We start from the raw sequence: 57671 nt of genomic DNA, 5'->3' as shown, positions 1-57671 counted from the left end.
AAAAATGGATATTTCCTATAAGGAAGCCAAGGTAATTGTACAATATCAAATTGGAGCATTGAAGGCGTTTTGTACATCCCATGGCATAAAGATGAATCATGTAAAACTTCATGGTGCACTTTATAATATGGCAGCAAAAGATTTGGAACTGTCTCTGTCTATTTGTAAAGGAATATATGAAATTGATCCAAATTTGATACTCCTTGCATTGAGTGGAAGCAGAATGATCGATGCAGCAAAACAAACCGGATTAAAATCAGCAAGTGAAGTATTTGCAGACAGGGCCTATAATGATGATGGAACTTTAGTTCAAAGATCCAAACCAGGAGCGGTTATTACTGATGAAGATACAGCTATTAAAAGAGTAGTTGAAATGGTAAAGGAAAATAAAGTAATGACTATAAATGGAAGATATATTTCCATAAAGGCAGATTCCATATGTGTACATGGAGATGGATCAAAGGCAATTCAGTTTGTTAAAAAGATAAATGAGACTTTTCATAAGGAAGATATAGAAATATCATCATTATAATATAGAGAGGGGTAATTTTATTTATGGACAAATATTTGAGAACCTATGCAAAAGTAGATTTAAATGCTATAGCACACAATATAGATGAGGTAAAAAAAAAGTAGACGACAGTGTAAAAATTATGGCTGTAATAAAGGCTGATGCCTATGGTCATGGAGCCAAAATAGTAGGAGATTTTCTTCAAGACAAGGTGGATTATTTTGGAGTTGCAACTATAGAAGAGGCAATAGAACTTAGAGAGTACCATATAGATTTGCCAATATTAATTTTGGGATACACTTCTCCAAAGCAATATGGAGATATTATTGAGTATGATATTACTCAAACAATATACAATTTGGAGATGGCAGAAAGTATGTACAAATGTGCAGTTGAACATAAAAAGAAAGCAAAAGTTCATGTTGCATTGGAGACAGGTATGAATAGAATTGGATTTAAGTCAAATGAAAACAGCATTTTGAATATTAAAAAAATGATGAATATGGATAATCTGATTATTGAAGGATTATTTACTCATTTTTCATGTGCAGACGAGAAAGACAAAAATTATACTAAAATGCAGATGAAAAAATATGATGAATTTTTAAAAATGCTGGAAATGGCTAAAATAGATATTCCACTTAAACATGTTTGCAATAGTGCAGGAATTATGGAATTTGACGATCATAGATTTGACATGGTAAGGAGTGGAATAATTACCTATGGATTGTATCCATCAGAAGATGTGAACAAGAATTCTATAGACCTCATACCTGCACTGGAGTGGAAATCACATATAATCAATATTTCAGAAGTTCATGAAGGTGCCGGGGTAAGCTATGGAAAAACCTATATTACAAGTAAAAATACAAAAATTGCAACTGTTTCTGTAGGTTATGCAGATGGATACATGAGAGCGCTCTCTTCAAAAGCAAAAGTACTTGTTCATGGGCAGTATGCTCCTATAATAGGAAGAATATGCATGGACCAGATGATGGTTGATATCACTCATATAAACGATGTTAAAATTGAAGATGAAGTAACTTTAATTGGTAGAGATGGAGGCAATATAATTACTGTTGAGCAACTGGCTGAAATAGCTGGAAGTTTTAATTATGAATTCGTATGCGGAATTGGAAAAAGAGTAAAGAGGATCTATGAAATAAATCAGTAGGTGATAAATATGAAGGAAAATAGATTTAATATTTTACACACAAGTGAAATTTCGGCCTTGGTTGAATTTGGAGATAAAATTGACAAGACTATAAATAAAAATATAAGAATATTCTGTACATATCTTGAGAAAAATCCCTTTTGTGGGCTTATAGAGTATGTACCGTATTTTACAAGTGTATCTATAATTTATGATCCACTGAAAATAAAAAGTAATGCGCCATTTGAATCAGTAAAATCAAAATTGGAAAATATACTAAGAGTCATTGATTTCTCCCAAAGCTATGAAGAAAATATAGTTGAGATTCCAGTCTGTTATGGTGGAGAGTTTGCTCCGGATATAGAATATGTAGCAGAAGTTAACAATCTTACTGTAGATGAAGTTATAGAAATACATTCTAAAGGAAAATATTTAGTGTATATGATTGGATTTGCACCAGGTTTTCCATATTTGGGAGGATTGTCAGAAAGGCTATATACGCCAAGAAGAAAATCTCCAAGAACGGTAATTCCAGAAGGATCTGTTGGAATTGCCGGAAAGCAGACGGGAGTTTACCCCATAGAAACCCCAGGAGGATGGCAAATAATTGGAAGAACACCTTTGAAATTATTCGATTTGAAAAGCAGTGAGAAGACTCTTTTAAAATGTGGAGATATAGCAAAATTTTATCCTGTTTCTTATGCTGAATATACCAGATTAAAGGAGAGGATATTATGAGTATAACTGTACTTACATCCGGACTTTTAACAACAATTCAAGACGAGGGACGATATGGATATCAGAAATACGGGGTTATTGTAAGTGGTGCTATGGATATGTATTCTATGAAACTTGCAAATATCGTTGTTGGAAATGATGAAAATGAAGGCATCTTTGAAATTACCTTTATGGGTCCTTCACTGAAAATAACCAGGGGAAATCTTATTTCTATAACAGGAGCAGATCTTTCACCTACAATTAATGATAAAAAAGTTTCACTTGGACGACCTATTTACTTAAATGAAGATTCCATATTGAAATTTGGAAGAGGTGTAAATGGATGCAGATGCTATTTGGCAGTAGCTGGAGGTTTTGACATTCCAAGTTTTATGGGAAGTAAAAGTACATATTTAAGAGCAAAAATAGGAGGAAAAGATGGCAGGGCTCTGAGAAAAGATGATGTAATTGAAATTGGGCACAAAGGCAATATCTCTCTAGGAATAATAGATAAACTAAAACAAATTAATCAAAATGGAAGCGTTACTTCAGCAAAATGGTATGTAAAAAATCCCATCAACATAGATGATAATATTACAAATATCAGGGTATTTGAAGATAGACAATTCAAGGATGTAAAAGAAGAAAGTCTAGATAAATTTTTTAATTCTTCTTTTAGCATAGATGTTAAATCAGATAGAATGGGATATAGGTTAAATGGCCCTAAAATCCAGTTTAAGAGAAGTATTGAAATGATATCGGGAGAAGTATCATTTGGAACTATTCAAGTTCCACCAGATGGAAATCCAATAATTCTCTTAGCTGACAGGGCAACTGCAGGAGGTTATCCTAAAATAGCTCATGTGGCTTTATGTGACATTCACAAATTAGTTCAGCTCAAACCTTCTGACAGAGTGAAATTTCAAAAAATATCACTTGAAGAAGCGGAAAGTTTGTATTTGAAAAGGCAAAAATATATAGATGAATTAAAAAGATCTATTAAATTAATAAGCATTTAATAATACTGTGGGGAGGTAGTTATATGATTAATATAGATGATTTAGACAAAATAATTGAAATTGTTGAAAAACATGATTTCTCCCATTTTGAATTTGAACAGGAAAGCAGCAGGATAGTTATAGATAGAAATGCGGATGCAAAACACATGGTGAAAATAGATGATACTGAAAAAAACATAGAGAAAGGCAATGTCCAACATATTAAATCCAATCTTGCAGGAACTTTTTATCTAAGAAAAGAAAAAGATTCTGAACCTTTTGTAAAGATTCACGATACTGTTCAAGAACATACAGTTGTTGGATTGGTTGAAGTAATGAAACTGTTCAATGAAGTAGAATCAGGTATTAGTGGAGAAATTACAGATATATTGGTAAAGGATGGGGACTTTGTAGAATACGGACAACCTTTATTTGAAGTGAAAGGAAGTGACAAGTAGGTATGTTTAAGAAGATTCTTATAGCAAATAGAGGTGAGATTGCAGTTAGAATCATACGTGCCTGTCATGAACTTGGAATTTCTGCAGTTGCAATTTACTCGGAAAGTGATAGAGATTCACTCCATGTAAAATTGGCAGATGAAACTTATTGTATAGGAAAGACTTCAGCAAAAGATACATATCTTAATATAAACAGTATAATAAATATAGCAATTCATTCAAAGTCAGATGCCATTCATCCAGGTTATGGATTCCTTTCAGAAAGTTCAACTTTTGCAAAAACATGTGAAGAATTTAATATATCATTTATAGGTCCGGATTATAGAATTATCGACAGCCTTGGAGACAAGTCCAATGCAAAAGAGACAATGAAAAATGCAAATGTACCTATAATAATGGGGACAGAAGGTGAAATAGAAAGCAAAGACAGAGCAGTAGAAATAGCAGATGAAATAGGATATCCTGTAATAGTCAAGGCATCTGCTGGTGGTGGTGGAAAAGGCATGAGAGTGGCACATAATAGGGAAGAGCTCATACATGCTATTGAAGAGTCTGAAAAGGAAGCTGAAAACTATTTTGGAAATGCAGCACTCTATCTGGAAAAATACCTTGAAAATACAAGACATGTGGAAATACAAATAATCGGAGACAATTATGGCAATATAGTATATCTTGGAGAGAGAGATTGCACAATTCAGAGGCGTCATCAAAAACTTGTAGAAGAATCACCATCACCTGCATTAAATGACAAGCTGAGAGAGGTCATGGGAAGTGCGGCAGTAAGGGCATGCAGGGCTGTAAAGTATAATAGCCTTGGTACAGTAGAGTTTCTTTTGGATGCAGACAATAAATTCTATTTTATGGAAATGAATACTAGAGTTCAAGTTGAACATGGTGTTACCGAGACAATAACGGGAATAGATTTAATAAAGGAACAAATATGTATAGCTCAAGGAAAAAATTTATCTTTTTCACAGGGCGATGTAAAGAGAAATGGATGTGCAATCGAATGTAGAATAAATGCCGAAAATCCATACAAGGATTTTATGCCATGTCCCGGAAAAATCAGTAAATATATAGCTCCTGGAGGCATTGGAATAAGAATAGACAGTTCAGCATACAGCGGATATACTATTTCTCCATTTTATGATTCAATGATATCCAAGGTTATAGCCTGGGGAAGAGATAGGAATGAAGCAATAGATAGAATGAAAAGAGCTTTAGGCGAATTTATTATAGAAGGAGTGGATACTACCATAGATTTTCATAAGAAATTAATGGAGAATAAAATATTTAGAAGTGGAAATTTCAATACAAAGTTTTTGGAGAAAAATAAAATATTGTAGTTGTAAAGTTAGTCAAAGAATTATCTCAAAATAAATTTTGAGGTAGTTCTTTTTTTGTAGGTTTAATTTATAAATTTTGTTCCTTATAAAATCCTTATAATTGTCGAGTATTATCTAATTGAGGTGATGATACTAATGGAGAATTTTATTTTAGAAACAAAAAATCTTTGTAAAACATTTAAAAATGAAAGGGCTGTACACAATATATCACTTAAAGTTAGAAGAAATTCCATATATGGACTTCTTGGACCAAATGGGGCAGGAAAGTCAACAATATTGAAAAGGAAAGTAAGGAATTTTCAAAACTTAAAGAGGGAGATATATTGGTTTGCAAATATACTGATCCTTCATGGACTCCACTATTTTCATTAGCCAAGGCAGTAGTATCAGATACTGGGGGACCATTGTCCCATAGTGCCATTGTAGCAAGAGAATACAATATTCCAGCAGTACTTGGATGTGGAAGTGCAACAAAGATATTAAAAGACGGGGATGCCATTATTGTAGATGGTGACAAGGGTATTGTACAACGGCTAAAATAAAACTGTCATTGACTATAAAAATTAACAATGCTATAATATGAATGAATATTTTATATATTCATTCATATTGCGGAGGCAACTTAATTTATGAATAAAAAAGAAAGTATATTTAATGCCGGGCGAGAATTGTTTTTATCCAAAGGATTTAAAAATACAAATGTTTCCGATATTACTAAATTAGTTGGATTGGGAGTAGGAACTTTCTATAATTATTATTCTTCAAAAGAGAAACTCTTTTTTGAAGTTTTTATTGAAGAAAGCAACAAACACAAGAAATATGTAATGGAGCACATAGATCTCAATCAAAATCCAGTTACAGCGGCAATGAATCTAATTGCAGAAAATGTTCGTGCCATGAAATCAAATCAAATACTTGCAGAATGGAATAATCATGAGCTTACAGCTGAATTGGAAAAATACTATAGTGAAGAAAACAAAAAAAATGGAGATTTCTTTTATGATTTTTATATAGGAATATTGAAAAAATGGAAACAGGAAGGTAAGATCAGATCCGATATAGATGATGATATTATAATTGAATTATTTGGAATTTTGGAATATGTAGATACTCATAAAGACAAAATTGGAATTTGTCATTTCCCGGAAGTAGCAGGATATTTGGCCGAGTTTATAATGAAGGGTCTCACAGATTGCCCGAAATAGATTTAATCTATAAAGGCAATTATTTTTTACAGTCAAATGAATGAATTAAAAATATATTCATTCATAAATTGAAAGGAAATAATATATGGAAAATTGTTTTACATTGAGGAGGTCATACAAATGAAACTATATAAATCAGATTCAAATAAAATGATTGCAGGAGTATGTGGAGGAGTGGGAGAATTTTTAGGCATTGATGCTACTATTATAAGAATAATCTGGGCATTCCTTGCATTGATATTTGGAAGTGGTATATTGTTATATATAATTTGTGCAATACTAATTCCTAAAAAACAATGATAAAATAGTACATGCTATTTGGGATTGCTGAGAATACTGTTTTCATGAATGTAGGATTTTAATCTGTCAAAGGATTCATCACTGATTACATGTTCAATACGGCAGGCATCCTCAATAGCAGTTGTGTTACTTACACCTATGGCCATTAAATATTTTGAAAGGACTTGGTGCCTTTCGTATATTTTTTCAGCAATAGACAGGCCTGATTCCGTAAGAGAAATATACCCCTTGTCATCCACTATAATATATCTATTTTTCCTTAATTTTTTCATGGCAATGCTAACACTTGGTTTTGTATAGTTCAATTCATTTGCAATGTCAATGGAGCGTACCATATTAAGTCGATTTTTCAAAATTAGAATTGTTTCAAGATAGTTTTCTGCAGATTCGTGAATTTCCATAGTGTTTACACCGTCTTTCCAATTTATTATCACTAGTATATAATAAATTTATAATAACATAAATATAATTGTTATTCAATTACAGTGAAATAAACTTAATAGTATAATCTTTAAGGCATATTTATTAAATGATATAATAAATACAAACAAGCTGTATTTTGATTAAATCATGTTGATATTGCAAATACAGGAAAGGTCAATAGATTATGAAACAGAAAGCTTGGAATTTGCCAAATACTGTGTCACATATTCTAAAACAAATAAATAAATCTCATGATATGGCAACCTTTTTACATTATGAAACAATTATTATTGGATATGTAATTTCTTTAGTTGGGTTTGCGGTTACCATTGCAAATCTAATTATATGTATTGTGATCCATAATAGTGTTAAGATTACATTTATAACTACATCAATTATGGCTGTTAGTAGTTTTATAGTGTGGTTGATATCAGCAATGGATATACCACAAAAACTTAAAAGTCATTTAATAAGTATTTTAAGTTTGATTTTATTTTATACGGTTATTTTGCCAAATCTATCAACTACAAATGGTTTTATCTGGAATATTATATTTGTAGTGATGATTTTTGCAGTACTGCGTATGGAATATAGTATTTTTATTTATATCTGTGTTTCTGCGATAGGGATAAGTCTGTATCTTTTTGCCAGCCATTACGGTATCAAAGAGTCAATCTTTTATATTTTCCAATCCATCATATTTGTATTAACATTTATTATTGGTATTGTTACACATAGATTATATAAAGATCTTGTGCTTACCAATTTTTCATATATTGAAAAATTAGAAAATTACACAAATAAAATCAAGGAAGATGAAAAAGAACTTTTTTATATTGCAAATTATGATACTTTAACTTGTCTTCCTAATCGCAAGATGTTTATGGAAATTTTGGAGGAATTGTGTAGGAAAAATCAGCCAAAATTTGCCGTTGTATTTATTGATTTGGATAATTTTAAAAAAATCAATGATACAATGGGTCATTATGTTGGAGATCTTTATCTTAAAGAGATAGGGAAACGTTTTTCAGAACTTGTAGATGATGGAGACGTGATTGGGCGCATAGGAGGGGATGAATTTGCCATGATTATAAGGCAGTACCATGATTGTGAATATTTAATAGAATATGTCAGAAAATTCAAAGAAAGCTTTCGCAAGTGCTTTAAAATTGATAAGTATACATTCAAGACAAGTGCAAGTTTTGGAATTTCTCTATATCCACAAGATGCTAAAAATGCGGTAGAAATTTTGAAGGCTGCAGATACGGCGTTATATAGAGTTAAAGAATATGGCAAAAATGATATTGTATTTTTTAATGGAAATATACATAATTAATTCATGTAATTGACTCAATATGAGTTTTAACAAAACAGAATAAATGAAGTGGATGAATAAACAAAGGCAGGATATTTCAAGTATAGATCTGGAAAAAGGCAATCGCATGGAAGATAAACTGAAAATGTTCACTTCCCATCCCATAAATGCTTTTCAATATTTATTCTGCCGTCTTCTTTAAATGCAATTCCTTCTGATTTCAAAAGACATCTTTGGATATCAGAACTTCCAAACACATAGTCGGGTGACAGCTCACCTGACTTGTTTACAACTCTGTGACATGGAATATTCATATCATCAGGAACTTTTCTAAGTGCCCATCCGACTACTCTGGCACTTCTGGGCTCACCAAGCATGGAAGCTATTTGACCATAGGTAGCTATTTTGCCTTTTGGAATTTTTGAAACTATGTTATAGACTCTCTTGAAAAAATCTTTTGACATGTGAAACACCTCACTGGATTTATTGATAATTATATATGATTTATTTGGATAAATCTAGGGCGGTTTAGTTTGGTAGATCTTATATGATGGAAGGTTTTTATTTATTAATGTAATAAAAATAAACATTTTGAGTAATTATCTCAGGTGTTTATTTATTTTTTAGTTAATAACTTTTATAAATAGGGCCATGTTTTGCACTAAAAAAAGTGTCATATTTGCACTTGTAAACGCTTTACTAAAAATTTAAAATGAATATATACTTAATAATTAAGTTATCACAACTAAGACAGACGAATTAAATATTTATGATTAGGTTATTATATTAACACAAGTGAGGTGAAAACGGTATGTTAAGTGACTTATTGAACAAGGATACCATTCAAATTTATGATGAGGCCGATATGAACTGGGAAGAGGCTATTTATAAAGCCGCTATTCCACTTTTGAAAAACAAGAGCATTCAAAACAAGTATGTGGATGCCATGATTGACTCGGTAAAGAAAAATGGACCCTATATAAATATAGGAGAGGGAATTGCAATGGCACATTCCCGTCCTGAAAATGGTGTAAACAAAATTGCAATTTCTCTTTTAAAAACAGATCCAGCTGTCAACTTAGTGAATGATGCACACAAAGTAAAATTATGGTTTGTATTATCGGCTGTAGACAACAATAGTCATTTAAAAGTAATCCAGCAGCTTGCAGAATTACTTGGGAATAAGCAAGTAATTAAAAATATGATGTCTGCAAAAAGCGTTGAAAAACTAGCAGATATTATCAAATTATATTGATTATTATAAATATTTTATAAACAACCATGACAAGGGGAAATTGAGTACCTTGTAAGATTGATATTAAAAGGAGAGATAAATTATGAAAATTATTGCAGTATGTCAAAGTGGACTTGGAAGTAGTTTCATGGTTCAGATGAATATTCAACAGGTACTTAAAGATGAAGGAGTAAATTCTGATACAATACAGCTTGAACACAGTGATGTAGGAAGTGTCACATCTGATTCAGCAGATTATTTTTTCGTTGAATCAACACTTACAGGAGCTTTAAGAGGTATTCCTGAAGATAAGCTTGTACCTTTAAAAAGCTTGATAGATAAAGAGGAAATCAAACAACACGTTAATAAAATTCTTGATAAGGAAAATATAAGCTATTCCTAAATAAAATCCTATTGAGAGGAGGGTTTAAAAATGAAATCTTTATTAAACTTATTTGTATCTATTGCAACGCAACCAGCTATTTTGGTTGCCTTGATTGCAATGATAGGCCTTATACTTCAGAAGAAGAAGACAACGGAAATCGTACAAGGTACAATTAAGACTTTTGCCGGTTTTTTAGTTTTAATTGGAGGCGCAGGTATTTTAAGTAATTCATTGGCTCCTTTTGCTACAATGTTCAAATTTGCACTTAATGTACAAGGAGTTGTTCCTAGCAATGAAGCAGTGGTTGCAATTGCTCTTGTAAAATATGGAACCACAACAGCACTTATTATGTTAATTGGAATGATTGTTAATATTATATTAGCTCGATTTACAAGATTTAAATATATTTTTCTAACTGGTCAAGCAATGTTGTATGTTTCTTGCTTAACTGCAGTTATCCTTGTAAGTGCAAATATGGGAACTGGCATTAAGACTATTTTGCTTGGAGGATTATTTGAAGGAACTCTATTGACTGTTACACCTGCATTATGTCAGCCTTTTATGCGTAAAATCACAGGTAGTGATTCTGTTGCAATGGGTCACACTGGAAATATAGGATATGCAGTTTCAGGGTTGATTGGCAAGTTTTTTGGAAACAGTAAACATAATACTGAGGATTTGAATATTCCCAAAAGTTTGAGCTTTTTAAGAGATTCTACAGTCTCAATTACGTTGCTTATGTCAGTTGTTTATATTGCACTTGCAATTATTGCTGGACCAAGTTTTGTTGAAAGTAAACTTAGTTCGGGAAACAATTTCATAGTATACGCTCTTGTTCAGGCTGGAACTTTTGCTGCCGGATTCATTGTAGTTCTTCAAGGTGTACGTATGATTTTAGGAGAAATTGTCCCTGCCTTTCAAGGTATTGCTCAAAAACTTGTTCCAGATTCAAAACCTGCATTGGATGTACCTATTATATTTCCTTATGCACCAAATGCGGTTTTAATTGGTTTCTTTGTAAGCTTTATTGTAGGAACTCTAAGTATGTTTGCAATGATTGCCATAAAAACAACTGTTATTATTCCAGGAGTGATTGGACATTTTTTCTGCGGTGCAGCAGCTAGTGTTTATGGAAATTCAACTGGAGGAAGACGTGGAGCTATATTGGGATCAGTGGTTAATGGGTTGATAATAAGCTGGCTGCCACTTTTTATACTTCCGGTTCTTGGAGGTTTAAAACTTGCAGCATCTACATTTGCAGATACAGATTATCTGATCCCAGGAATAATACTAGGAAAAGTTGGAATCTATGGACAATCAGCACTTATTTTTGCTATCATTGGATTTACAGTTATAGTTATACTCTTAAGTTTTATACTAAATTCTAGAAGCAAAAAACAGATTACAGAAGATTAGAAATTTACTTGCCTCCGCGAATTTATATGCGGAGGCTTTGATGTAGCTTGAAAAGAGGTGTATTTTATGATTCGTTTTAGTCATACAAGACATGGGGATGAACTCTTGAATTTACTTATAAGTGCTGATAGATATTTATCTCTTCAGGAATTGCAAGAACATCTTAAGTTGTCCCGCAGGAGTGTTTTCTATGTCCTTAAAAAAGTAAATGAGGAGTTTAAGAAAAAAGGTCTTGATTCTATTCAGAGAATAGGAGGTGTGGGATATTATCTGACTCCTGAAAATATTGAGTATTTAAGTAATAATAGGTATTTTTCGAATTTTTTATTAAAACCTTCATTTAGCCGGATGGAAAGAGAGCAGTTTATTATGTGGAAACTTATAAATAGTGAAAGAGTTTCACTGAGTACAATTACATCTACATCAAATATTTCTAAAAATACTGCAATAAGTGACTTAAAAAATATAGACGGGGAATTAAAAAAGTACGGGTTGAAATTAACTAAATCTAAATCAGGAAGGAAAATTGAAGGATCTGAAATAACTCAGAGAAATTGGGTATATGAACAGTTGAGCAAACATAATTCCCTTGTTTACAGTCAGCTATCAAATGATCCAAGTAAACTGTCACAGATAAATAGTTATCTTCATAATTTAGAAAAAATAACAGGTAACTATTTGACAGATGATGCACTTATGATTATAAGCACCTTTATACTATGGTATCTGAATCGTATTAAAAACAAACAAAAATTATTGAAGGATGTTTTGGAAAATGATATTGTAGAGGATAGTGCTGCATTGAAATGTACCAGGGAATTTTTATATAAAAAAGGAATTGTAAATGAAACTGAGACAAGATATTTAGTTAAAATGATAAATTCAAGCCAATTTTCTAAAATAAATCAAGCAGATATTACAATCAAAAAATTGATCCCTATTACTAGGGCAATAGTTGATAGATTCAATCATGCAGCAGGAGTTTCGATTCCAGCTGAAAATCTTGAAATTTCACTAACTACTCATTTGCTTTCAACATACAACAGGGTAAGGTATGATATTCCCTATAAGCATCCAAATTTAAAACAAATAGAAATTGAATATAATCAATTATTTAGTCTTACAAGATATTCTGTAAAATATTTTGAAAAATTTATATCTAGAGTACTAAGCGATGATGAAATAGCACTTATTGCTCTTTATTTTGGAAGTGAACTTAGAAAACTTGATGAAAAGACTTTGAAAGATGAAAAACCAGACGTAATTGTAGTATGTTCTAGTGGAATTGGTACATCAATAGCTTTAGAACAGCAGCTTAAGAGTAGATATCCTTCAATTAAGTTTTCTTCTCCTATGAGTGTTTTGAAATATGAAAGTAGCTCACTTTCAGGAGTAAAACTAGTCATAAGTACTATAGATTTGCATGAGAGAAAACAAATACCTGTAGTTCAGGTTTCAGCTATTCCAGATGTACTGGAATGGAATGCTATTACTCAGTATTTTGATAAAGCAGGACTAAATACAGGTGAGAGGCCGCAAGTTAATAGTGAAAGTCTGCTTGACATAATTAGTAATTATGCACGAATTGAAGATGTAACTGGTCTTAAAAATTCATTGGATAATTATTTCAGCAAGTTGAAAAGCGGAGAAAAGTCAATAGGAGAAAATAGTATAGGACTTAAAGATTTGATACTTGATTCACATATTACAATATGTGAGGAAAATCTTACATGGGATAAAGCTATTGAAATCACTTATAAACCTCTTTTAAGGCAAAATATCATAAAATATAGATATATTAAAGAAATCATAAATTTAACTAAAGTTCATGGACCTTATATGGTACTTGGAAAGGGAATTATGCTTGCACATGCAAAACCAGGTGATGGTGTAAATTCTATTGGAATATGTTTAATGTTATTAAAGCATGCAGTAAATATACCTGTTCTTAAAAGTAATAAAATAGTCAAAGTCAATCTTATTGTAGGACTTGCTCCAGTTGACTCTCTGAGTCATCTTACGGTGTTGTCACAATTAATGAATAAAATTCAGGACGATGAGTGGCTTGATTCTATTTATAAATGTAATGATAACAAGCAATTAAAAGATTTGATATTAAGTTAGAAAAATAAAAATGAATAGAGTCATTTTGTATTTTATTCCATAGTACACAATTAAAAATTTTCCACATAGCCTTATGAAATTTATAAATCGCAAGGCGTTTTTTATATTCTACCAACTGTTGAATTATGTATATAAATTGTATATAATTAAATAAAACAATTAAAGAGCAAAAACCATATATTTACAACAGTGTCATGTTAACCACTTTAAATACTATTTAAGGTGGTTTTTATTTTTTGCTTTTTTATCTGGGAGGAATTAAGATGAAATCCATATTACTAAAAAACACAAGTTACATATTTACTTTTAATGACAGAGATGAAATATTCAATCAATCTGACATACTGATAAGTGGTTCTAAAATTACTCATATAGGCAAGAATATTGAAACAAGCGAAGATACCGAAGTTATAGACTGTTCAGGGCTTGTAGCGCTGCCTGGATTTGTAAATACTCACCATCATTTATATCAAACTCTTTTCAGAGGCATAAGGGAAGTTCAGGAAAAACCTCTTTTCCCATGGCTTGTTGGTCTCTATGAATTTTGGAAGAATATAACGCCTGAAGCTGTTTACTATGGAGCACTAGTGGGATTCAGCGAGCTGCTTCGTACAGGATGTACTCTGACTTCTGACCATCACTATGTATTTCCAAAGGATCAACCTGAAAATTTGATTGATTATGAAATTAAGGCAGCAGAAAAAATCGGTATCAGATTTCATGCTACAAGAGGCTCCATGTCACTTGGGCGTGATCAGGGCGGACTGCCTCCAATGTCAGTTGTTGAAACAGAAGATCAGATTTTAGATGACAGTGAAAGACTTATAGACAAGTATAATGATCCAGATGATTTTTCTATGCTTAGAATTGCACTGGCACCTTGTTCGCCATTTTCTGTAACTAAAGAATTGATGCTTTCAACTAGAGATCTTGCCAGAAAAAGAGGAGTAATGATGCATACTCATCTTGCTGAAACGAAGGATGAAGAAAGATTCTGCATGGACAAATTTGGACGAAGACCCTATGAATTGATGGAGGATTTGGAATGGATTGGACCTGATGTATGGTTTGCTCATGGAATACACCTTAACGACAGGGAGATAAATTCTCTTCAAGGTTCAGGCATAGCTCACTGTCCATCTTCAAACATGAAACTAAACAGTGGGATTTGCAGAACCAGTGAAATAGTAAAAGCAGGTGGCAAGCTTAGTATAGCAGTAGATGGAAGTGCCAGCAACGATGGATCAAATATGTGGGAAGAAGTAAGACGAGCCTACCTGTTAAATCATCTCAAATATGGCTCAGAAGGTTTAAGTGCTTATGAAATTTTAAAAACTACCACACGTGGAGGAGCAGATGTACTTGGAAGACAGGACACAGGAAGACTGGATATAGGAAAAGCAGCGGATATAATTTTACTAGATCTTAATGGAATTGAATATTCAGGATGTCATGATCCACTTGTATCCATAGTTTGTCTTGGAAACTCCAGTTTGACAAAAATGACTATGGTGAACGGAAAAATTGTAGTAAAAGATGGTAAAGTTTTAACACTGGATTCCATTGAAACTGCTAAAAATGCTCATGAAATTGCATGTGATATTATTCAGAAGCATAGAAAGCAACATGACTAGAGTAGATTTCATACTCTAGTCAAATATATCTTATAAAAAATTAATTCATAACTATGCCACCATCACTGATGAAGGCCTGTCCTGTAATATAATCTGAGTTAGGTGAGGCAAGAAAAGATACTAGATCCGCTACATCTTCCGGTTTTTGAGGCCTTCCCATCAATATCTGTTTTGAATATTGAGTAAAAGCCTGTCCTTTTTCTACGCCAAGGTAAGGAGCAAGACTCTCATCAATTTCCTTCCACATATCGGTATCTACAATGCCCGGACAATAGGCATTTACAGTGATTTTTGGAGCTAGTTCAGCGGCGAGTGCCTGCGTCAAGCCTCTTACGGCAAATTTAGTGCCACTATAAGCTGCAAGATATCCAAATCCAGAATGACCTGCTATACTTGAGCAGTTTATAATCTTACCTAGAGTATCCTGTTTCTTCATCTGTTTGGCAGCTGCAATGTCTGCTAGAAATGTTCCTTTGAAATTTATAGAGAAGATTTTATCTATGTCATCTGGAGTTGTTTCGATAGCAGATTTTACAATGCATATACCTGCATTTGCTACTAGAACATCGAGTTTACCAAATTTTTTTACAGTTTCTTCAAATATGTTGTTAATGTCCTTTTCATTTGATACATCACCAGCTATGGCAATACTTGTCTGACCTATTGCTTCTATCTCTTTGGCAACTTTTTCAGCATTTTTAGGATTTCGTGCATTTACTACTACATCAAATCCATCTTTAGCCAATCTCAATGCAATTGACCTTCCTATACCGCGTCCTGAACCTGTTACAATAGCTACCTTACTCATTTTATATTCCTCCCTTGTTATATAATACTTTATTTTTATACACGCTGGGTTTACGTTTTCATTATATAATGATAAATGCGAATTGTCAAAAAAATCTAATATTTTATTATTTTATGTAAATAGGTAAATATTCTGGTATAATTTAATCAAAATAGTCATCCTTAAAGCTGAAAACGTAATTTTAAAAGGGAGGAATTTATTATGAATATTAGACCTGTAAGCAAGACTATAAGAGGAAGTGTACAGCATGATGGTGCAGGAGTAAAGCTTTTGCGTGTACTAACACTTTCTACTGTTAAAGAATTTGATCCGTTTTTAATGCTTGATATTTTCGATTCAACAGATCCTGATGACTATATCAAAGGATTTCCATGGCATCCACACAGGGGTATTGAAACTATAACATATCTTATTAATGGTAGAATTGAGCATGGAGACAGTCTTGGCAATAAAGGGACAATTGAGGATGGATGCTGTCAGTGGATGACTGCTGGAAGTGGAATAATTCATCAGGAAATGCCAAAAGCATCAAAGAGAATGTTTGGATTTCAGTTATGGCTGAATCTTCCCGCAAAAGACAAAATGTGTACACCAATGTATCATGATATAACAAGGAAAATGGTTCCTGAAGTAAAAGAGGAAGGATGTACTGTAAAAATAATAGCAGGTGGTTACAAAAATGCATCTGGAGCATTTGAGGGCGACTATGTAAAAACGAATATTCTAGATGTTGATATGGATAAAAACAGTAATTGGTCTTTTGAAATCAATGATAAATCTACCGTGTTTGTATATATTTTTGAAGGATCGGGATGTTTTGATGAAAAAAATGATAATTATATTGCTGAGAAAAATGCAGTATTGTTTAGCAGTGGAAGAGAAATTAGAGTACATTCAGGAGATAATGGAATTCGATTTATAGTGTTTACAGGCAATCCTCTTAATGAACCAGTGGCCTGGGGAGGACCAGTTGTCATGAATACCCAGGAGGAACTCAAAAATGCATTTAAAGAAATTGACAATGGAAATTTTATAAAGAGCGGTAATAAAAGTAAATATGATTTGAATTTGTAATTTAACGATTGGGTTATTTAAAATAAAGAGAAGATGATTTTTAAATTGTAAAAATCATCTTCTCTAAAATTTATAGCTCACTTTTTTTCAACTTGAATATTCCAAACCAGCAAAATAGTAATAGAAATGCAGCACAACTTATTAAAATTTGCACTATAGTAACTGATGTAAGTGCATTTTGTGGATTGATTGAATTCATAGCAAAGGAAAGTAGAGAAAATGGAAAGAATATACCATATCCTTTAGCTAGCACTAGGAGGCCCAAAATTCCTCCTGCAAAGGCAACTCCAACTGGGGCTGCAAAATTTTTAACAACAATTGAAATACAAAGTTGAAGAGCTGATATAACAATGGAAGTTATCCATCCTAGAATCAACCACAAAAATATATCATGTGGTATTCCTGTATTTATACCTATTAATTTTCCTGAAATCAAATAGAGTATACCCATAAAAACTTGAGTTATAAATGTTAGACCAGATGCTGCAGAAAGTTTACCTAGAAATATATATGAAATACTTACAGGCTGGGTCATTACTAAATTCCAATTGTGGTTTAAATGTTCTAATCTACAAATATAAGAGCAGTATACACCTATCAGGCAAGGTAGAAAAAAATATGCATAAAATAGACACAGCTGGGTCCATAAGTCATACCATTTGTCCTTGAGTATGCTTGTATTTTGAACGTAATTAAAACTTCCCATGAAAGCTGCCAATATAGGAACAATAATTACAGCTAGCCATATCATGGATCTGTTGAGCTTTTTCCACTCTGTAACAAATACTTTTATAAACATAGGATTATACCTCTTTTCTCTCAAAAATAAATTTTCCTGCTAAAAACAATATTACAGATGAAATGCATATTACAAAAAGTCCCCATAGATCCAGTGAAGTATACTCTACATTAAAGCTTTTGGTTTTCAAATCAGTAATTGGATTTAGTGTACTGAGTATACTGTAATATGACCAAAGAAAAAACCTTTGAATAACTTTTGGAAAAAACATTGCAAATAGTCCTGTAAAACTTTCTATCAATCCTGTAATCAAGGCTATCATCTGGTTTGAAACAAGAATGGAAATTCCAAGTTGAATTGTAAAAATACATAAATTTACAATCACTGTCACAATAAAAAATATTAATATATGATGTACAGGAAGTACATCCTTGAATTTCATCATAAAACTCATGAATATCATTACTACAGTCTGTGCCAGTACCATAAAAATCAAGTAAGTACTGCCGGACAGAAACTTTGCTGAATATAATTTGCCTGGAGATATAATTGTATTTATAAATTTAAATGTGCATCCTTTATGCTCCATATCCGATATTCTGGATGCTATAATGGAAATTATAATTGGCATCATAAGACAGTTGAGGAAACTCATCTGATAAAGCATATATTTCCACATTCCTTCCGATCCATGAAGCGTAGTGTAAGACATCATTGCTTTCATACCCCATAAAAATTGAACAATAATCAGAGCAAATGGCAAAGTCCATATTTTTTTATGCCTCAGCTTGAAGAATTCGAGACAGAATAAATTTTTCATAGACTCACCGACTTTCCCGTTAGTTCCAAGAATATATCTTCCAAACTTTTCTTATGTTCTTCAATTCTAACAGTTCCTATATTATTTTTTGAAAGAATATGATTGTAATGGGCAATTTCAGAATCACTTAATTTTGGCAATACAATATAATCACCACTCAGTTCACAATTCATACCAATTTTAAGTATTATTGCTCTAGCTGCGGCATTGTTCAATGTCTTCATAAGTATTTTTTCCTGGCTGTGAGAATGAAGATTTTCAAGACTATTTTGAAATACAAGCTCACCTTTCCTTATAATGCCAACATCTGTGGCCATTTGATCTATTTCACTTAAAATATGACTGGAGACTACAATTGTCATTCCATATTGTTTTGGCAGTGAACATATAAGTTCTCTCATTTCCTGAATACCTGCAGGATCAAGTCCGTTTGTAGGTTCATCAAGAATAAGAAGTTTTGGATTTCCAATAAGTGCGCAGGCAATTCCAAGCCTTTGTTTCATACCAAGAGAATACTGGGACACCTTTTTATTCTTTTGATTTTCAAGTCTAACGATATTTAAAACTTCATCTATTCTATTTGTGGAAACACCTCTCAATGTTTGGACAATTTCAAGATTTTCTTCACCAGTTAGATGACCATAATAAGAAGGCGATTCAATTAGAGATCCAACATCTTTTAATATACTGAGACGATTTTTATGATTTATTTCTTTGTTGAATACAGAAATATTTCCTGAGGTTGGGTTTACAAGTCCTAAAATCATCTTTAAAGTTGTAGACTTTCCTGCCCCATTAGGTCCTAGAAACCCATATATGGAACCTTCTTTTACAACCATGTCCAAATCTTTAACTCTCATAGTTCCTCCATATTGTTTGGAAAGACCTTTTGTTATAATAATATTTGCCATTAAAACGACTCCTCTCGTAAAGTATAAAGCAAGTATAAAATAACTACCTTACACAGAGCTGAATAAAACCTTACAACAACCTTAAACTTTTAATTTACAATTATAAATTGTTTTATTTTAAGATATAATAATTTTAGGTGATGTACATGAAAAACATTTATGATGGAAAACTCCTAATTGTAGATGATGAAGTTGAATTGTTGGACATGATAAAAGAAATACTTTTTAAAGCTGGATTTTCCAGAATCTATACTGCTTCATCCTGCAGTGATGCAGAAGAACAATTTTATAAAGTAAATCCAGATTGTATTATACTGGATGTTATGCTGCCTGATGGTGACGGATTTGGACTTTTTAAAAAGTTTAGGGAAAAATCACAGATTCCGGTTTTGTTTCTATCAGCGAGGGATGAAGATGAAAATAGACTTTTAGGTTTGGGTCTTGGTGCAGATGATTATATAACCAAGCCTTTTTTGCCGAGAGAGCTTATACTCCGATTGTCTGCAGTTTTAAGGAGGGCGTATTTTCCAATTGTTTTAAATAGCATAAAAAAACCAATATTTTATCTTGGAGAGCGTAAAATTGATTTTAATAGTATCACTGTTGCATATAACAACAAACAAGTTCCCTTGACTGCCAAGGAATATGTACTTCTTGAAAAACTTTATGAAAACAGAGGAAATATTGTAACAGGAGATAGTTTATGCAGGACAGCCTGGAATGACAGACTATATGGTTATGAAAATACATTGATGGTTCATATAAGAAGGTTAAGGGAAAAAATAGAGAAGGACCCGTCTAATCCTGTATATATAATAACTGCAAGAGGATTAGGATATAAACTTTCAAAGGAGAAATAAAATTGAAGAATGTTTTTAAAATAGTTACAAGATTTGTAATTGGAACAGTTGTAATTGCATTGATTCTTGTAATTTTCAACGCTGCATTTTTGACTGTACTTATATTTCAAACTCCCAAAAATTATAAGAGCAGAAGCAAAATTGTTACAATATCAAAGGATTTGAAATTACAAAATGGTAAATATGTATTGGGGCGTAAGGGAGAGAAGGCTATGAATTCCCAATACAAATGGGGGATGCTTCTAGATGGCAAGGGGAAAGTAATATGGAGTAAAAATATGCCTAAAGACATACCAAAACAGTATAGTATTTCGGAAGTTTCATCTTTCTCTAAATGGTATTTGAAAGACTATCCCGTTGATACATGGAATCATCCTTCAGGACTGCTTGTAATAGGAAATGAAAGAAATTCCTATTGGAAATACAGTGTGCAATTTACCAACAAATTTATTGGTGATATTCCTAAACATATGGTAGAAATTCTTATTCTAAATACAGTGTTTGCATTTTTGCTTGCAGTGTTTTTGGGAGTATTGCTGTATCGATCTTTAAGCCCTGTTGCAAAAGGTATTGAGAATATAGTTCAAAAAAAACCGATTCAACTTCCATGCTCAGGTATACTTGGAAATCTATCAAGTGCAATAAACAAGACGTCTAGAGAGATTCAATTGCAGCGTATTGCTTTAAAGAAGAGGGATGATGCACGTACAAATTGGATTGCAGGAGTATCTCATGACATTAGGACTCCTCTGTCAATGGTTATGGGCTATGCAAGTCAGATTCAGGAAAGCACTGAACTTCCAATGGAAGTTAGAGACAAAGCTGCAATTATACAGCGCCAGAGTATCAAAATAAAACAATTTGTAAGTGATTTGAACCTTGTATCAAAATTGGAGTATGATATGCAGCCTCTTAATCTTGTGAAAATTTTTCCAGGAGAGCTAATACGTGAAATAGCTGCAGATTTTCTAAATAATGGCATGGAAGATAAATATAATATAGATTTGATTATATTATCTGAATGTGGAAATCATATGATACTGGGTGATTATACTTTATTGAAACGTGCAATTTCAAATTTAATACAAAACAGTATAAATCATAACCCAAATGGATGTGATATTTTAATCAAAGTTTACATGAAAAAGCTCAGATTTATAATTGAATTGAATGATAATGGTATTGGAATTGAAAAAGAAAGGTTAAATAATTTTTATAAAGGATTTCAATATGGTAATGGACATGGAATGGGACTTTTGATTGTAAATCAGATAATAAAAGTTCATAAAGGAAATTTCAATATTACAAGTGAGCTTGAAAGAGGAGTTTCCTGTACTATAGAACTTCCCGTAATAAATAGCTGAGTTATATTAAATACTGGATGTGTATTAATAAAAATTACACATCCAGTATATTTATTAAAGCCCTAACTTTGCTATGGTATAACTTCTGACAGCTGAATTCAGCATATCCTGCCAGCATGAAAAATCACTAGCTTCTTTTACGTGTGTATCCATTTTTTCATCTGGTATGGCTTTAAAATCATCAATGGAATTTACAGTGAAGTTACCGAATTTCAGAAATTCATTAAAACTGGAAAATTTAGTATGTTTTTTCATGAAAGCAATATTAAACAGATCTTTATAATGGACAGAATTATTTTTTTCAAGTTGTGACAAATGCTTTTTAATTAGCTCCAACCCCATAATTTTAAATTCAAGTTTCACGATTTGACTCCTTTATAATATTTATATTATCTATATTATACCATTGAATAAACCTTCTTTGCCAGCTATAAATAAAAAATCAAAAAAGCACTGATATTACAGAAAAGGATAAATACAGCTATTACTATAGATTGATTTCTGGTTTTAATAATTAGTAATGTATTGTATAATTATTTATAAATAGAAAATTATACTAAGTTAAGTTATTTTCTATCATACACTACAATGGGAGATGGTTTTATGGATTTTAAACTGACAGAGACACAGAAATCGATTAAGGATACTGTTAGGAAATTTGCTGAGACTAAGATTGAGCCTATTTCTTTTCAGCTAGATGAAGAAAGTATATTTCCAGAGGATATAGTAAAGGAAATGGCACAGATGTCTATTATGGGACTTCCTTATCCATCGGAATATGGAGGAGCAGGCAAGGATGTACTAAGTTATATTATTGCAGTAGAGGAACTGTCAAGAATAGATGCTGGTGTTGGAGTTATTCTATCTGCTCATGTATCTTTGGGATCATGGCCTATTATGGCATTTGGAACAGAGGAACAGAAAAGAAAATATCTTGTTCCCCTTGCATCTGGAAAGAAAATTGGAGCATTTGGATTAACTGAAGCCAATGCTGGAAGTGATGCTGGTGAAACGGAAACTACAGCTGTCTTGAAAGGTGATCACTATATTTTAAATGGTTCTAAAGTATTTATTACAAATGCAGATTATGCTGATACTTATGTAATATTTGCAGTTACAACACCTGGCATAGGAACAAAGGGAATTAGTACTTTTATTGTAGAAAAAGGATGGGAAGGATTTACTTTCGGCACACACTACAACAAGATGGGTATTCGTTCCTCTGCCACTGCTGAACTGCTTTTTAATAATGTAAAAGTTCCAAAAGAAAACCTTTTGGGAAAAGAAGGAGAAGGATTTAAAATTGCCATGCAGACACTTGAAGGAGGACGTATTGGTATTGCTTCCCAGGCACTTGGCATAGCACAGGGTGCTTATGAAAAGGCACTGAAATATTCCAAAGAGAGAATTCAATTTGGAAAACCAATTTCAAGACAGCAGGATATAGCTTTTAAACTTGCAGAAATGGCTACTAAAATTAGAGCGGCACGATTTATGGTATATAGTGCAGCACAGATGAAAGAAGAACATGAATCCTATGGAAAGGAATCTGCTATGGCCAAGTTATATGCTTCTGATATATGTCTGGAAGTTGTAAATGATGCGGTTCAAATATTTGGTGGTTCTGGATATATTAAAGGATTCCCTGTAGAACGTATGTATCGTGACGCTAAAATTTGCACAATATATGAGGGAACAAATGAAATTCAAAAATTGGTTATTTCAAATGCAATAATCGGAAGACCAAAGAAGACTTCAAATAAAGGCACGATTATAGCATCAAATAAACCAGAATCAAAGAAACTTGCTTCGGCATCAATAACTGGAAATCGTAAAAAGATTATCATAAAGGAAGGTTCACCAGAAGAAAGGGTAGCTGCCTTTTTGAAATATCTTGAATCTGAAAACATAAAAACTGATTTCAATGAAGAAGTTTATGGAAGCATAGGCGAAGCTGATAGAGTATGCAGTATAGGAAGAGGATTGAAGTCAAAAGATGATTTGCCTATAATAGTAGATTTGGCTAAAAACATAGGAGCACAACTTGGTTGTTCAAGACCTGTTGCAGAAGAAAAACATTGGATGCCTCTTGATAGATTCGTAGGAGTATCTGGTAGAAAATTTAAAGGATTATTTTATCTTGCAATTGGAATATCCGGTCAGGTTCAACACCTTGGTGGAATTAAAAATGCTAAGATTATAGCTGCAATTAATATTGATGAAAAAGCTCCAATATTTGCACAAGCGGACTATGGTATCGTAGGCGATCTCTATGAGATTGCACCAATTTTAGCTAAGGCCTTAAAAAAATAAATTAAAAAATGTATCAAGATAATTTATTTGTCTTGATACATTTTTTGTCATTTGGGCATTATATGGATATAATATTGTTTATAGTATTTGAATATGAAAAAGATGGTGATAGATATTGAAAGTCTTAATTATGAAAATTACTTTAAGGGCATCCTGGGTACATTCATTGAAAGAAAAAAGAATGATAGTAAAAAGTATAGTTCAAAAATTAAAAAATAAGTTTAATATATCAGCAGCGGAAATAGACTGTCAGGATGTTCATCAGACAATAGTTATAGGTATTGCAGGAGTATGCGGAAGTTCAGCCCAGATAGATTCCACAGAAGAGAATATAATAAATTTTGTAGACGGAAATACCGATGCGGAGATAATTGACATACAGAGAGAAGTATTGTAAGTAAATATAAAAATTTTTGACAGGATGATATTAATTGAAAAATATATTCAAAATATGGAGAATTGCTAAACCAATAATACGATATCTTATATTATTTTATATGATGTTCAATATTTTGTCATATGCAGGTACTAGGCAAACAATTTCAATTGTTTGTGCTATATTAAATGGAATTCTTATCTTGGTTACTTTTATATATTTGACTTATATGCAGGACAGGAAAAACTATAGCAGATTTTTAATTATATCAATCCTTCTATTCATGACCATTTGGATTATCGATAGAAGTATTAATATATATTATTTTATTATATTGGATGATATATTTGATATATGTGAATTTAGGACTAGAATAAAATTTTTATTGTTTCATTTTACTGGATTTATCTTGTACGTAATAATGTACAAGCCATTGATACATAATTTAAATCATATTATGTATTATATAGTGGCGTATATTTTAACTCTTATGATATTTGTTATTATTCATAATTATAGATATGAAAGGGACAAACTTAAAGTATTGAATTCAAATCTCATAGAATATTCTTTTAAAGAGAGAGAATATGTTGTTATGGAAGAAAGAGAGAGAATATCCCAGGAATTGCATGATTCCATAGGACATAGTCTTATGGCTCTTTCAATGAACATAAGATATCTTAAAGCTCTCAAGGATAAAGAAAAAATTCAAAGTGAAATCTGTGAGATTGACAAACTTGTAAAAGAAAGTATTAAAACCTTGAGAACTACAGTATATGATTTAAAAAAACTGGATGGAGAAGTAGATATTCAAGACGAAATAGAAAAAATTGCTGAAAAGTTTAATAAACTCGACATTGTAAAAATAATTTTTAGCTGTAAAATTGATACTGGAATTTTGTCAGGCAAAGTACAGGAAGTTTTGATTACAACAGTAAAAGAAGCCATTACAAACAGTTTAAAACATGGTAGTCCATCTATAATCTATATTTCTATAGAAATTAGAGATTATAGGTTACATATGGAAATTAAAGATAATGGTGAAGGTTGTAAATTTATTAGAAGATCAAACGGACTCAATGGAATTGTAAAAAGAATACACAAAATCAATGGAGAAGTTAATTTTATAAGCATAGTTAACAGGGGATTTACAATAGAAATTTCCATACCGGAGGGATTTTCAAGTGATTAAGGTAATGATAGCTGATAATCAGGTTATTATAAGAGAAGGAATAAAAAAGATATTAAGTTTGGACAAGGATATAGAGGTTGTATGCGAAGCTTCAGACGGTTATGAAGTTATTGACCAATTATCCAATTACAATATAAATATAATTTTAATGGATGTAAGGATGCCGAAAATGGATGGAATACGTACAACCAACATTGTAAAAAAGCAGTATCCAGATGTTAAAATAATAATACTTACCACTTTTAATGAGGATGAATATATATTTGAGGGTATAAAATATGGAATAAGTGGATACATATTAAAAGATAGTGAAATTGATTATATAATAAAGAGTATCAAGGATGTTTATATGGATAAAATGTTATTTGATTCCAGTATGACTCCAAAATTGGTTAATGCTTTAAATAATACTAATAATGGAGAAAAAGTTCGTAATGATAAAATTTTTAGTCTGCTGACGGACAGAGAAAATGAAATACTTGAACTGGTTATAGATGGAAAAAGTAATAATGAAATTTCAAAAACTTTGTTTATATCGGAAGGCACAGTTAAAAATTATGTGTCAAAAATCTTAAAAAAATTGAATCTAAAGAGGAGAAGTCAGCTGGCAGCTCTTTTTATCAAGTGATTTCAAGGTGGTTATGTTACTTTAGTAATATAACCGCCTTGTTTTTTATGAAATTTGTTACTTAATACATATTACCTCCAGGTCTATTTGATTATAATATATAAGCATAATAAAAGTTGAAGGGATGTTTATATGAATTTATTTGGAAATTTGTATTTTGATACAGTTGGTTTTAAAAATATATTTCAAGCAGTATTTATATTTTTTATAATGTCAGGAATATTAATTTGGATTTTTACTTTTCTTTATAGTAAAAGGCAATCTGGAAATAGAGAAAGCAGAGACAAAGGCTCTTATCTAGTACTCGTATTGGGTTTTATAGCTGTAATTTATTTAAATCCATTTTGCAGAAGAATGTTTCATATTTTATTGCCAACTCCATGTTTTGTTGTTGGATTATTTTTAATTATTGTCGGAGTCATATTAAGAGCAGTTTCAGTATGGTCATTACGAAAATTTTTTACTTTATCTGTACAAATGAACTCAGAACAAAAAATAGTTCAAAATGGAATATATAAATATATCAGGCATCCAGCTTATAGTGGAAGTATATTATCTTTAGTAGGAATTTCACTATGTTTTAGAAGCCTTACAGGATTGGCGGGAACTATAATTATAATATTTATTATATATGGATATAGAATTAAAATTGAAGAAAAAATGTTGGAAAATAAGTTTGGCATGCTTTATAGGGAATATAAAAAGAAAACATATAAAATAATACCATTTATATTTTAATGTCTATAAGAATAAACTTGACCTCTTTTAGTTAAAATATATTTACATTGAAATATAAATGAGAGGTGTTTATAAATTATGGACAATAGATTATTAAAAAGTCTCAAAAATAAATTAAAATCTCAAAGAGATGAAATATGTGATTTACTAGAACAGATGGAAAGAAATGAAACAATAAAGTCAAATACTGAGATGTCCAGTGAATTATCTGTTTATGACAATCATCCTGCAGATAGTGCAAGCAGTATATATGACAAAGAAAGAGGAATGGCTTTCCAAAAGAATGAAGAGATTATTATAAGCAAAATAGATAATGCTTTACAAAGAATGGCACAAGGTACTTATGGAATATGCAAGAAATGTGGAAAGGAAATAGACAGCAACAGGTTAAAATGTGTTCCATATGCTGAATACTGCATTCATTGTCAGGATAATATTGATGATTCCAAACCTGATGAGATGAAAAACAGGCCTCCTGAAGAAGATGTTTTGAAGTATACAATGAATCATGGAGGATATGACAAGCATAAAGATGAAGTTGGATTTGATGCGGAGGACAGCTATCAGGCAGTTGGAAAATTCAATAGAAGAGAAAACATAGTTGAAGAATATGAGGATGAAGATGAAGAATACGTTGAACCTATAGAAAAAATAAGCAATACACAGTACAAGAACCAGCTGCCTTAAATTTACAGTAATATTTAAATACAATACAGGTAATAATATTCTTGTAATTAGGTTGGGAGTTGATCATAATGACGGTAGGTTCAAGAGTAAAGCAGACATTGGCAGATCTGCAGGGAATTGAAAGTACCCTGAGAATTTATTCTCTGGAAAGCAAAAACAAAGATGAAATAAAAGCATATAGTGAAGCATTTAAAACTACAGAAACAGTTACTAAAAATATTGAAGACAGATTGAAGACAATACAAATTGAAGAACCTCAATATAAAGGAAAATAGGAGAATTAAATATGCAAAATTGGATTATGGTAATTTTAAGATCTGCTATTCTATTTTTTTTGACTTTGGCAATAGTTAGAATCTATGGAAAAGGCAATTTGTCGAAATTAACACCTTTTAGGATGATAAATTATATTGTAGTTGCTATTATTGTTACATTTATTTCACTTGGCTTAGTATCCAATGTGATATTTGCCTTTCTTGTATTAGGTGTTTGGGTTTTGTTTTCTCTTATAATAGATTATCTATCTTTGGAAGTCAAATGGATACATGACTTTGTATATGGAAATCAAACTGTATTAATAAAAGATGGAAAGGTAATGGAAGAAAATTTAAAAACGATAAGATATACGGGAGACGAACTACTTAGAGATTTAAGATCTAAAAATATATTTAATCTGGCTGATGTACAATTTGCCGTAATGGAAACTACAGGAGAAGTAAATGTTTTATTAAAATCAGATAAGAAACCAGTTACTTCGCATGACCTTAAAGTGGAAGTTGCACCTATATCCGAACCTGAAACAGTTATATTGAATGGTAAGATTATAGATGGTGCATTGTCAAACAGAGGCTTAAATCGTGAATGGCTCCAAATTCAACTGTCAAATTTTGGAGTGATTCTTGAGAATGTGTTTATCGGTCAGGTGGATTCTTCAGGTGATCTTTTTATAGACACCTTTGATGATTCCATACAAATTCAACAGCCTAAAGTAAAGGAATTGCTTTATGCAAGTATTTCCAAAGTTCAAGCTGATTTATTTGCATATTCATTGGAAACAGATAATCCAGAAGCTAAAAAAATGTATTCAAACAATGCCAGTACAATAAAAAGACTAATGGATAAATTAGAACCCTATCTACTACGATGACAATTTTTATTGTATTGTTCATTATATAAAACCAACATTTTATAAAGGAGATGACAAATATGACAGTAGGAACACAGATGCAGCAGGCTATAGCTGGAGTTCAATCAGCAGCAGCTACAATGAAAACTTTTGAACTGCAGACAGAAGATCCAACTGCAAAACAGGATTTTAAGCAGCTTGCTAAAACTTTTGAAGATGCACTACAAATTTTAAATGGAAGATTGAAATATATTCAGGAACAGGAACCCCAATATAAATAAATCATATTAATAAATAAAATGGTCTATCTCGGTTAATAATTTAATTATTATCCAGGATAGATCTTTTTAAAATTATCATTAGACTCATGCTTCCTTAATGATATAATAGTGTATATTTATATAAATTATGTTGAACATAAATTGAAATGGAGGTGATCTGTTGACTCTTCAGCAATTAAAATATGCAGTTGAGGTTTCAAACTGTGGTTCTATGAATGAAGCTGCAAAAAAACTTTTTATATCACAGCCAAGCCTTTCAAATGCCATAAAAGAGCTTGAAAATGAGCTGGGAATTGTAATATTTGATAGAAATAATAGAGGGATAAATATTTCAATAGATGGAATTGAGTTCCTGGGATATGCAAGGCAAATTGTAGAACAAAGTAAATTATTGGAAAATCATTATAAGGCCACACAACTAAGACCTGCACATTTTTCCGTTTCAACTCAGCATTATGCTTTTGTAGTAGATGCTTTTGTAAAGTTAATGAAAAATTTTGAAGTGGAAGGATATGAATTGAATTTACGAGAAACAAGAACTTATGAAATTATTGAAGATGTAAAAATGCTTAAAAGTCACATAGGAATATTATATATAAGTGAAAACAATTCAAAAGTTTTAAATAAAATATTCAGGGACAATGAGCTCAAATTTACACCTTTATTTAATACAAATCCATACATTTTTATTAATACTAAACATCCTCTTGCAAATAGAGAATTTGTCAATATGAAAGATATAGAACCATTTCCATATATTAAATTCGATCAGGGAAAAAACAACTCAATACATTTCTCAGAGGAAATGATGGATCTTTCTGAAATGAATAAAATAATTTATGTAAATGACAGGGCTACTCTTTCAAATCTAATAATTGGTACGGAAAGTTATACCATTGGTACTGGAGTAGTAGTATCTGATTTAAATGGAAGTGAAATAAAGTCCATACCACTTGAAAGTAGTGAAATATTTACAGTAGGATGGATTTCACATAAGAATATAAAGTTAAACAACATAGCTAAAGAATTTATAAATATATTAAATGATATTGTATCCACAAATTATTTTGATTCCAATTATTATCTGCTATAAAACATAGAGTGGAGGGAAATATGATTAGAAAATCAATAGGAACAAAAAGAAATATACCACCTTTTCGTTGTGATATTGTAGGGAGTTTTTTACGCACAGAAGAAATTAAAATTGCTCGCAGAAAATTTGAAGAAGGAGATATAAATTTTAAAACTTTAACGGATATTGAGAATACAGAGATTATAAAATTGGTACAAAAGGAAAAACAATTGGGATTAAAGGCTGTTACAGATGGAGAATTTAGAAGATCATGGTGGCATTTGGATTTCTTTTTAGGTATACATGGTACAGAAAAGATTATATTGAACAAGGGAAAAAGTATAAATGGATCAAGAATTAGAGCTGAGAGTTTTCGAATTGTAGATAAGCTTTTATTTAATGGTCATCCCATGATACAGCATTTTAAATATTTACAAAGTATTTGTGGTAACAGTATTCCTAAATTTACAATTCCATCCCCAGCTCTATTTTACTCTGTACAAAGTCATAATGAAAATAGTGTATATAAAAATAGTCAGGAACTCATGAATGATATTATAGAAGTTTACAAGAGTGCAATCCAATCTTTCTATGAAGCCGGCTGCAGATATCTTCAGCTGGATGATACAGCACTTGGAATGCTGTGCAGTGATAGATATAGAAAACATATCAAAAATATGAATGTTGATCCTGAGGAACTCATGCAGTACTATTTAAATCTTATTAATGGGAGTATTTTAAATTGCCCGGATGATATGATAATTACACTTCATATATGCCGTGGAAATTTTCATTCATCATGGTTTGCATCAGGAGGATATGATTTTATATCTGAAACAATTTTTAAAAATTGCAGTGTAGATGGATTTTTCCTGGAATATGATGATGAAAGATCAGGTGATTTCAAACCTTTGAGATTTATAAAAAAACAGATAGTTGTACTTGGACTTGTGACTACAAAACATGGTGGACTTGAGAGCAAGCAGTATATTAAATCTCGTATTTCTGAAGCCTGTAAATATATTGACATGGATCAACTTTGTTTAAGTCCTCAGTGTGGGTTTGCTTCTACAGAAGAAGGAAATATAATTACAGAAGAGGAACAGTGGGATAAAATAAGGCTTATTGTGGAAATTGCCGGTGAAGTATGGAATCAATAAAAGTATTAGATATAGCTAATTCCTATAACAGGTAATAGTTTTTTGAAGTTACCCATATAAATCCATCTGTGTTATACTTGTTTCACAGTAAAACAAGTTAGTTAAGGAGAGATTTGAATGAGTATAGTATTTGAAAAAACGGACAAGAGAACTAAAACTCCTTTTAGAGCGGATATTGTAGGAAGCTTCTTACGTCCACAAAATATAAAGGATGCACGTATTAAATTCAAAAATGGAGAAATTTCTTCTGAAGAATTAAATCAGCTGGAGAACAAGGAAATAATAAAATTGGTTGAGAAACAAAAATCTGTAGGACTTAAAGCTGTTACAGATGGTGAATTCAGGCGATCATGGTGGCACCTTGATTTTATGTGGGGACTTGATGGTGTAGATAGGAAGATTATAGATGAGGGATATAAATTCAATGGTTTGGAGACTAGACCTGAAACTGCTGTACTTACCGGCAAAATAGGTTTTAGCAATCATCCTATGGTTTCACATTACAAATTTTTAAAAAGCATTGCAGGCAATGACGTAATTGCACGTCAGAGTATACCTGCACCAGCACAATTTCTTGCAGAGCTTCAGAGAGGCGAAAACAAGGAGATTACAGATTCAATTTACAGCAGTACAAAAGAACTTGTATCTGATATAGCCAATGCCTATAGAAAGGCTATAAAAGCTTTTTATGATGCTGGCTGCCGCAGTCTTCAACTGGATGACTGTACATGGGGAATGTTTTGTGACAAAAAATATTGGGAAACACGTCAGGAAGAAGGAGTGGATATAAATGAAACTGCCAAATTGTATGCTAAAATAAATAATGAGGCACTTAAAGAACATCCTGAGGATATGGTGATTACAATGCATGTTTGTCGCGGAAACTATAATTCAACATGGGCATCTTCAGGTGGATATGAAGCTGTAGCAGAAATACTATTTGGTACCGTTAATGTAGATGCATTTTATCTGGAATACGATACTGATCGTGCAGGAGATTTTGCTCCACTTAGATTTGTAAAAGATAAGATTGTTGTATTAGGATTGATTAGTTCCAAAACAGGGCAACTTGAGAATAAAGAAGATGTAATAAAGAGAATAAAAGAAGCAACAGAATACATTGCTTTAAATAGATTGTGTTTAAGTCCACAATGTGGTTTTGCATCCACTGAAGAAGGAAATATTTTAACTGAAAAGCAGCAGTGGGACAAGATTGATTTAGTGAAAGAAATTGCAGAGGAAGTTTGGTAGGAAAAAAATCTGGTCAGTGAATTATTCACCGACCAGATTTTTTTCCTTTAATATGAGATTTAATATAAGTGCTGTAATAGTACCTGTAGAAATTCCAGATGAAAATATCATTTTTAGACTTTCCGGTAGATTTGATAGAATTTCCGGTCTGAATGTAACACCGAGTCCCAGACCTATTGAAGTTGCTATTATAAGTACATTTCTATTGTTTAATTTTACTCTGCTTAACGTTTGAATTCCTGCGGCGGCAACTGTACCAAACATTACAATTCCAACACCTCCAAGCACAACCTGAGGCATTACATTTATAATAGAAGCAAATTTAGGGAATAGTCCCAATATGACGAGCAATATTCCTGCCATCATTGTAACAAATCTGCTTGCAACTTTTGTTAGTGGAATAAGACCTACATTTTGACTGAAGGAAGTAGTTGGCATGGCGCCGAATATTCCTGCTAGTAAACTTCCAAATCCATCAGAAAGTATACCATGAGAAACTCTTATGTTATCGTCTTTTACACCAGATATTTTATTTATGGCCCTTAAGTTTCCTACGGTACTGATAACAGATACGAAATATGCAGGAATAAAAGAAAGCAGTACATTTAAATTAAGATTGATTCCATTTCGAAAAATTTTAGGGTATGCTATAATAGTTGCTTTTGATATAGGTGAAAAATCTACCATTCCTAAAATAGTACAAATAATATAACCTGCTACCATTCCAATTAAAATTGAAGCACTACTTAGCAGACCTTTTCCATAGTGATTTAAAAGTAGAGTAATTATAGTAACAATTAATGCAATACCCAAATTTCTTAAACTTCCATAATTAGAAGCTCCAGAACCACCTGCAGCCCAATCTATTGAAACTGGCAGCAGTGTGAGTCCTATTAAACATACCACTATGCCTGTAACAATATCCGGGAAAAGTTTCATTATGTATTTGATAAAAAAACTAAGTATGATTACTATAAGTGCACCTAAAATGGTGGCACCAAAAATACCTCCGAGTCCAAATCTTTTACCGACAGCTATAGCTGGAGCAACAAATGTAATATCTGTCCCCATAATACATGCTACCCTTGCACCGATTGGACCTATTCCTCTGGATTGTACAAATGTTGCAATTCCTGCCATTAAAATGGCAGCACTTATTAATTCTGTGGAGGATTTTGTGCTGAGATGCAATGAAGATGATATTATTATTGGAACTACTATGATTCCTCCAAAAGCTGCAAAAATATGTTGAAATCCCAATAAGATCTGCGACAACAATTTTGGTCTATCATCAATTCCATAGCTCAATTCAATTTCAGTTGCTTCATTTTCTTTAAAATCCATATTAGTCAAGTCTCCCCTTATAAGATTAAAATCACAGATAAAATTATAACATATATAAGTTTGATGTGCTAAAACGTATTCTTATATAATTTTAATCCTTATAAATTAATTCAAAAATTACCTGGGTATTAGTAAAAATGTTTAAAATATGAACATTCGTACAATAAAAAAGTACTAATATTATATTATTGTACGATGTAAACCTATCCAATAGGTAATATAATTAGTTACATAAAGAGGCAAACATAATTCCAAAACGAGGGAGAAGATATTTATGTTATTATTCAAGTGTAAACCCACGATTTATAATTTTGAGGCATTTAGTGAATTTGCTGAAGAATTTGAAGTAGGTGAAGGAGATCTTGTATTAACTTTAAGTTTTCTATATGATAAAGTATTCAAACCATTAAATTTGAAATGTAACTATATATTCCAGGATAAATATGGTCTTGGAGAACCAACAGATGAAATGGTAAATAGCATATTCAAGGAAGCTCAAGAATTTAACTATAAAAGAGTTATAGCTGTTGGAGGAGGTACTGTAATCGATATCGCAAAATTAATGACCCATTCAGATGTATCTGAAGATATAGATTTATATGGCCTTTTCACCAAGAAAATTCCTTTTAATAAAAATAAGAAACTTGTAATTATTCCGACTACTTGTGGAACAGGCAGTGAAGTTACCAATATTTCAATAGTAGGTTTTATCAAAAAGAATACAAAATTTGGACTGGCTGCTGAAGAACTTTATGCTGATGATGCCGTATTAATAACAGAATTTTTACAGACATTACCCTTCAAACCATTTATGACAAGCTCTATTGATGCCTTAATACATGGAATTGAATCCTATTTAGCACCAAAGTCAAATGCGTATACAGAACTATATAGTCTAAGGGCAATTAGAATTATATTGGAAGGATATCTAGAAATAGCTGAAAAAGGTAAAGAATACAGAAATGAAATTATGAATAACTTTGCTATAGCCAGCAATTATGCAGGAATAGCATTTAGTAATACGGGAGTAGGTGCAGTACATGCTATATCCTATCCACTAAGCGGAAAATATCATGTAGCACATGGAGAAGCAAATTATCAATTCTTAACAGAAGTTTTGAGAACCTATTACAATATGGATAGTGAAGGAAAAATAAAGGAACTAAATACTTATCTTTCAACAATCCTGGATGTTAAGGATGATGCAGAAGTAGTATATGAAAAAATTGACGAAATATTAGGAAACTTTTTATACAAGAAAAAACTCAGTGAATATGGTATGCAGCAAAATGATATAGATGAGTTTGCTGGATTGGTAATTGAAACCCAACAGAGGCTGCTTAAAAATAACTATGTTCCATTTGACAAGAGTATTATATCCTCTGTGTATAAAAATTTATTCTAAATTCAATAAAATTAAGGGGTGAAGAGAATGTTAGATAAAAATAAAATAAAGGAATTGAATATATTTGCTACAAAAATGAGAATAGAGACTATAAGACAAATAGCAACAAGAGGTTTTGGACATATTGGTGGTGCTATGTCTATATGTGATGTACTGGCAGTTTTATACGGTGATGTTATGAAAATTGATCCTAAAAATCCTAAATGGGATAAGAGAGACTGGTTTATATGTTCCAAGGGACATGCAGGTCCGGCAGTATATTCTGCATTAGCTTTAAAAGGATTTTTTCCAGTAGAAGAGCTTAAAACATTGAATCAAAATGGTACAAACCTTCCAAGTCATTGTGACAGGACTAAAACTCGTGGAATTGATGTAACTACGGGATCTTTGGGACAAGGATTGTCTGTAGGAACAGGAGTTGCACTGGGACACAGGTTAGATAAGAAAGACAACTATACTTATGTAATATTAGGTGATGGAGAATGTGAAGAAGGACAAGTATGGGAAGCAGTATTATATGCATCACAAAGAAAAACCAGCAATTTAATTGCATTTGTAGATTATAATAGACAACAAATAGATGGTTATACAAAGGATATAAATGATTTAGGTGACATATGCCAAAAATTTAAAGACTTTGGTTGGTATGCATTAAGTATAGATGGTTCAAAGGTGGAAGAAATAGAAAATGCCATAGAGAAGGCTAAGTCACAAAACGAAAAACCTTCAGTAATAGTATTAAATACAAAAAAAGGTGAAGGTTGCAGCTTTGCTGAAAATACCTTGAACAACCACCACATAAATGTGTCAATGGAACAGGGAAATGAAGCTATTAAAATACTAGAAAAAAAATTGAATACTTTAATGAATAATTAAGGAGGGAAAAATTATGAGTATTATATTGGCAAAGGAAAATGTGATTGATCCAAAAGCTATGAGGGATGCTTATGCTGAAACTCTTATAGATCTAGCTGAAAAAGATGAAAGGATTGTAGCACTGGATGGAGATTTAATGTCATCTATGGGTATGAAGCCTTTTGCTAAAAAGTATCCGGAAAGAACCTTTGATGTAGGTATAGCCGAGGCAAATATGATAGGAATAGCTAGTGGTCTGTCCTTAACTGGAAAGATACCTTTCGCACATACTTTTGGAGTCTTTGCTACAAGAAGAGCATGTGATCAGATTGCTATATCGGGAGCATATGAGAAGGCAAATATAAAAGTAATAGGAAGTGATCCTGGAATTACAGCAGCCTATAATGGAGGAACACATCAAAGCTATGAAGATTTGGGCATAATGAGAGGAATCCCGGGCATGACTGTTATGGAACCTACAGATGTTGTCATGTTAAAGGATATTTTAAAACAAGTTAAAGACCAATATGGAATGTACTATATAAGACTTGTAAGAAAGATATCCACAAGAATATATGAAGAAGGATCAACTTTCGAAATAGGAAAGGCTGTAGAAGTAGCTAAGGGAAATGATGCTACAGTAATAGCATCAGGTTTGTTAGTAGCTGAAGCTATAAAGGCGGCAAAAATTTTAAAAGATAAGGGAATATCTATAAGAATACTCAATATGTTTACTATAAAGCCTATTGATAAAGAAGCTATTATAAAGAGTGCAAAGGAAACAGGTGCTATTGTAACAGCTGAAAACCACAATATATTAAATGGTCTAGGATCAGCAGTATCAGAAGTTTTAGGAGAAAATTTCCCTGTACCGGTAGAGAGAATAGGAATGCCTGATTGTTATGGAGAAGTTGGATCAATAGACTATTTAAAGGATAAATATGGATTTAACTGTTCTAATATAGTTGACAAAGTAGAGAAAGTTATAAAGAGAAAAACTACAAATAGGAGGTAGTTAATTATGAAAGCAGCAGTCATTGAAGATTTTAATAATATAGTAGTGAAAGAGGTACCGGAACCAGAGCTAGGATATGATGAAGCACTAATAAAAGTTGAATATGCAGGAATATGTGGTACTGATGTTCATATATATGCAGGACATCATAAACAGGCCAAACCACCATTAATTCCAGGTCATGAATTTGTAGGAAGATTGGTCAACGTTAATACTGATAAACCTATAGACTTTAAAATAGGTCAAAGAGTTGCAGCACAACCATTAACTGGTTGTGGTAAATGTGAATTGTGTATTCAGGGAAGAGACAATGTTTGTGTAGACTTGAATATATTTGGTGTCCATAGTAATGGATGTTTTGCAGAATATATAAAAGTACCTTTAAAAAAAGTATATGAAGTACCGGAGGATATAGATCCTAAAACTGTAGCATTAGTAGAACCTTTAGCTGTAGCTGTGCATGATGTTAGAAGAAGTAAACTGGAGGTAGGTCAAACAGCTTTAATAATAGGAGGCGGACCTATAGGCATATTAATAGCTATGGTTGCAAAACTTAATGGTGCGTCTAAAGTAGTTATAAGTGAAATAAATGAAAAACGTATTAAATTTGCTGAAGACATGGATATGGGATTTGAGATGATTAATCCTTTAAAAGATGATGTGAATGCAAAAATCAATAATTTAACTGATAATATGGGATTTGATGTAGTTTACGAAGTTTCAGGTGTTCAGGCAGGAGCAGATCTAATGACTAAAGCTGCTAAAATAGGTGGAACTATAATGATGATAGGTATACCAAGTAAAAGTTATACTGTAGATACAGGAGATATAACTTTAAAAGAACTTGAAGTAAGAGGAGTAAGAATACATGCACAAATAAACTTTGCAGCTGCATTAGATCTTATCATTAACAATGTATTCAATGATAAATTAAAGCGACTTATAACTAATGAATTTAATATAGAAGATGTGGAAGAGGCTATGAAATTCTCCATAAATGACAAAGATCACTTTAAAGTTTTATTGAAAATCAGCAAATAGATGTGATTTGAAAAATTCTGTACAAAATTGTACAGAATTTTTCAATATTATTAAATAGATTTGCTTATAAATGGTAGAAGTCTTAATGAAATTTCCAATTCCAACAAGTCATTCTCTGAAGTTGTATCTATACAGCAAATTTCTTCTATTTTTTTCAATCTATATCTTATTGTATTGTGATGAAGATTCATTTCTTTTGCACAACTTCGAAAACTTCTATGACATTCAAAGAAATTCTTCAAAGTTATAATTAATTCAGAGTTATTCTTTTTATCAAAAGCAATTAAGGGACCTATATATTTATTTGCGAAATTTTGTATATCTTCATTGATGTTGGGATTACTCAATATAGAGTAAATTCCGAGATCCTTAAAATTTATAATAAAGCTATTGTTAAAAAATTTTTTATAGGAGTCAAATGCTCTCACAGCTTCATCATAACTTGTCCTTATTCCATCTATGGAAGTATGATATGTTCCTATTCCAAAACTAAAAGTATTTACGTGAAAAAAACTTTCCAATTCTTTTTTTATTTTTATGATTTTTGATGTGGTATTTTTATAATTACCTGCAGGAGAAATATTTTTGTCTACAGGATTAAATATTATATAGTCTTTATTGAACTCAAAGGCACTTAATACTTTATATTTAATATTAATATTATTTTCAATAAATGTATAGATTTTATCCAAATCTTCATATTCAGATATGGGTAAATTTTTAGATATACTCACTATATAGTCTTTGTACAAATCTATTTTCAGTTCATTGGATTTATATAATAAATTGCTTTTATCTATATTTTTATTTTTAACTAAGTTAAGTAAAAATTTATTCTGTTTTGTACTAAACTTTCTGTTGGAGCCAAGGAATCGATTTACATAAGATTGTACACAAATAATTACATATTGAAACAGGGATATATCTTCAGATTTGAGTTCTCTTTTTTTTTCATACAGGAAAATGTAACCATAAAAACTCATTTTGTGCTTTAAAGCACAGAATAAAATTGATTCATTCTCAAAGGGAATTCTTTTAATATTATTTATTATAAAATTATTTCTTGGATTTTCAAATTCGTCAATTAACTCAGTTATGTCTATTTCCGATATTGGAGATTTTGGTGGATAGCAGGCAGACATACTATTGTAATTTATATATATAGAACAGGGAATATTAAAAACTTTATATATATGTTTAACGATTTCATCGAAACTAATACTATTTAATATAATATCCGATAATGATGCCATTTTATTTAGAACATCCTTGTTTGTCCCCAATTGTATTATGTGCATTAAATATAGTAAAGGAGAAAAAAAATCATACCATCCATATTCATTAGGAATATATAATAAAGGAAAATCATTATTATTGCAAAAATCTATAATTTTCTTTGGAATTTTATTTATATATCTATTTATTTTAATCCCTAAAGCACAGACATCTCTATTGTACAATTCCTTTACAATTTTGTATTGAAGTTCAGGATTGTCTTTAAACATATATCCTGTTGTCATAAGGAACTCATTGCTTTTTACAAAATGAAATGAATCAGGAGCTTCAAGAACTCCAAATTGATCTATTGGACGATTTAAACCATTAGCACCTGCAATTATCTTTGATTTGTTAAGTGGATGTAGTTTTAAAGCTTCATTTAAAATAATTTGCAAAATAATCACTTCCTCCATAGTATAAGTAAGTATATATTATAAATTATGAAATTATAATATGTTTTTGTCAAGCTTATAAGCACAGGAGTGAAATTTTTGATTTTATGTAAATAGCTTACTTATTTAACAGCAGGGGAAAGGAATTTCATTAGAAGAGAACTTGAATCCAGGCTCTCTTTATAGCTAGTTTAGTTCTTGGTTATATTAAGTTAAACGTGTTTATTAAAAAGTATAAATTAGCAAATTTAAATGTACAAATGTACAATTAAATATAACAAAAATTGTAAAACAAGTTATATTAAAACGTATTTAAAAGCTTATAATAATAATTGCGGATTTTGAATCCTTCCACACAATAAGTTCTGGATTTTTTATTAATGGCACCTATATTAAAGGCTTGGTTAATAACATGTCTTATGCTGTAATTTATTGATAAAATCTTAGCATTGCTAATAAGTTAAAAATTATATTTTGCTTATATGGTTTGATAGGCGGCTGAAGAAAATTACTATTTGGTTCCTATTTGACTTCATATTATTATTTTAATTATATAAGGAGGAGTTAATCATGAAAAGTTTTGAATTTTCCAACAAAACTTCAATTATTTTTGGTAAGGAAGTTGAATCTACTGTAGGTAAGAGGATAAATGATATTAGCAAAAACAAAAAGGTCATTTTAATCCACTATGGAGATGGTTTGATTGAAAAGATAGGACTTTATGACAGGGTTATAAAATCCTTAACAGAGGCTAATTTGAAAATTATTGAACTTAAGGGGATTAAACCAAATCCAGATTTAAGTAAAATACATGAAGGTATTGAAATATGTAAAAAGAACAATGTAGATTTCATATTGGCAATAGGAGGCGGCAGTATAATTGATACAGCTAAAAGCATTGCAGCAGGGGTTCCTTATGACGGAGATGTATGGGACTATTTTACAGGTAAAGCAGGTACAGTAGAAGAAGCTCTTCCTATCGGAGTTATTACTACAATGCCTGCATCTGGAAGTGAGACAAGTACAGGAGCAGTTATTAGTAAAAGTGATACAAAACAAAAATTATCTATTGACAGTTTAAAGTTAAGACCTTCATTTGCCATGTTAAATCCAGAACTAACAATTGGAATACCACCATTTTTGACTGCTTGTGGTGTTGTAGATATAATGTCTCATACAATGGAAAAATATTTTTCACCTGGTTGGAAAAATGATTTCACTGATAGATTATGTGAAGCTTTGCTTAAATCAATGATATACAATGGCAGAATAGTTATGGAAAATCCTAAGGATATAGATGCCCGTTCAGAAATAATGCTTGCAGCTTCCTTTTCCCATAATGGATACACAGATAGTGGAAGAACATCTGATTGGGCATCTCACTTTATTGAACATGAGGTAAGTGCTATATATGATGTTACACATGCAGCAGGATTAACAGCAATTATTCCTGCTTGGATGAAATATGTTTATAAGGAAGATGTAAATAGATTTGTACAATATGCTGTAAGAGTATGGGGCGTAGATCTTGAATATGGATCTTTGGAAAAAATAGCGCTGGAGGGAATTAATAGAAATAAAAATTTTTATAAAGAATTGCACCTTCCAACCTCATTGACAGAATTAAACATTAACGATAAATACTTTGAAGAAATGGCATCAAAAGCTACTATAAATGGTCCTTTAGGATCATTTAAGAAGTTGTATAAAGAAGATATAGTAGAAATACTTAAATTAGCATTATAATATTACTTTAAAGCATCTTAATAAAAATATAAATATTAAGGTGCTTTATTTAAAATGGCATTATATAAAAAATATAGAAAACTTATAGAGGATTTCTATATATAAGTGAAGGGAGGAAATTTCATGTCCCATTATTTAGCAGAATTTATAGGAACAGCAATTCTTATATTTTTAGGCGATGGAGTTTGTGCTAATATTACATTGAATAAAAGTAAAAGTCAAAATGCCGGTCCACTTTTTTGTATGATTGGATGGAGTCTTGCAGTTGGAGTTCCTGCACTAATATTTGGAGGAATAAGTGGTGCACATTTCAATCCCGCACTTACAATAGCATTTGCTATAACAGGTAAATTTCCATGGACAGAAGTACCAGGTTATGTAGGCAGCCAAATGCTTGGGGGGTTTATAGGGGCAGTTCTTGTTTGGATTCAGTATCAGCCACACTGGGCTGCTAGTAAAGATATACCATCAGATATAATACTCTCTATTTTCTGTACAACTCCAGCAATAAGAAACTATATTATGAATTTTATTTCAGAATTTATATCTACATTTATACTGATATTTTCAATCTTGGGCGTTGGTATTGCAAAGACTGTAGATGGGGTTGGAACAATATTTGTAGCATTTATAATTTTAGTAATAGGTACAGGATTGGGGGGAACTACAGGATTTGCAATAAATCCTGCCAGAGATTTAGCACCAAGAATTGCACATACCTTGTTACCCATAGATGGAAAAAATGGATCCGACTGGTCATACTCATGGATTCCAGTTATTGCGCCACTGTGTGGGGGCATAGCAGCTGCAGAAGTTTTTTCACTTATATTTTGAATATAGATATATTTGTAATTGCTTTGAAAGCAATGATTAGTAAAAATTTGAAGTTTGTAAATTGTACAAGCGTATAATAATAATATTGATAAATTGTAGAGATGGTTATTCAAAAATATGTTTAAAAATATTACAATAGTAATTGTAAAGGTAAACAGTACATTCTAAAGTTTATGAAAAGGTTTTAATTAAATTAAAAAGAAGATATTTAAAGATCAATAATACTTAAAATCAAAATTGGGGGTTTGTATTTATGAAAATGATCATTAATGGAGAAAAGGTTAGTTCAAGTGATAAAAAGGAAATACAGGTTTTAAATCCTGCAACACAAGAAGTCGTAGATTCTGTACCAAGTGCGACAAAAGAAGACATAGAAAAAGTTATACAGGTAGCTCAAAGTGGTAAGAAGACATGGGCACAAACACCTTTGTATGAACGTTCAGTGATACTTAAGAAATATGTTAAGCTTTTAGGAGAACACAAAGCAGAACTATCAAAATTAGAATGCAGTGAAACTGGCAAGATAATAAAGGAATGCGAAGGAGAAGTAGGTACAGCTGCAAAATTATTTACAGGATTTATTGAAAGAGCCAATCACATATGCGGTGACGTTATGCCAGATTGTCAATCAGAATGCGGTAAAGATTTGATATTTACCAGAAGAGAACCTTTAGGCGTAATTGCATGTATAGTACCTTTTAACTATCCAGTTGAATTATTCAGTCACAAAGTAGCACCAGCACTTGTAATGGGAAATGCAGTTATAGTAAAGCCGGCTACAGATAATCCATTGACAGTTATGAGACTTGTGGAATTATTATTGGAAGCAGGAGTGCCTAAAGATGCATTACAAGTAGTAACAGGAAGGGGCTCTGTGGTAGGAAATTATCTTGTGGAAAGTCATGGCATAGATGCTGTTAGTTTAACAGGAAGTACAGATGTTGGTATTGAAGTGGCTACAAAATCAGCAAAATATCTTCATAATGTATTTTTGGAACTCGGTGGAAATGATGCAATGATAGTAATGGAGGATGCAGATATAGACTTTGCAGTAGAGGAGACTATGCTTGGAAGAATATCAAATACTGGACAAACTTGTTGTGCTACAAAGAGAATACTTATTAATAATAAAATTAAAGAAGAGTTTGTAAAAAAACTTATAAAAAGACTTGAAAAGATAAGTAGGGGAAATCCAGCTGATTACAGTACAGATATAGGATGCTTGATAAGTGAAAAAGTAGCTGTAAATATTGAAAAGCAAGTTAAGCTCACAATTGCCCAAGGTGCAAAATGTGTATATGGGGGAACTAGAAACAAGGCGTTTTTTGAACCTACTGTGCTTGTTGATGTAACAACAGATATGGATATAGCCAAAGACATGGAAATATTTGGGCCAGTAATACCTGTAATTGGTTTTAATACTGAAGAAGAGGCTATTGAAATAGCAAATGCTCCAATATATGGACTACATTGTGGAATCGTAACTAAGAACGTAAAACAAGCTATTAATATGGCATCAAAAATAGAAGCTGGAAATGTTGTCATAAACGGAACAGGAAACTACAGACATATGGATATGGCCTTTGGCGGTACTAAAATGACCGGCATAGGAAGAGAGGGAGTTCAATATACTTTAGAGGAAATGAGCAAGGTAAAGAGTTATGTATTAAAGAATATTATCAATAATTAATATAAATTCTATTATAGGACTTGTTGTCATACTCTCCTAGAAAACTTTTACAAAAAACAAGTCCTTAAATCAGGAGGTGTCTTATGGAAGTAAACCAACAAGAAAAAAGCAAAGTTAAAAATTGGCCGATAGTTTTACTGCTTGTGCTTATGTATATAGTAGTTGCAATGAGTGATAATTTTAAAGGGATTTTTGTACCATTTTTTAAGGGTGAGTTTAAAGTAGATAATACGGAAATAGGATATGTGTTGACTGCAAGTTTATTTGCATATGCAGTGTTTCAATACATAGGAGGAATCCTTATTGAAAAATATGGTTACAAGAAAATAATTGCATCTGGATTTATTATAGCTATAGTAGCGTTATTAACCTTAATTAATTGTCCAAGTTTTCCAGTGTTGATTATAGGCATGTTTTTACTAAATACAGGTATGGCAATGTTTAATATTGGTGTAAATACGTTGGGACCAGTACTTACGGTTGCATCTACTGCAGTATTAATGAATTTTATTAATTTTTCGTATGGTGCAGGAAATACGGCAATTCAAAAGATATCAGGCAATCTTTTAGCAAGTGGTATTCCATGGAGAAAATTTTATATTTTTATGATAATTGCTGTAATTTTATTATTTATATATTTACTGGTTATAAAAATACCATATAAACCAAAAGCAGCAATAGTAAATTGGAGTAAGAAAGATTTATTTTCAAATAAAATGCTTTATTTGTATATTGGCATATGTGGACTTTATCTAGCAGCGGAATATGGAATTGGAAATTGGTTTGTAAATTATATGAATGAATCTTTTGGATTTACTGCAGACAAAAGTGCATTTTATGTAGCTCTATTCTTTGGATGTGAAACTATTGGACGTTTATTTGGTGGATTTATTGTAGATAAATTAGGACATTTCAGAAGTATTCTTATCTATGGTGTAATTGCAACTTTGATGTCTTTTGCAGGAATTATAATGGGTGAGAAGGGTTTATTAATTTTTGGCTTAGCAGGCTTTGCATATTCAATTATTTTTCCAACAATTATTACAACAATTGGAAGAGTATTTAAAGAAGCTACATCTTATGCAACTGGTTTGATACTGATGTGTGGAACTTTGATTGCTATGTTGGCAAGTATGGGTATTGGATTGCTTAATGATATAATTGGTGCTCAGCAAGCATTTTATGTTATTGCTATAGTTGTTGCATTAACTACAGCATGTGCTCAAATAATCAATAAAAGAATTTCAAAAGAAAACGATTAAAGGAGGAGTATAGTATGATTACAAAAAGACTTGAAAAAATAAAAGACAGAATTTTCACGAAAGAATTTAAAAATCCTGGAGTATGGCACTTTAAAGATACAAGTATTTTGACAGAAGATAATATAGATGAACCTATTGTTGTACGAAAGGGTATGGCAACACGATATATGGGTGAACATTTGCCTGCATATATAAAAGATGACGAGTTGATTGTAGGTAATCCCAACATGAACAGTGTAGGATTTGGTACCGTACTTCCAATTTATGCAACAGATGATGAATTAAAAAAATCTAAAGATTACAAAATGAATCAGAATTCCGTATGGGGACATCATCCACCACATTGGGAAAAAGTTCTCAAAATTGGATTTATGGGGATTATGGATGAAATAAAGACAGCTATTGAGAAATTGTATGAAGATGATATTCAAGACAAGGTAGCTATTGATGAATACAGAGCCATGTTGATTGCCATAGAAGGAGTTATAAGCTTTGCAAAACGTCATGCAGAAGCTGCACTGAAAGCCAGTGAATTGGAAAAAAATCCAATGCGCAAGAAGGAATTATTTGAAATATACAAGGTATGCAGTCGTGTGCCATATCATCCATCAGAAACACTGCATGAAGCAGCTCAGGCATACTGGTTTACTTATTGCCTGGTAAATAGCGGCGGCGAATATGTTCCTCTTGGACGTGTGGATCAACATCTATATCCATATTATAAAAAAGATATGGAAAAAGGTATTATTACAGATGAATTTGCAACAGATATCCTAGGATCTTTCCTTGCCAAATGCAATGAGAGAATTTGTACAGATACTAAAAAATGGGAAAATCATTATGATTTCGGCTTGTTTTCTCAGGGGATGAAACCTGAATATACAACAGGTGAAGAAGAAACCGGCGGCCATGAATCTGGCGGTTATGACATAAGAGCACTAAGTTGGCAGGAGAATCAGGATTATGATAGTGAAGCAAACTTCAACTTTGGACAATCTGGTAATGATTGGCTAATGAATATGATTATTGGTGGTTTGCGTCCAGATGGCGAAGATGGAACCAATGAAGTTACTTACAAATTATTAAGGGTGCGTTTTGAAATGGGACTTTTAATGCCAACTCTTTCTGCACGTGTATCCAGTAAGACACCAGATAAATTCTGGAGAGAGCTTGCAGAATGTTTAAAACACAGCGAAGGTGAGCCAGCAATTTATAACGATGATGCAATTATACCTGGTTTTGAAGAAATTGGCATTCCAACAGAAGAGGCAAGAGACTATTCAAATGATGGATGTTGGGAATGTTTGATACCTGGTAAAAGTCATTTTAGCTATGCACATATTATGAATTTAAGATGTCTTGAATGGGTGTTTACAAGAGGTGTTACACTTCAGTCTGGAGATGTAGAAGGCATAGATACAGGTGATTTATCTAAATATACTGATTTTGACAGCTTCTATAAGGCATATTGCAAGCAGGTTGATGCACAGATTGATTTCCAGATTGAACGTCGTTTGGATAATTTGGGATTATCAAAAATGATTGCTCCAGATCCATTAATATCTTCTATTATGGATGGTTGTGTGGAAAAAGGACGTGACCTTACAGATGCCAATGCTGTAAAGTACACATTTCATCTATTGCTTATTACAGGACTTTCAAATGTAGTGGATTCGTTGTGTGCAATAAAGAAGTTTGTATTTGAAGATAAAGTGGCTACACTTGAGGATTTTAAAAATGCTATTGCAAATGATTGGAAAGGTTATGAAAAACTTCGTCTTATGGTACTAAACAGGGCTCCTAAATATGGAAATGATGATGATTATGCAGATGAAATTTTATCAAAGGTTTTGAAAGATTTTGAATCTAAAATTGAATCTTGGAGAACTAAACAGGATAAATTGTTCATTCCATGTGGCATTGGTACATTTGAAAATTATGCTGCACTTGGTAGAACTTTAAGTGCTAGCCCGGATGGAAGACTGAATAAAGAAGCACTGGCTCCAAATTATGCACCAACTCCAGGTGTTGATGTAAATGGTCCTACAGCAGTTATAAAAAGTGCAACCAAACCTGATCTATTGAAATATTATTGCGGGTGTCCATTGGATATTTCCCTTAATAAGAATGAATTCTTAGGAAAGGTTGGAGTAAATAGGATGCAGAGTATTCTTAAGACTTTTTGTAATCTTGGAGGTCAAATAGCTACTTTTACAACTTGCAGTGTAGAAGAAATGAAAGATGCAAAAGTTAATCCTGAAAAACACAAGAATTTAAAAATAAGAATGGGTGGACTATCTGCATACTTTATAGCATTATCTCCAGTTCAGCAGGATAATATAATTCAAAGATTTTCCAAAGGAGCACTTGTAAAATAGGGAGTGATATTATGTCACAAGTTGCTTATATATCCAATATACAGAAATTCTGTGTTCACGATGGACCAGGTATTAGGACTGTAGTATTTTTTATGGGATGTCCTCTTAGATGCAAATGGTGCCAGAATCCTGAAAATTTTTCTGGAAAGCAAGTTTTGATGACAGATTCGAGCAAATGTATCAATTGTGGAGCCTGTTATGAAATATGTAAGTATACATTTAATAAAGAAGATTCCGATGGAAATACAAGAATAAATGTAGATAGAGTAAATTGCAATGGCTGTGGAAAATGTGCTGACGTATGCCTAACTGGCGCAAGAACTTTATGTGGTAAGAAAATGACTGTAGAAGAAGTTTATTCAGAAGTAATAAAGGATGAGTCTTTTTTCAAGGAAAGTGGCGGAGGAATTACTTTAAGTGGAGGAGAAGTAACTCTTTACCATGATTTCGCAGGAGCACTACTGGAAAAGTTTAAACAAAAAGGCATAAGCACGGCAGTTGAAACTTGTGGATATTGCAGCAGAGAAGCTATAAAAAAAATTGCCCTAAATACAGATGTGTTTTTATATGACATCAAACTTATAACTAGTAGTAAACATAAAAAATGGACTGGAGTAGACAATAAAATAATACTTGAAAATCTTGACTATCTATTAAGTTTAAATAAAAATGTCATAGTACGTATTCCATTAATACCAAATGTAAATAATGGTGATGAATTTTTAAGAATTATAGAATTTCTAAAACGATATCACAATATAAATAAGATTCATATATTACCATTTCACCAAATAGGATCCAGCAAATACAAGTTGATTGAGGAGTACTATGATATGGAAGATTTTGATGAATGTCAATGGGAAACGGCAGAATTATGTAAAAGGATGATGGAGGATCAAGGATTTAAAGCTAATATTGGGGGGTGGGATTGTTAGCTATTTTTATAATTGGCATATAACTAAATTTTTATATGGGGGAATTTGAAATGAAAATATCTATAGGCAGTGATCATGCGGGATTACCACTAAAACGAGAAATAGTAAATTATCTAAACGACAAGGGATATGAAACAAATGATATTGGGACTTTTACAGAAGAATCCTGTGATTATCCTGACTATGCACTTAAAGTAGCCGAAAATGTAAAAAATAAAAATTGCGATTTTGGTATTCTTATTTGTGGTACTGGTATAGGAATTTCCATAGCTGCAAATAAGGTTCCAGGAATAAGGGCTGCGCTTTGTAGTGATACTTTCAGTGCACATGCTTGCAGAGAACATAATAATGCTAATATATTGGCACTGGGACAAAGGGTAGTTGGCACAGGTGTTGCTCTGGATATTGTTGATACTTTTTTAAAGTCTAAATTCCAGGGTGGAAGACATGAGAAAAGATTGGCTAAAGTGGCTGAAATAGAAGCTAAATATTATAAATAAAATTAAAAGAAATGAAGTGCCTTTTGGCATTTCATTTCTTAATATATTAAAATTTATATCAAGTAGGTGAAACAAGTGAAAATTGGTATTTTAACAAGTGGTGGAGATGCACCTGGAATGAATGCTGCTATAAGGGCGGTAGTAAAATCTGCAAATTATAATAATATTGAGGTTTTGGGAATAAAACACGGTTATAAAGGATTGATAGATGAAGATTTAATAAAATTGGATAGTTCAATTGTAGACAATATTTCAGAAAAAGGTGGTACTATACTAAAAACAGCAAGATGCTTAGAATTTATGAAAGAAGAAGGTAGAAAAAAAGGACTGGAAACTTTGAATAAATTTGGTATAGATAGTGTAGTTGTAGTTGGAGGAGATGGATCATTTCAGGGAGCAGAGAAGCTAAGTAAATTGGGTATGAAAGTTATAGGACTGCCGGGAACCATAGACAACGATTTAGCCTATACAGACTATTGTATAGGATTTGATACAACATTAAATACGGTATTAGAGTGTATAGGCAAGATAAAAGATACAGATGCTTCTCATGAAAAGACAACTATTGTAGAAGTGATGGGAAGGTATTGTGGTGATTTAGCATTATATTCTGCTTTAGCAGGAGGTGGGGATATAATATCCACTTCTGAAAGAAAGTTGGATTTTGATGCTATATGTGATAAATTAAGTGAAAATATAAGTAAAGGAAAAAATGATAATTTAATAATAATAACAGAAAGAATATATAATATACAGGATCTTCAAAAATATATTGAGAAAAAGCTAAATATAAGCATAAGAAATACAGTTCTGGGATTCATACAAAGAGGAGGAAATCCATCTGCTTTTGATAGAATATTGGCAAGTAAGATGGGAGTTAAAGCTGTTGAGCTGCTAATTGGAAATTGCACGGAAAGAGCTGTTGGAATTAGAGATAATAAAATAATAGATGTAAGTTTTAATGATGTAAATGGCACAAATGTAAATAAAGATAGAGAATATGAGTTGCTTAACATGCTTTTATATTGAAAAATCGGAGAATATATACAGACATATCAGATTGTTCAAAAACCCGGGACTTTTTAAAGTTCCGGGTAAATTATTGACTTTAAATTTTTCATGATCTGTTCTATCTTTATTAATAGTTTAGTTCAACTGGTCAAATCTATCCTGGAAAGATACCTTTAGGGAAATTGCGTTATATATTCTAAATATATCTTAAAAAAGCTTTTTTGAACTAAAAAAAGCCATATTAGTTTAAAAAATATATTATGTTGTCGATGAAATATATTTATCAATAGCATGAGGCATATAATAAAATCTTATATATTTTGTATGTTTGGTCATACAAAAAGTATTATTATATAGATATAATAAAATTATAGAAAGATGATTACAAGTTGGATTTTAACGTGTAATCGTAAACACAAATACTTAAAATTACTAAAATTTCATACTTAGGACTTATATATTCAAAACTTATATGAATTTAAATTATAATTTATGGAGGTAATGTTTTATGGAAAAATTAGCTGTACATCAACCTATGGAAAACCCTTATGGAATATGTTCTGACTTTTGGAGAACTGTTAAACTTAACAATGAACTATTACTAGTTAAACCTGAAATGTGCGTTGAAAGAGCGAGAATAGTCACAGAATCCTACAAGCGAAGCGAAGGAGAACCTATGATTATAAGGCGTGCCAAATCTATTGCAGATGTACTTAGAAAGATGACTATATTTATTCAAAAAGATCAGATGATAGTAGGTAATCAGGCAAGTAAATTAAGAGCAGCACCTCTTTTCCCGGAAACAGAAGCACTGTATCTTGAAAAAGAAATTGATTTATTTGAAAAGAGAGAACAGGATAGACTAATCGTTCCCAAAAATGTAAGAAAAGAATTATTGGAAGATATAGTACCATACTGGAGAGGCAAAACAATACAGGATCTAGCTTTAAATGCTATGCCGGAGCATTTAAGAGAAATGGTAGGTTTGGAAAACCAAATTTTTTCTGTAGGTATTCATTTAACTGGGAGCATAGGTCATATTATAGCTGATTATGAAAAGGTTTTGAATAAGGGCTTCAAAGGATTAAAAGAGGAAGTTTTAGAAAAATTAAAAACATTGGATATTACGGAACCAGGTTATGGAGAAAAATATGATTTTTATCAAGCTGAATTGATTCTATGTGATGCTATGGTAGACTGGGCCCATAGATATTCAGAAAAAGCTAGTACATTGGCACAAAATGAGACTGATGAAAAATGGAAGAAACAATTAGAAACAATAGCAGATATTTGCAGTAGAGTTCCAGAAAACCCTCCAACCAATTTCAGAGAGGCAATTCAAGCATTTTGGTTTGGTCATTTAGTTTTATATATAGAACAAAATGGACTTGCTGTTTCAGTTGGAAGATTTGATCAGTACATGTATCCTTTCTATAAGAAGAGTATAGAGAATGGCGAAATTACTAAAGATGAAGCCCAGGAGTTACTAGAGTGTCTGTGGATTAAATTTACAGAAATTATGAGAGCCTACGATTACGAAGGTGCCAAATATTATGCTGGATTTTCCATATCTGAAAACATGGTACTGGGTGGGGTAGATTCAGATGGAAACGATGTTACTAATGAATTGTCTTATATGTGTTTGAAATCAGAAGCTGATACTAAATTGTCACAACCAAATTTATCTGTAAGGATACACGAAAATACTCCTGAAAAGTTTTTTATGGAAGCTGTAAGAGTTTCAAGTACAGGGAGAAGTAAACCACAATTCTTTAATGACAGGATAGCCATACCAATGTTGGTTTCTTTAGGAGTACCTATAGAAGAAGCCAGAAATTATAGTATATCTGGATGCGTTGAAGCAGTACCACCTCATTGTAATGGTATGACTAATGCGGCTATGAGCAATATAGCGAAAGCTTTGGAACTTGCTTTAAACGATGGTGTATGCAGATTGTCTGGAAAACAAATTGGCCCGAAAACTGGAGATCCAAGAGAGTTTGGTAGTATAGAAGATGTATTTGAAGCATTTAAAGAACAAGTATCAGCATATGTAGATGATATGGTTTCAGCTTTAAATATAATAGAAAGAACTCATGCTAAGTATCATCCTTTGCCATATTTTTCATTATTGATGGATGACTGTGTAAATACAGCTTTGGATATTACAGCTGGTGGCGCAAGATACAATTATACAGGACCTCAGGGAGTTGGTCTTGGAAATGTGGCTAATTCTATGGCAGCAATTAAAAAATTAGTATTTGAAGATAAAAAGTTTTCAATGAAAAATTTAATTGATGCATTGGATAATAATTTTGAAGGACAAGAACATTTTAGACAGATACTTTTAAATAAAGCTCCTAAATGGGGAAACGATGATGATTATGTTGATATTCTAGGAAAAAAAGTAGCAAAAATATACTGTGTTGAAGTTTCAAAACACAAAAATACAAGAGGGGGAGTATATAGACCAGGTATATACTCAGTATCAGCAAATGTACCTTTAGGTCTGCACGTAGCAGCATTGCCAGATGGAAGAAAGAGCAGAGAAGTTTTATCAGATGGTATTGCACCACAACATGGAACGGATTCAAAAGGACCTACAGCAGTTGCTAAATCAGCTTCTAAACTAGATCACTTAAAAATATATAACGGAACTATACTCAATCAAAAATTTACTCCAAAGTTGATGGAAACAGAAGTTGGCAAATCTGCTCTTAAAAATTTAATAAAATCTTATTTTGATATGGGCGGATGGCACATTCAATTTAATGTTGTTGATGCCAAAACTTTAAGAAAAGCTCAGGCAAGTCCAGAAAAATACAGGGGTATAATAGTAAGAGTAGCAGGTTACAGTGCCTTCTTTGTAGAGTTGGACAAGGCTGTTCAAGATGACATTATAGATAGAGCTGAATACGCAAATTTTTAGATTTATATTAGAGTCACAGCCTGTAGGCTGTAACTCTATTTTACAGAATGGGGGATGAGGTTGTGGAGAACACAGCATTAGTATTTAATATACAGGGATATTCCATTAATGATGGTCCGGGTATAAGAACAATAATATTTTTAAAGGGGTGTCCTCTAAGTTGCTTATGGTGTTCTAATCCAGAGTCTCAAAGTATCAACCAACAAGTAGTGACTACAGTTGGTAAATGTATTAATTGTAGTGCCTGTATTGAAAAGTGCAAATTTGGTGCCTGTATATTAAATGATGAAAAAGTCGAATTTGAAATTGATAAATGTACAAGTTGTGGTGAATGTCTGGAAATTTGTCCTACAAATGCCAAAGAAGTCATAGGTAAATGTATGACTATAGATGATGTGATTAGTGAAATAGAAAAGGATAAACAATTCTATATAAATTCTGGTGGAGGCGTTACATTTTCTGGAGGAGAGCCAACTTTGCAATATAATTTTTTGAAGGAAATTGTTCCTAAACTTAAAGAAAAAGGCATGCATGTAGCTATAGAAACCACGGGATATTGTGAATGGAAAAAATTTTGGACATCAGTTAAGGATATGGATCTAGTACTGTTTGATTTAAAGCAAATGGATAATGAAAAACATAAAAAATATACTGGAGTTAGCAATAATATTATACTTGAAAATGCAGCAAAAATATCAAAGTTAAAAGAAACCATATTTAGATTGCCTGTAATTCCAGGATATAACGACAATAGAGAAAACTTTGAGGCAATAGCAAATATGATTAAAAGGATACAGTTTAATGGGAAGGTTAATTTATTACCATATCATTCCTATGGAAAAAATAAGTATGATAAAGTAGGAAAAAAATATGCTTTATGTCAAGTACAAACTCCATCAAAAGAAAAAATGAAATCCATAGTAGATATTTTTAGAACAAATGGTGTAAATAATGTTTTTATTCAATAAAAAGAATATAAGTATTTGGAAGGGGTAGAATCTATGCAAAATTTAGATATGAATGCCAAGAAGAACAAATATAAAAATGCTTCCATTATAGCACTATTGGTAATGATGTATATTATAGTAGCTATGAGTGATAACTTTAAAGGTATATTCGTACCAAGTTTTAAAAGTCAATTTGGAGTAAATAATACACAAATAGGATATATGCTTACGGCTAGTTTATTTGCATATGCTGTTTTTCAATATTTGGGTGGAATACTTATTGAAAAAATGGGATCCTATAAAAAAGTTATAGTATTAGGATTTATAATTGAGATTTTTGCATTACTGGCATTAATATTTTGTAAAAATTATGCATTTTTAATAGTTGGTTTATTTGGATTAAATGCTGGTATGGCTATGTTTAATGTTAGTATTAATACTTTAGGACCTACATTACCTGTAGCATCTACAGCAGTATTGATGAACTTCTTGGTTTTTGCTTATGGAGTAGGCACCACTTCAGTGCAAAAAATTGTTGGAAACCTTTTATTTAAAGGAGTAAAATGGGAAAGTTTTTATTCGTTCATGTTTATAGTCAGTATAATTTTATTTGCATATTTATTAATAATAAAAGTACCCAAGAAAGAGATATCTGCAAAAAAAGTGGAAGAGCATAGTAAAGAGGACATAAACATGTCTAATTCTGGTGGTAATAAGATTCTGATATTATATATATTGGCCGCAGGATTTTACTTGTCATGTGAATATGGTACTGGTAACTGGTTTGTAAATTATATGAGTGAAGGGTATGCTTTGAATGCAGATAGAAGAGCATTGTATGTAGCCTTATTCTTTGGAATTATGACAGTGGGAAGATTCTTTGGCGGATTTATTGCAGACAAGTTTGGACATTTCAGGAGTATAATATCTTACGGCACTTTAGCTGCAGTTATAACTATACTTGGGATGCTATTAAAAGAAAATGGACTTGTACTTATAGCTATATCTGGTTTATTCTATTCTTTAATATTCCCAGTTACAATTACAACTATAAGTAAAGTATTCAAAAAGAAGGCATCATATATTACTGGATTGATATTGATGTGTGGTACCCTGATAGCTATGGGAATTAGTATGTTGATGGGAGTATTAAACGATTTCGTAGGCGTGTATTATTCATATTATACAATTGGTATATGCTTGATATTGTGTACTGTATTTATGTGCTTAATAAGAAAGAAGGTTACAATGGCAAAAATAAATTAGCTTAATAATAATTTGAAATTAAAATTCTAGTGGGCAGTGTTCTGTAAAATAAAAAATTGGTCAGTGAAAATTCACTGACCAATTTCATTACTTGGAAATCATAGGATTAAAACAAAGGAATAATTTATTGACAAAAATATTATTATAATATATGATAATATCACAAAACAAATTACATATATCTTATCGAGAGTGGTGGAGGGACTGGCCCTTTGAAACCCGACAACCAGCATTTTTTATTAAATGTAAGGTGTTAATTCCAGCAGAATGTTCTGAAAGATAAGGAGAATATCTTGTGCAATTAAAGTTGTTTTTCTTATGAAAGACAACTTTTTTATTATAGTTATTTATTAAACTTACAAGGGGGAAATATAGTGAACAAGGAAACTAGCTTTATAACAAAATGTGTACATGTAGGTAATGGCATTGATAAAGAAACGGGATCCATCAGACGTCCTATAACTATGGCAAACTGCTACAGACTTCCAGAAGATGCATCATCAATTAACTGGAGTGACCCAAATCAAATACTATATACTAGAAATACTTCTGCAAATCAATTGTATCTTCAACAGAGACTAGCTGCATTAGAAGGTGGGGAAGACTGTGTAGTTCTTGCGAGTGGAGTTGCTGCACTTGCAGGCGTATTTTTTACATTTTTAGGCAGTAATTCACATATAATTTGTTCCAATGTTTCATATATAGCAGTTTATAGATTGTTGAATCAATATTTACCTGATAAGTATGGTGTAGAGGCAACTCTTGTTGATACATCAGATGTAGAGCAAATAAAAAAAGCAATAAGACCTAATACAAAGCTAATTCATGTAGAAACTCCGGGTAATCCAACTACAAAAATAAGTGATATTGAAGAAATATCTAAAATAGCCAAATCCATTGGGGCGTTGTTTAGTGTTGATAGTACTTTTGCATCTCCATATTTACAACATCCTCTTGAACTTGGAGCAGATCTTGTAGTACATAGTTTGACAAAGTATATAAATGGACATGGTGATGCTATGGGTGGAGCTGTAATAGGAAAGAAAGATCTTATAGACAGGATAAAAAGTGAAGCAATGGTTAACTTAGGAGGCACAATAAGTCCCTTTAATGCATGGCTTATAATGAGAGGTGTTGTAACACTGCCTCTTCGTATGAAACAACATAGTGATACTGCACTTGAAGTTGCAAAGTACCTGGAGAAAAATCCTGCTGTGAAATTTGTTGCATATCCCGGTCTTGAAAGTCACCCACAGCACGATATTGCCAAGAAACAGATGAAGATGTATTCTGGCGTAATTGCTTTTGCATTAAAAGCTGATAGTGAAGTCCACAATAAATTTATAAATTTATTAGAACTTGTAGTACCTGCAGTATCACTTGGGCATGATGAAAGTCTTATTGTCTATACTGGTCCTGATGATGAAAGAATTGACTTTTATCCAGAAGAATTTAGAGATGGATATATAAGGTTCAGCATAGGTTTGGAAAGTGCAGAAGATATTATAGATGATTTAAAACAGGCATTGAAAAAATGTGGATTTTGAAATATAAAATAAGCATTCATAAATTTTGAATGCTTATTTTATATTTATAGCTAATATTGTTATAATTAAATAAAACTGATTCAAGGAGATGACAATAATGAAAAATAAAATGGTTCTAAAAGGAATAGGACAATATAGTCTTAGTATTTTAATAGCTGTTGTACTTGCATTTGTATTTCATACCTATGTTTTTGCGAGATCAGATGTAACAGGGCCGTCAATGCAGCCTACATTTCACAATAATGATATTATATTTCAAGAAAGGATAAGTACTGCAATAGGAAAAATAAATAGAGGTGAAATTGTTGTTTTTAACTCCAAAGATGAAAACAACAGTAATTATATAAAAAGAGTAATAGGTATTGAGGGAGATACCGTTGATATAAAGAATGGACGAGTATATTTAAATGGAAAATGTCTTGAGGAAAGTTATCTTCCCAAGGGTACTGTTACAGAGCCTAACTCTTATACAACTCAATATATCATACCTAAAGGATATATTTTTGTACTTGGAGACAATAGAGGTAATAGTACTGATAGTAGAATACTCGGTCCCATAAATATAAAAGATGTAAAGGGTCATGTGATTTTTAGAGTATATCCATTTAAGAATATGGAAATATTTTAAGAAGGGTTCAAAATATTGAACTCTTCGGGAATGGGTATAGATTTGTGTA

Annotated in this window: 55 protein-coding genes, 2 pseudogenes and 1 riboswitch (1 of these 58 running past the window's edge); of the genes and pseudogenes, 48 read left to right on the top strand and 9 right to left on the bottom strand. The window is 31.8% G+C overall.

The genetic code is table 11. The features are described 5' to 3' along the window. The 10 genes and pseudogenes from KM800_RS06085 to KM800_RS06040 form a co-directional block, all read left to right on the top strand. Positions 1-532, top strand: the 3' portion of a protein-coding gene (locus tag KM800_RS06085; protein WP_217812289.1) for a 5-oxoprolinase subunit PxpA. Its footprint begins 224 nt before the window's first position; the window shows 532 of its 756 coding nt (coding positions 225-756); its start codon lies beyond the left edge, outside the window; its stop codon occupies positions 530-532. A gap of 121 nt (positions 533-653) precedes the next feature. Further along, positions 654-1685 (top strand): alanine racemase, encoded by a 1032-nt coding sequence (gene alr, locus KM800_RS06080; RefSeq protein WP_217812288.1) that lies wholly within the window; start codon positions 654-656, stop codon positions 1683-1685. Between the two features lie 9 nt (positions 1686-1694). Continuing rightward, positions 1695-2402: a 5-oxoprolinase subunit PxpB gene (pxpB, locus tag KM800_RS06075; protein ID WP_217812287.1), complete on the top strand. Its 708-nt coding sequence runs from the start codon at positions 1695-1697 to the stop codon at positions 2400-2402. Further along, a complete protein-coding gene (locus tag KM800_RS06070; RefSeq protein ID WP_217812286.1) occupies positions 2399-3400 on the top strand; it encodes a biotin-dependent carboxyltransferase family protein in 1002 nt (333 codons plus the stop codon). The genes pxpB and KM800_RS06070 overlap by 4 nt, the downstream gene beginning before the upstream one ends. A gap of 23 nt (positions 3401-3423) precedes the next feature. Further along, a complete protein-coding gene (locus KM800_RS06065) occupies positions 3424-3837 on the top strand; it encodes an acetyl-CoA carboxylase biotin carboxyl carrier protein (RefSeq protein ID WP_217812285.1) in 414 nt (137 codons plus the stop codon). Positions 3838-3839: 2 nt separating this feature from the next. After that, a complete protein-coding gene (gene accC / locus KM800_RS06060) occupies positions 3840-5183 on the top strand; it encodes an acetyl-CoA carboxylase biotin carboxylase subunit (protein ID WP_217812284.1) in 1344 nt (447 codons plus the stop codon). Between the two features lie 135 nt (positions 5184-5318). Beyond that, a pseudogene (locus tag KM800_RS06055) lies at positions 5319-5465 on the top strand (ATP-binding cassette domain-containing protein); the annotation flags it as partial. Further along, positions 5459-5725: pseudogene (locus KM800_RS06050) on the top strand (PEP-utilizing enzyme); the annotation flags it as partial. The pseudogenes KM800_RS06055 and KM800_RS06050, both read left to right, overlap by 7 nt. Before the next feature lie 87 nt (positions 5726-5812). Beyond that, positions 5813-6388 (top strand): TetR/AcrR family transcriptional regulator, encoded by a 576-nt coding sequence (locus KM800_RS06045; RefSeq protein WP_217812283.1) that lies wholly within the window; start codon positions 5813-5815, stop codon positions 6386-6388. A 120-nt stretch (positions 6389-6508) separates the two neighbouring features. Further along, on the top strand, positions 6509-6688 hold the full coding sequence (locus KM800_RS06040) for a PspC domain-containing protein (protein WP_254906473.1): 180 nt from the start codon (positions 6509-6511) through the stop codon (positions 6686-6688). Between the two features lie 14 nt (positions 6689-6702). Here KM800_RS06040 and KM800_RS06035 read toward each other — a convergent pair whose 3' ends face one another. Beyond that, positions 6703-7089 carry a metal-dependent transcriptional regulator gene (locus KM800_RS06035; protein ID WP_217812282.1) on the bottom strand — a complete coding sequence of 129 codons (387 nt, stop codon included), beginning with the start codon at positions 7087-7089 and terminating at the stop codon, positions 6703-6705. A 206-nt stretch (positions 7090-7295) separates the two neighbouring features. Here KM800_RS06035 and KM800_RS06030 point away from each other — a divergent pair, with 206 nt between their 5' ends. Further along, positions 7296-8447, top strand: coding sequence for a GGDEF domain-containing protein (locus KM800_RS06030; RefSeq protein ID WP_217812281.1), 1152 nt, complete (start codon positions 7296-7298; stop codon positions 8445-8447). 128 nt (positions 8448-8575) lie between these two features. On the opposite strand, the gene KM800_RS06025 is transcribed toward KM800_RS06030, so the two are convergent. Then, positions 8576-8890, bottom strand: coding sequence for an MGMT family protein (locus tag KM800_RS06025; protein WP_217812280.1), 315 nt, complete (start codon positions 8888-8890; stop codon positions 8576-8578). A gap of 347 nt (positions 8891-9237) precedes the next feature. Between KM800_RS06025 and KM800_RS06020 the strand changes: the two genes are divergently transcribed. The 5 genes from KM800_RS06020 to KM800_RS06000 all read left to right on the top strand — a co-directional run bounded on the left by KM800_RS06020 (position 9238) and on the right by KM800_RS06000 (position 15219). Then, entirely contained in the window at positions 9238-9681 is a 444-nt protein-coding gene (locus KM800_RS06020; RefSeq protein WP_217812279.1) for a PTS sugar transporter subunit IIA, read from the top strand. 82 nt (positions 9682-9763) lie between these two features. Then, the gene (locus tag KM800_RS06015; protein WP_217812278.1) at positions 9764-10063 is read left to right on the top strand and encodes a PTS sugar transporter subunit IIB; all 300 of its coding nucleotides are present in this window, start codon (positions 9764-9766) and stop codon (positions 10061-10063) included. Between the two features lie 30 nt (positions 10064-10093). After that, complete coding sequence (locus KM800_RS06010; protein WP_217812277.1) at positions 10094-11461, top strand: PTS ascorbate transporter subunit IIC; 1368 nt, start codon at positions 10094-10096, stop codon at positions 11459-11461. Positions 11462-11527: 66 nt separating this feature from the next. Continuing rightward, positions 11528-13585: a BglG family transcription antiterminator gene (locus KM800_RS06005; RefSeq protein WP_217812276.1), complete on the top strand. Its 2058-nt coding sequence runs from the start codon at positions 11528-11530 to the stop codon at positions 13583-13585. A 263-nt stretch (positions 13586-13848) separates the two neighbouring features. Further along, complete coding sequence (locus KM800_RS06000) at positions 13849-15219, top strand: 8-oxoguanine deaminase (RefSeq protein ID WP_217812275.1); 1371 nt, start codon at positions 13849-13851, stop codon at positions 15217-15219. Between the two features lie 40 nt (positions 15220-15259). Here KM800_RS06000 and KM800_RS05995 read toward each other — a convergent pair whose 3' ends face one another. After that, positions 15260-16027 (bottom strand): acetoin reductase, encoded by a 768-nt coding sequence (locus KM800_RS05995; protein WP_217812274.1) that lies wholly within the window; start codon positions 16025-16027, stop codon positions 15260-15262. A 201-nt stretch (positions 16028-16228) separates the two neighbouring features. Between KM800_RS05995 and KM800_RS05990 the strand changes: the two genes are divergently transcribed. Further along, positions 16229-17101: a pirin family protein gene (locus tag KM800_RS05990; RefSeq protein ID WP_217812273.1), complete on the top strand. Its 873-nt coding sequence runs from the start codon at positions 16229-16231 to the stop codon at positions 17099-17101. Between the two features lie 70 nt (positions 17102-17171). Here the strand turns inward: KM800_RS05990 and KM800_RS05985 are convergent, their stop codons facing one another. The 3 genes from KM800_RS05985 to KM800_RS05975 are packed head-to-tail and all read right to left on the bottom strand — an operon-like array spanning position 17172 to position 19571. Beyond that, complete coding sequence (locus tag KM800_RS05985; protein WP_217812272.1) at positions 17172-17900, bottom strand: ABC transporter permease; 729 nt, start codon at positions 17898-17900, stop codon at positions 17172-17174. Between the two features lie 4 nt (positions 17901-17904). Further along, on the bottom strand, positions 17905-18660 hold the full coding sequence (locus tag KM800_RS05980; protein WP_217812271.1) for an ABC transporter permease: 756 nt from the start codon (positions 18658-18660) through the stop codon (positions 17905-17907). Continuing rightward, the gene (locus KM800_RS05975) at positions 18657-19571 is read right to left on the bottom strand and encodes an ABC transporter ATP-binding protein (protein WP_217812270.1); all 915 of its coding nucleotides are present in this window, start codon (positions 19569-19571) and stop codon (positions 18657-18659) included. The genes KM800_RS05980 and KM800_RS05975 overlap by 4 nt, the downstream gene beginning before the upstream one ends. 146 nt (positions 19572-19717) lie before the next feature. On the opposite strand from KM800_RS05975, the gene KM800_RS05970 reads away from it, so the two are divergent. Together KM800_RS05970 and KM800_RS05965 are read left to right on the top strand one after the other, a co-directional pair. Continuing rightward, entirely contained in the window at positions 19718-20431 is a 714-nt protein-coding gene (locus KM800_RS05970) for a response regulator transcription factor (protein WP_217812269.1), read from the top strand. A gap of 2 nt (positions 20432-20433) precedes the next feature. Further along, complete coding sequence (locus tag KM800_RS05965) at positions 20434-21795, top strand: sensor histidine kinase (protein WP_217812268.1); 1362 nt, start codon at positions 20434-20436, stop codon at positions 21793-21795. Positions 21796-21849: 54 nt separating this feature from the next. On the opposite strand, the gene KM800_RS05960 is transcribed toward KM800_RS05965, so the two are convergent. Then, positions 21850-22158, bottom strand: a complete 309-nt coding sequence (locus KM800_RS05960) for a hypothetical protein (RefSeq protein WP_217812267.1) — start codon at positions 22156-22158, stop codon at positions 21850-21852. A gap of 240 nt (positions 22159-22398) precedes the next feature. Between KM800_RS05960 and KM800_RS05955 the strand changes: the two genes are divergently transcribed. The 12 genes from KM800_RS05955 to KM800_RS05900 all read left to right on the top strand — a co-directional run bounded on the left by KM800_RS05955 (position 22399) and on the right by KM800_RS05900 (position 32619). Then, the gene (locus tag KM800_RS05955; protein ID WP_217812266.1) at positions 22399-24108 is read left to right on the top strand and encodes an acyl-CoA dehydrogenase family protein; all 1710 of its coding nucleotides are present in this window, start codon (positions 22399-22401) and stop codon (positions 24106-24108) included. Positions 24109-24223: 115 nt separating this feature from the next. Next, complete coding sequence (locus KM800_RS05950; RefSeq protein ID WP_217812265.1) at positions 24224-24505, top strand: DUF503 domain-containing protein; 282 nt, start codon at positions 24224-24226, stop codon at positions 24503-24505. A 34-nt stretch (positions 24506-24539) separates the two neighbouring features. Further along, on the top strand, positions 24540-25676 hold the full coding sequence (locus tag KM800_RS05945; protein WP_217812264.1) for a sensor histidine kinase: 1137 nt from the start codon (positions 24540-24542) through the stop codon (positions 25674-25676). Next, the gene (locus tag KM800_RS05940) at positions 25669-26304 is read left to right on the top strand and encodes a response regulator transcription factor (RefSeq protein ID WP_217812263.1); all 636 of its coding nucleotides are present in this window, start codon (positions 25669-25671) and stop codon (positions 26302-26304) included. The genes KM800_RS05945 and KM800_RS05940 overlap by 8 nt, the downstream gene beginning before the upstream one ends. Positions 26305-26436: 132 nt before the next feature. Continuing rightward, positions 26437-27042: a methyltransferase family protein gene (locus tag KM800_RS05935; protein WP_217812262.1), complete on the top strand. Its 606-nt coding sequence runs from the start codon at positions 26437-26439 to the stop codon at positions 27040-27042. Positions 27043-27120: 78 nt separating this feature from the next. Further along, entirely contained in the window at positions 27121-27729 is a 609-nt protein-coding gene (locus KM800_RS05930) for a TraR/DksA C4-type zinc finger protein (protein ID WP_217812261.1), read from the top strand. A gap of 68 nt (positions 27730-27797) precedes the next feature. Then, positions 27798-28004 carry a DUF1657 domain-containing protein gene (locus KM800_RS05925; RefSeq protein WP_217812260.1) on the top strand — a complete coding sequence of 69 codons (207 nt, stop codon included), beginning with the start codon at positions 27798-27800 and terminating at the stop codon, positions 28002-28004. An 11-nt stretch (positions 28005-28015) separates the two neighbouring features. Next, positions 28016-28876 (top strand): DUF421 domain-containing protein, encoded by an 861-nt coding sequence (locus KM800_RS05920; RefSeq protein WP_217812259.1) that lies wholly within the window; start codon positions 28016-28018, stop codon positions 28874-28876. A gap of 59 nt (positions 28877-28935) precedes the next feature. Beyond that, on the top strand, positions 28936-29136 hold the full coding sequence (locus KM800_RS05915; protein ID WP_217812258.1) for a DUF1657 domain-containing protein: 201 nt from the start codon (positions 28936-28938) through the stop codon (positions 29134-29136). A gap of 160 nt (positions 29137-29296) precedes the next feature. Next, on the top strand, positions 29297-30229 hold the full coding sequence (locus tag KM800_RS05910) for a LysR family transcriptional regulator (protein ID WP_217812257.1): 933 nt from the start codon (positions 29297-29299) through the stop codon (positions 30227-30229). Between the two features lie 20 nt (positions 30230-30249). Continuing rightward, a complete protein-coding gene (locus KM800_RS05905; protein ID WP_217812256.1) occupies positions 30250-31368 on the top strand; it encodes a 5-methyltetrahydropteroyltriglutamate--homocysteine S-methyltransferase in 1119 nt (372 codons plus the stop codon). A 117-nt stretch (positions 31369-31485) separates the two neighbouring features. Continuing rightward, positions 31486-32619 carry a 5-methyltetrahydropteroyltriglutamate--homocysteine S-methyltransferase gene (locus KM800_RS05900; protein WP_217812255.1) on the top strand — a complete coding sequence of 378 codons (1134 nt, stop codon included), beginning with the start codon at positions 31486-31488 and terminating at the stop codon, positions 32617-32619. 21 nt (positions 32620-32640) lie between these two features. On the opposite strand, the gene KM800_RS05895 is transcribed toward KM800_RS05900, so the two are convergent. After that, the gene (locus tag KM800_RS05895; protein ID WP_217812254.1) at positions 32641-33963 is read right to left on the bottom strand and encodes a nucleobase:cation symporter-2 family protein; all 1323 of its coding nucleotides are present in this window, start codon (positions 33961-33963) and stop codon (positions 32641-32643) included. Between the two features lie 274 nt (positions 33964-34237). Between KM800_RS05895 and KM800_RS05890 the strand changes: the two genes are divergently transcribed. Genes KM800_RS05890 through KM800_RS05875 form a run of 4 tightly spaced genes read left to right on the top strand, consistent with a single transcriptional unit; the run spans position 34238 to position 38279 of the window. After that, positions 34238-35368 (top strand): 4-hydroxybutyrate dehydrogenase, encoded by a 1131-nt coding sequence (locus KM800_RS05890; RefSeq protein WP_217812253.1) that lies wholly within the window; start codon positions 34238-34240, stop codon positions 35366-35368. 27 nt (positions 35369-35395) lie between these two features. After that, complete coding sequence (locus tag KM800_RS05885) at positions 35396-36244, top strand: transketolase (protein WP_217812252.1); 849 nt, start codon at positions 35396-35398, stop codon at positions 36242-36244. 13 nt (positions 36245-36257) lie between these two features. Then, positions 36258-37238, top strand: a complete 981-nt coding sequence (locus KM800_RS05880) for a transketolase family protein (protein ID WP_217812251.1) — start codon at positions 36258-36260, stop codon at positions 37236-37238. A gap of 6 nt (positions 37239-37244) precedes the next feature. Then, positions 37245-38279 (top strand): zinc-dependent alcohol dehydrogenase, encoded by a 1035-nt coding sequence (locus tag KM800_RS05875; RefSeq protein WP_217812250.1) that lies wholly within the window; start codon positions 37245-37247, stop codon positions 38277-38279. Positions 38280-38329: 50 nt separating this feature from the next. Here KM800_RS05875 and KM800_RS05870 read toward each other — a convergent pair whose 3' ends face one another. Then, positions 38330-39952, bottom strand: a complete 1623-nt coding sequence (locus KM800_RS05870) for a PucR family transcriptional regulator (RefSeq protein ID WP_217812249.1) — start codon at positions 39950-39952, stop codon at positions 38330-38332. A 567-nt stretch (positions 39953-40519) separates the two neighbouring features. On the opposite strand from KM800_RS05870, the gene KM800_RS05865 reads away from it, so the two are divergent. The 13 genes from KM800_RS05865 (at position 40520) to lepB (ending at position 57622) form a co-directional block, all read left to right on the top strand. Further along, on the top strand, positions 40520-41695 hold the full coding sequence (locus tag KM800_RS05865; protein ID WP_217812248.1) for an iron-containing alcohol dehydrogenase: 1176 nt from the start codon (positions 40520-40522) through the stop codon (positions 41693-41695). A gap of 123 nt (positions 41696-41818) precedes the next feature. Next, the gene (locus KM800_RS05860; protein ID WP_217812247.1) at positions 41819-42529 is read left to right on the top strand and encodes an MIP/aquaporin family protein; all 711 of its coding nucleotides are present in this window, start codon (positions 41819-41821) and stop codon (positions 42527-42529) included. Positions 42530-42782: 253 nt separating this feature from the next. Further along, complete coding sequence (locus tag KM800_RS05855; RefSeq protein ID WP_217812246.1) at positions 42783-44219, top strand: aldehyde dehydrogenase family protein; 1437 nt, start codon at positions 42783-42785, stop codon at positions 44217-44219. Between the two features lie 83 nt (positions 44220-44302). After that, positions 44303-45481 (top strand): MFS transporter, encoded by a 1179-nt coding sequence (locus KM800_RS05850; protein ID WP_217812245.1) that lies wholly within the window; start codon positions 44303-44305, stop codon positions 45479-45481. 14 nt (positions 45482-45495) lie between these two features. After that, the gene (locus KM800_RS05845) at positions 45496-47859 is read left to right on the top strand and encodes a pyruvate formate lyase family protein (protein ID WP_217812244.1); all 2364 of its coding nucleotides are present in this window, start codon (positions 45496-45498) and stop codon (positions 47857-47859) included. 11 nt (positions 47860-47870) lie between these two features. Then, positions 47871-48794, top strand: coding sequence for a glycyl-radical enzyme activating protein (locus KM800_RS05840; RefSeq protein ID WP_217812243.1), 924 nt, complete (start codon positions 47871-47873; stop codon positions 48792-48794). 50 nt (positions 48795-48844) lie between these two features. Next, positions 48845-49294: a ribose 5-phosphate isomerase B gene (gene rpiB, locus KM800_RS05835; protein ID WP_217812242.1), complete on the top strand. Its 450-nt coding sequence runs from the start codon at positions 48845-48847 to the stop codon at positions 49292-49294. A gap of 75 nt (positions 49295-49369) precedes the next feature. Continuing rightward, complete coding sequence (gene pfkA / locus KM800_RS05830) at positions 49370-50323, top strand: 6-phosphofructokinase (RefSeq protein WP_217812241.1); 954 nt, start codon at positions 49370-49372, stop codon at positions 50321-50323. Between the two features lie 490 nt (positions 50324-50813). Next, the gene (locus KM800_RS05825; protein WP_217812240.1) at positions 50814-53234 is read left to right on the top strand and encodes a glycyl radical protein; all 2421 of its coding nucleotides are present in this window, start codon (positions 50814-50816) and stop codon (positions 53232-53234) included. A gap of 62 nt (positions 53235-53296) precedes the next feature. Beyond that, the gene (locus tag KM800_RS05820; protein WP_217812239.1) at positions 53297-54202 is read left to right on the top strand and encodes a glycyl-radical enzyme activating protein; all 906 of its coding nucleotides are present in this window, start codon (positions 53297-53299) and stop codon (positions 54200-54202) included. A 33-nt stretch (positions 54203-54235) separates the two neighbouring features. After that, positions 54236-55447: an MFS transporter gene (locus KM800_RS05815; protein ID WP_217812238.1), complete on the top strand. Its 1212-nt coding sequence runs from the start codon at positions 54236-54238 to the stop codon at positions 55445-55447. Between the two features lie 180 nt (positions 55448-55627). Next, positions 55628-55733, top strand: a riboswitch (SAM riboswitch). 88 nt (positions 55734-55821) lie between these two features. Beyond that, a complete protein-coding gene (locus tag KM800_RS05810; RefSeq protein ID WP_217812237.1) occupies positions 55822-56994 on the top strand; it encodes a trans-sulfuration enzyme family protein in 1173 nt (390 codons plus the stop codon). 97 nt (positions 56995-57091) lie between these two features. After that, positions 57092-57622 carry a signal peptidase I gene (gene lepB, locus KM800_RS05805; RefSeq protein WP_217812236.1) on the top strand — a complete coding sequence of 177 codons (531 nt, stop codon included), beginning with the start codon at positions 57092-57094 and terminating at the stop codon, positions 57620-57622. Positions 57623-57671: the final 49 nt, after the last annotated feature.

It is taken from the genome of Clostridium tyrobutyricum (assembly GCF_019144085.1).
In the GTDB taxonomy this organism is placed as follows: Bacteria; Bacillota; Clostridia; order Clostridiales; family Clostridiaceae; genus Clostridium_B; species Clostridium_B tyrobutyricum_A.
This window is presented reverse-complemented; position numbering and strand designations above follow the sequence as displayed.

Coding starts and splice junctions, on each gene's coding strand:
- alr (WP_217812288.1), top strand. CDS start 654: ATGGCTGTAATAAAGGCTGATGCCTATGGTCATGGAGCCAAAATAGTA.
- pxpB (WP_217812287.1), top strand. CDS start 1,695: ATGAAGGAAAATAGATTTAATATTTTACACACAAGTGAAATTTCGGCC.
- KM800_RS06070 (WP_217812286.1), top strand. CDS start 2,399: ATGAGTATAACTGTACTTACATCCGGACTTTTAACAACAATTCAAGAC.
- KM800_RS06065 (WP_217812285.1), top strand. CDS start 3,424: ATGATTAATATAGATGATTTAGACAAAATAATTGAAATTGTTGAAAAA.
- accC (WP_217812284.1), top strand. CDS start 3,840: ATGTTTAAGAAGATTCTTATAGCAAATAGAGGTGAGATTGCAGTTAGA.
- KM800_RS06045 (WP_217812283.1), top strand. CDS start 5,813: ATGAATAAAAAAGAAAGTATATTTAATGCCGGGCGAGAATTGTTTTTA.
- KM800_RS06040 (WP_254906473.1), top strand. CDS start 6,509: ATGAAACTATATAAATCAGATTCAAATAAAATGATTGCAGGAGTATGT.
- KM800_RS06035 (WP_217812282.1), bottom strand. CDS start 7,089: ATGGAAATTCACGAATCTGCAGAAAACTATCTTGAAACAATTCTAATT.
- KM800_RS06030 (WP_217812281.1), top strand. CDS start 7,296: ATGAAACAGAAAGCTTGGAATTTGCCAAATACTGTGTCACATATTCTA.
- KM800_RS06025 (WP_217812280.1), bottom strand. CDS start 8,890: ATGTCAAAAGATTTTTTCAAGAGAGTCTATAACATAGTTTCAAAAATT.
- KM800_RS06020 (WP_217812279.1), top strand. CDS start 9,238: ATGTTAAGTGACTTATTGAACAAGGATACCATTCAAATTTATGATGAG.
- KM800_RS06015 (WP_217812278.1), top strand. CDS start 9,764: ATGAAAATTATTGCAGTATGTCAAAGTGGACTTGGAAGTAGTTTCATG.
- KM800_RS06010 (WP_217812277.1), top strand. CDS start 10,094: ATGAAATCTTTATTAAACTTATTTGTATCTATTGCAACGCAACCAGCT.
- KM800_RS06005 (WP_217812276.1), top strand. CDS start 11,528: ATGATTCGTTTTAGTCATACAAGACATGGGGATGAACTCTTGAATTTA.
- KM800_RS06000 (WP_217812275.1), top strand. CDS start 13,849: ATGAAATCCATATTACTAAAAAACACAAGTTACATATTTACTTTTAAT.
- KM800_RS05995 (WP_217812274.1), bottom strand. CDS start 16,027: ATGAGTAAGGTAGCTATTGTAACAGGTTCAGGACGCGGTATAGGAAGG.
- KM800_RS05990 (WP_217812273.1), top strand. CDS start 16,229: ATGAATATTAGACCTGTAAGCAAGACTATAAGAGGAAGTGTACAGCAT.
- KM800_RS05985 (WP_217812272.1), bottom strand. CDS start 17,900: ATGTTTATAAAAGTATTTGTTACAGAGTGGAAAAAGCTCAACAGATCC.
- KM800_RS05980 (WP_217812271.1), bottom strand. CDS start 18,660: ATGAAAAATTTATTCTGTCTCGAATTCTTCAAGCTGAGGCATAAAAAA.
- KM800_RS05975 (WP_217812270.1), bottom strand. CDS start 19,571: ATGGCAAATATTATTATAACAAAAGGTCTTTCCAAACAATATGGAGGA.
- KM800_RS05970 (WP_217812269.1), top strand. CDS start 19,718: ATGAAAAACATTTATGATGGAAAACTCCTAATTGTAGATGATGAAGTT.
- KM800_RS05955 (WP_217812266.1), top strand. CDS start 22,399: ATGGATTTTAAACTGACAGAGACACAGAAATCGATTAAGGATACTGTT.
- KM800_RS05935 (WP_217812262.1), top strand. CDS start 26,437: ATGAATTTATTTGGAAATTTGTATTTTGATACAGTTGGTTTTAAAAAT.
- KM800_RS05930 (WP_217812261.1), top strand. CDS start 27,121: ATGGACAATAGATTATTAAAAAGTCTCAAAAATAAATTAAAATCTCAA.
- KM800_RS05925 (WP_217812260.1), top strand. CDS start 27,798: ATGACGGTAGGTTCAAGAGTAAAGCAGACATTGGCAGATCTGCAGGGA.
- KM800_RS05920 (WP_217812259.1), top strand. CDS start 28,016: ATGCAAAATTGGATTATGGTAATTTTAAGATCTGCTATTCTATTTTTT.
- KM800_RS05915 (WP_217812258.1), top strand. CDS start 28,936: ATGACAGTAGGAACACAGATGCAGCAGGCTATAGCTGGAGTTCAATCA.
- KM800_RS05905 (WP_217812256.1), top strand. CDS start 30,250: ATGATTAGAAAATCAATAGGAACAAAAAGAAATATACCACCTTTTCGT.
- KM800_RS05900 (WP_217812255.1), top strand. CDS start 31,486: ATGAGTATAGTATTTGAAAAAACGGACAAGAGAACTAAAACTCCTTTT.
- KM800_RS05895 (WP_217812254.1), bottom strand. CDS start 33,963: ATGGATTTTAAAGAAAATGAAGCAACTGAAATTGAATTGAGCTATGGA.
- KM800_RS05890 (WP_217812253.1), top strand. CDS start 34,238: ATGTTATTATTCAAGTGTAAACCCACGATTTATAATTTTGAGGCATTT.
- KM800_RS05885 (WP_217812252.1), top strand. CDS start 35,396: ATGTTAGATAAAAATAAAATAAAGGAATTGAATATATTTGCTACAAAA.
- KM800_RS05880 (WP_217812251.1), top strand. CDS start 36,258: ATGAGTATTATATTGGCAAAGGAAAATGTGATTGATCCAAAAGCTATG.
- KM800_RS05875 (WP_217812250.1), top strand. CDS start 37,245: ATGAAAGCAGCAGTCATTGAAGATTTTAATAATATAGTAGTGAAAGAG.
- KM800_RS05865 (WP_217812248.1), top strand. CDS start 40,520: ATGAAAAGTTTTGAATTTTCCAACAAAACTTCAATTATTTTTGGTAAG.
- KM800_RS05860 (WP_217812247.1), top strand. CDS start 41,819: ATGTCCCATTATTTAGCAGAATTTATAGGAACAGCAATTCTTATATTT.
- KM800_RS05855 (WP_217812246.1), top strand. CDS start 42,783: ATGAAAATGATCATTAATGGAGAAAAGGTTAGTTCAAGTGATAAAAAG.
- KM800_RS05850 (WP_217812245.1), top strand. CDS start 44,303: ATGGAAGTAAACCAACAAGAAAAAAGCAAAGTTAAAAATTGGCCGATA.
- KM800_RS05845 (WP_217812244.1), top strand. CDS start 45,496: ATGATTACAAAAAGACTTGAAAAAATAAAAGACAGAATTTTCACGAAA.
- KM800_RS05840 (WP_217812243.1), top strand. CDS start 47,871: ATGTCACAAGTTGCTTATATATCCAATATACAGAAATTCTGTGTTCAC.
- rpiB (WP_217812242.1), top strand. CDS start 48,845: ATGAAAATATCTATAGGCAGTGATCATGCGGGATTACCACTAAAACGA.
- KM800_RS05825 (WP_217812240.1), top strand. CDS start 50,814: ATGGAAAAATTAGCTGTACATCAACCTATGGAAAACCCTTATGGAATA.
- KM800_RS05815 (WP_217812238.1), top strand. CDS start 54,236: ATGCAAAATTTAGATATGAATGCCAAGAAGAACAAATATAAAAATGCT.
- lepB (WP_217812236.1), top strand. CDS start 57,092: ATGAAAAATAAAATGGTTCTAAAAGGAATAGGACAATATAGTCTTAGT.